Below are 53,974 nucleotides of genomic sequence, written 5' to 3' on the forward strand. Positions count from 1 at the left end.
AATGACACGGGACGCGATGCGGGTGGTCAGGCACTTGCGGATCGACTGGACGCAATGGTCCCAGCCGGTCAGCAGCATGCCCGTCGCCGCATCGGTTCCCGTGCGCATCGGTCAGTCCTTCTTAGTCTTGGAGTTTGAAGTCGCGGCGGGCTTGGCCTCCTGCGGCTTCTTCTCGGGCCGGCGCAGTTCGCCGAGGATCAGCGGATAGCGCGCCTGCTCTTCCGTCAGCTGCAGGGTCTCGCCCGCGCCGGGATTGCGCATGCCAGCGACGAACGCGCCGGCCTTTTCGGTGACTTCAAAGGGCTTTTTATTGCTCATTTAAGGGGCCTTTCAGTGCGGTGTTGAGGTGTCAGCAGCACCGGGTTCCACGCCGCCATGAACGTGCGTGTCACCAATGTTGCGCTTGTTGTGTTTGAGGCTGCTGCTCTTCAGCGTGATGTCGTTTGCGTCGATCTCGACTGCGCCGTTCTTGAAGCGGATCGCGCAATTGCCGTGTGCCAGGACGAACTCCCCGTCTTCGGCGGGGTTCTTTGCGTCGTCAGTGTAGCCGTCGCGGATGGCGATGGATTGCGGGCCAAGCTCGCCATTGGGAGAAAACAGCCGCAGAGGGTCGCCGACCGCGACCGGGAAATGCGAGCCGGTCGAACCGGCCGCTTCCTGAACTTGCACCCATGGCGAAAGGAACGGCTTGCCGGTGCGCCCATCTGGCGGCAACAGCTCCAGGCGCACGCGGTCACCGTCGATCTCTGCCACCTTTCCGGTCATGTGCGCGGCGGCGTGCCGGCGCTGCAGGTCGTCTATCGCCTTGTAGATATGACGGAACTCTCCGGCGAGGATCCGCAGGTCGCGCCTATCCATTCGACCCTCCCGCTTCGGGGATCCAAAGTTCGTCGTTCACATAGAGCTCGGTCAGCAGGTGCTGCTCGTCATCAAAGATGCCGTCGCCCAGATTGCGCAGACGCTGTGTCCACTCTACAGCTATGATCGCTGCGCCGCGCTGCTTCAGCTTGACGGTGACAAGCGGCTGGATCTCGACTTTCTCGGGTGCTCCGAGTTTGGTGAGACCCCAAATCTGCGCCGAGTGCAGGAGCACCACGAGCGCCTCGGCGATGGTCCATGCCTGCGCGTCGCGCTCTCTTCCATCGGTGATAATAAAGGCGGCGCAGGAGAGGTTCGCCTCGACCTCACCACCGGCCTGGTCACTTATACCCGCCTTCAGGACCGCTATCCGCACGGCCGGTGAAGGGATGATGTTGGTCTCCAGATCATCCAGGTTGAAGCGGCCGAACTGCTCTTCGCACTGGCGCAAGGCTGGCATCGCAGTCTTCACCGTTGTGACCACGGCGGCGCGGAACGCATTGATGCGGGCGGCAGCGTCGCTCATTGCAGCAGCCTCCCGACCCAGTCTTCTGCGGCCTCGACGATGTCACGCTGATTGTCGGCCGACAGACCGAGATATTGCCTCCTCGGCATGGTGACGCGGCTGGTCATCACAAACTTGTTGCCAATCTGGAAGGCCAGCGCGTCGGCATTCTTGGGCGTGATGACGCCGCCGTCCTGGTGGATCCGCGCATAGATCAGGCCAGTGCCGACAAACGAAGTGGTCTCTGTTGCCCGATAGTCGATCGAGGCCGAAAGAGCGCCGCTTTGGTAGAGGATCGACGTGCCGGCGTGGTTGGGCTTCCAGGCCGAACCGTCCGGAGCTGTCTTCTCTTCCTCAATGCGGCGGCGGGTTTGCTCCTGGACGAGACGGCCAATGCCCTCCATCAGCTCCAGGCGCGGCGCATCGGCGATGCCTTCGATGACAAGAATGGCTTCGTCGAGACCGTGAGCGGTGACGTCCAGGACGGCATTGCTCATGGCAGGTTTTTCCGGGAGAAGACGCGCGCATTGGCCGTGAAGGCAGCGCCGCCTGACGATGTGGTCGGATCGGTGGAGACGGATGGTTCGTCTGCGCCGAGGCCGGCTTTGCCGTCCGCTATCCGCTCAAGCATCTTGATCGACTGCTTGTAGCGGTCCTCGATCGTCGTGGTGAGAGAGGTGTGGCGGATTGCGAGGTTGTAGACGGCGATGTTGACCGCCGGCATCACAAGCGCTGCGGGATGGCCTGCCAGTGGCGTCTCGTAGCGCGCAGAGAGGTGAACGTCTATCTCCGCGCTTGCCTGGGTAAGAGCGTTGCCGATCGCTTCGGCTGCATCGACATCGAGCGGCAGTAGATCGATGACGAACTGTTCGCCCCAGATCTGTTCGATTTCTGCGCGGGTCGCGTAAGCCATGGATCAACTCGTCTGAAGTGCGGGTTGGAGCGGCTACGGCGCCAGCCGCTCCTGCGGTCGATGAGCCCACCGTAAGACGGCTGCAGGCGATGCGCCGGACGCCTGCGGGGCTCTTGCTCGGGAGTTATTCGATAGCGCCGAGCGCTCTGAAGCTGGCGAGCGTGTCTTCATTGATGTCTGCAGGAAGCTCTGTGCCGGCGCTTTCGCCAGGGCCGTAGGTCTTGCCCTTGTATCGAACGAGCTGCTTGGCGATCGGGCCGGATCGCTTGCCGCTCGCTTTTGCGGGCGGGTTCGGCTGTGGCGCGGGCGTGGTCTGTTCATTCTCGCCGCCGGCGTCATTGGCTGACTGCCCGCCTGCCTGACCTTCGCCCGGCTCCGGCTGTGCGGTGGGTGTGACCTGATTGTCGGACGTCTCAGCGCCGGCTCTGGCCACTTCGGTCTCCTTGCTGCTGGTCGAACGGTTTCTGCGGTTGCTCATCATCTGCCTCCGGGGTTTGCGAAAAGCCTCGTTTGAGGCCATTCGGAAATCCCGGCCGCGCCATCGGCGGCGCGGCCGGCAAGTGAGTTGGAACGTCAGCTCACGGCGTTCTGGATGAGGTAGCCCACATCTTTGGCCACCGTCAGTTCGCGGACACGTTCACCGACGCGCACGCGTTCGCCGCCTTCAAGGCCGATATCCTTGTCGACCTGCGATCCCGCGATCCGACCGCCATACTCGGCGGTGAAGCCCCATGTGATGACATTGTCGTTGGATGCGCGCTTCGACGGGTCCAGGTAAAGGAGCTGGATAGACTTGCCCCAGACACGGCTGAGCGAGACTTCCTTGCCCTTTTTGGCAGCGTTGACGAAGGCCGCTCCGATCAGGACGTTCTCCGGCTCGATCTCGAAAAGGTCGGCGAACTGCGCCTTCGTGATCGCACCGTCTTCCGTGAGCCCGCCTTTCACCGCTTTGATCAGGCGCGGGTGACGCTTGAGCTTGGACCAGGCCGGCTGCCCCATCACAATATGATTGGGCCGATAGACCAGCGTCTTGTCCATGCCCTCGTCGATCACGCCATAGGGGTCGGAGCTGTTGCTTCCGTAGTTGTCGAACTGGTCGGAAGCGGCCAGCGCTATCTTCTTGTCGGCAGCGTAGTTTTCCGGATCCTGCACAACGGCGGCGGCGCGAATCTCGCGACCGAGTTCGATGAGGTCGGTCAGGCCCTCGGTTGCAGCCGCGCGCGGATCGAACTTCGAACGCTTCTCGGCGCGGGCACGGGCGGCTTCGCGGATGTCCGAGAACGGGATAGCGTCGTCCAGGCCATAGTCTCTGACGGATGCATCCTTCTCGGTGGCCGTGAACTCAACCTGATTGACGCGACCCTTGCGGCCGACCTCGGTTTCCGGAACGGTGAACCGCTCGCCGAGCGGGAACTCCGTCCACTTGAAGCTCTCCGAAAGGACCGGAAGCGGCGGCAGTGCGCGGCGGCCGATAAGCGTGTGCGCAGGGTTGCGATAGCCAATGGCGATCGCCGTCAGGGTGGGGTCTGTGGGAAATGGGCGGTTCATGTGTGCGTGTCCTCGTTGAGAAAGCTGGCTCAGGCCGGCGTTGCCAGGATGCTCGGCGTGACGAGGACAGGTATGACCTCATCCACCTCTCCGTCAGCCATGGCGATGGCAGCCACACGGACCACGGTGCCGGCGACGGGCGTGGCCTCGACACCACGGCCTTCGGCATCGCTTGTCAGCGGATCACCGAACGACACGGTCCCGCCGAGCTTCAGCTCTGCCCAACCCACCTGTGTCAGGTCGACCATGCTGCCGGCCTCTGCGCCCATGGCATCACTGATGCCGATGGATGGATCGGTGTTGGCCGAAGCTGTGTTGACCTCGCCGTCAGCGGCGGCGGAGACGATGCGATTGCCAGCGACGATCAGCGCGGCACGGAAGCTCTTGATAAGCAGCGGGGTCATGCGCGCTTCTCCTTCTTGTCCTTCACCGCGAAGACCGCCTCGGAATAGGAGAGCGTCACGCCTGCGGCGCGCTGCTCTGCCTGGTACCGGGTGGCCTCGGCCGCGAGTGCGGTTGCGTCGACTTCCTCGTCCTCGGTCTCGGCGGCTTTCTCTCCGAGCCGGGATGGCTCGCAGATGACCGGAAGCGTGGCAGCCAGCGCCTTGAACCGCTCAAGACCGCCTTCGGCCTGGCACATGGCGCGATAGGTGTCGCGGGACGCTGGCGTGATCTTGCCGGCGCTCGTTGCTTCGTCGAGCGCGATATCGATATCGCGCTCGACATCCTTTTTCTGGAGGGCGGCCAGGGCCGTCTTGGTGTCCTCAAGCGACTGCTGCAGGGCCGCGACTTCGGTCTCGGCCGGCGCGTTCTTCAGGGCGGCGGTTGCGGTCTCGACCTCACCCTGCAAGGAGGCGATCGCGGCGAGCGCATCCTTGTGTGCCGCCTTCTTTGGATCGAGCTTCAGTTCCTTCAGCAGCGCCGTGCGCTCGCTGTCACGGGCTGCGATCGCGGCGAGAACTGCCTTTTCGTCAGTATCCTCGTCGAGGCCGAGCGCCTTGGCGATAGCCTTCATGTCTTCTTTCTCCTGGTTGTTTGCCTCACGGCTGAGTGCGGTCATCTCAAAGGCCGGCCGATTGACGAGGCCTGCTCCGATGAGACGCGTGATCTTTCCATTCTTCAGATAGTTGAAGGCTGGTGAGAGGAAGCGGTACTCGCGCGCTGCCACCATGGCTGCTGCCTTGTCGGTCCACTCGACCCGACCCCAGACAGCGCCGCCACGGTTCTCCAACTGGACGATCCAGCCTGCGGCCGGAGCTTCGAGCCCCTTGGCGGCAAGATGGTCCTGGCCATGTTCATAATCGATTGCGAGCGGTCCACGGTTCGATGCGAAGGCTGTCACCACCGCGTCGGGGTCTGCAATCCAGCGACGGCCGTCCCGCGCCTTCAGCTCCGAGCCAGCCGGAAACAGTTGTACCCACTCTGGAGCCCCTGATTTGGAGGCTGCGAGATCGGTTTTGAAAATTGCTGTTGCGGTCGCCGTGTTCATGGGCGACAAATTGAATGCTTCGCGGTTCCGTGCCGCCCCTGACAATGTCAGGCCGACGCATCAACTCACGATCAAATTTGAGGGGCCTTCAAAGCCCGCTGACGCGCATCAGGGGTTTCTTGCGTGTCGCTGGCCGTTTGAGGCGTCCATGCGCGTCTATGGCGTTAAATTTATTTCTTCTTCGTCTTCATCGGTCGCCTGCGCATTTCTTCCAAACCGAAAATCCAAAGCCGTTCGCGCGCGTCTCGCTATCTCATCGTCAGGGGTTCGCGCATAGAAATCCAAATCGGTGCGCATGACCTTTTCAAGGTCTGCACGTTCTGGCTTCACCAATTCCACTTGGTCGACATTCAATCGTCCAAAATCGAAAAGGCGATTTGAGAAATAATAGAGTTCCAGAAGGTCAACGAACATTTGATCGTAGTAGTTCAACGGGCGGTCGGCGGGCTGCGTCGATACTCTTGCCTCGAAAACCTGCATCTTTTGGATGAGTGCAGTGATGCTCTGGAACGTTTTGCTATCAACGCTCGTTGCTGCATTCATCAATGTGGCGAGGTCCTGAACAGGCGGCTTTGGTCGTCGCTCAGGACACGAACCTATCCATGTGATGTAGCATCTATTAAGATACTGGTGAATTTCATGAAGTGCGTGCGGAAGCTGAATTTTCGCAGCGAGGGCGCGCCGCTCAGCTTCCTGTCGATCCTTGTTCCGCTGGTTTCTAATCTGCAGCCAAAGAAGAAACGCGCCGATCAAAGCGAACGCTCCAGCGATGAGCGTTTGCCAGTCATAGATCGAGTTCACGACTCCAGTCTCATATACCGGCTGACCAAGTGCGCTGCAGAGGAGCCTGCTTCCGGAGTCGGTGACCGTGCACTCAATTTGGTAAGAACCTGCTGCCATCGTATTGGTCACTCTTTAGCAAATCGGGAAAGCGGAGCCGGAAACGGCTCTACGTCGTTAGCGTGCCACAGTAGTGCTAAACCGGTGCCGGACAAGTTGAAAATGGTGCGTAAATGCTCCATATTCGTTGCAGGCGCGAGCCAGTTTCACCAGGACGGCCTAGCCGGACCTGTGAGGGATTGACGACCCTCCGCGCCTTTCTCCTCACTCAATCAATGTTCCCCTTCTTCTCGCGGTCGTCAGGGCCTTGTCGATCTTGCTCGCGCTCTTGCGATGGAACGAGGTGAGCCACCATTCCCGGCCCTCGTCCGTGGACTTGATGACCGCACGCCACCATTGCCCGGATGCGGTGCCGAGCAGCACGAGGCTGTTGCGCGAATGGAAGGCGTGCTTCGGTTCAACGATCACAGAGATAGCATCGCGGAAACTCTGAACGGTGAGCTTCCGCGCTGGATCATCCTGTAGAATGTGGGCGGCGCTGGTAGATGAAAGGCGGATGGTCGACGTTTTGGAGCCGGCCGCTTCAACCAGCTCCCGGCCGAGCTGCGCTACAGGCAGGAATGCCCCTTTCGGGAGCCGTTGCTCGACAATCGCGCGCATCGGGGCGGAACCGACAATATCCTCGATCGCGACCCGACGGCGGTTCTCGGTGAGACCCGCGAGCTTCCCATAAAGGAACTCCGACGCATTGCGGGCGCGGTGCTTCCCCGGATTACTTGCCCAGCCGGGATCGATCCCCATGGGAACCATCTCGGTCGTTCCGCTTCGCTTGTTCTTCCAAGACCGCATGATCACCTGCGGACCTTCCATTCCATCTTCCCAGCCGAGCCTGCGCGCCTCGCGCTCCGAAATCTGGCGAACGCCGCACTGACAGCCCCACCCATTTGGTGGGTAGTGCGTATCCCACCATGGGTCATCGACCGACAGAACGATGCCGACCCAGCCTTCATGCTCCTTGCGCCGGCGCTCCGCCCGGCTGAGCGTGTAGAGAAGGAACGGCAGAAAGCGCTTATTGCGTTGCGTGCGCTCCCATTCGCCGGCCGCATGAGCCGTGCGCGTGTTCGCCCAATAGATGGTGCGCAGCCGGCGCGGGCTTCCCAACTGGACGACTTTCAAAGCGCCGTCCTTCGGATCCTCCTGGACATGCCGGCCCCACCAGCCTTTCTGCTGAAGGATCGGCGTGAGCTGCTGCTGAAAGGTCTCGAAGGGGACGCGATTGACGATCGCGTCATCGACGGCCGACCGGATGTCTTCGAGAATGTCGTTTTCCATGGACTTGGCAACCGTCCAGGAGAAGGCGTGTTCTTCCGGTGCAACGTCACGCCAGTCGAAGGATGGCAGCGAGCGCTTGGCCCGAAAGTATCGGACAACCTCGTCCGGGGCGGTCTTGAACAGATCGTCTGTCGACATCCTCTAGCGCCCCTGGCCGATGTCTCCAAGACCACGCGCTTTCATCGTGAGTTCCGCCAGGCGCTTGGCAAACTCGCCGCCGGCATCGCCGGACATGAGTGTGTCCAGGCCCTCACGCAGCTCATCATAGTTCCCGGCCTCTTCAATGAGGCTTCGAAGGGGCTTCAAGAGTGGGTCGAGATCCATTTGCCAATGGTTGAGCGCATCCTCGATCAGAAGGTCCAGCTCGTCGCGTTCGTCTTCGGCAAGCGCGTGATAGCCGCCACAATGGGCGCAGGGCGTCTGTTGCCGTGCGGTGGCCTCTTCTTGTTTCTCTGGCGGCTCTTTGCCAGGCGCGCCGGCCGCTGCCGGGTGAAGGAGCTTCTCCCCCTTTTCGGGAGCCTCGAAGCCGAGCCGCTCGCGCATGCCGTTCGCACCAACCTCGAGCCCCAGCGGAACAAGCCGGTCGATGACGTCTGCCAGCGTCTTGATGTCCTCATTCTCGGTGATCGGGATCACGACAACCGGATAGCGATCCTGCGGTCCGAAGTTCAGATTGACATAGGGGCGGATCAGATCCCGGTTCATCGTCACGCAGGTCTGGCGGGCATCGGCACGGGCAATGTCGTGGCGCACATTCTCGTGCACCTCCGCCTGCGCGCGGGACGAGCCGTCATCTGTCGACATGGTCTGGCCGAGCACGCCCTTCGAAATCTGCTTGTCCAGGTAATCCGTCATCGCCGAGAACAGATTGTTCCCTGAGGAACCGCTGACCGCGACGAACTCAATGTCCATTTCCTTCGGGATGATCGCCGCCGCATCCGTGGAGATGTCACGCACCGCCTGTAGCAGAACGCGGCGATCATCCATGCTGGCGCCACGGCCGAACTTGCCGACGCGCAGCGGCATTCCGTAAACCTCAAGAAACGCCATCCAGTCTTTGAGGCTATAGTGCTTGAACAGGAAGGCCCAGGCGACCAAGCGGGCCAGTCCGCCACGGATCGGCAGGCCGGATTTCAGCTTCGGCCGATGGATCGAGAACTGGTAGGGGGGAAGGTCCAGCCCGCGATAGTGGTCGGGATGCTTGAGGCGCAGTGTGCGGCCGTCGACCTCGTCAATCAGAAAATGGCGCTGGTCACGCCATTCATACCGGATCGGCGACCACTCCTTGCCGGCCCGGTCCCAGATCGTCTCGACCACCGAATAGCCCTTGCCCAGGCCATCGAGCAGGTCGGCCGTGTAGTCGTCGGGAAATGCCGGCTGCTCGATCAATTCCTTGACGGCCTGGGCGATCTTCTTCGACTGAGCATCGGTACCGCTGGCAACCACGATCGGTTCGACGCCCGTTATCGCGAGCTTGCGGGTGCCGAGAACGGAGCGGTAGTGGAGGTCGCGCTCTTCCATTTCATCGGCGAGCGTGAAGAACCGATCGGGCCAGCCTCGGCCAGCCTGGTTGAGAACACTTGCCATACCAGCTGGGTCAAGGCCGGCAATGATGGTCTCGCTCCAGACGCTTCGAACGCTGCCCATGGTTGGGGCAGCGACTTCTTCTTTCAAATTGCGGGTCGAAACGGGATTGCCCCACTGGTCAATGATCCTGGGCGGACTGGCCATCAGAAGAGACCTCCCTTGAGAGTTGGAACAAAGCCGCTGCTGGAAGCCTGTTCGAACATGTCGACGCGTTCGTCGGCACGGTCGCCAACGGGGACGTAGGCGAACTCTTCCAGTTCGGCGCGAGAGGCGTAGTAGCCGAGCGCTCCGGCAATCGCGGTGTCGCCGTGGCGATCCAACCCGTCCGATCCCTTGAAGCGGTGATTGTCTGGCACCTTGATGATGCCGTTCACATAGGACAGCGATTGATGATCGCGGAGCACGTCCTCGTGGCGGGGTAACAGGATCGTGCCGTCAGAGAACGCTTCGACGTAAGCCGGCATCTCTGTGCGGTACCAGCTTTCCGAGAGCTTCACCTCGACTACGGTCGCACCGTATTTCTGCGCGGCCTTCTCTGCGAGATAAGCGCCGTTGCCGGTCGCATCGAGCGCGCCGCCCACGAGACGCGGCAACCGGTCCACCACGTAGTAGAGGATCTCGCGCTGCTGATCGAAAGGCACGTTGCGCAGCTCCAGGACAAAGCAGGTGCGGCGAACGAGATCGCTCCCGATCTCCAGCGGCAGGATGACGGTCGCATCGCCCGAACGGGCAAAGTCTTCTCCAAAGACATGCGCTCTGCGCGGGTTGAGCGCTTTCAGAAGCGGGGCCAACTCGCGCTCGCAGAAGTCACGCGCATCGGCCGTCCGGACATGCTCCGGCGCATTCTTGAAGTCGTCATCACAGATCCAGCGGACAATGGGAATGCCGGACGTCATACAGGCTTCGATCTGCACGCGGGTCAGTGCCGCGCCCTCCGCCTCGGTCGGTAAGGCGTCCAGCTCCTGGCGCATCTTTGCCTTGCGTGCACCGTAGGATGCACGGATCTTCCTCTCCCATTCCGCCTCGGCCTCGGGAGACCACTCTTCGCCCTTGATCAGGCATACGCGTTTGAACAGGCCATTCTCCACAGCCTTGGCAAACGGAACGTGATGGATGCTGTAAGGCGGCTCTCCCGTCGCGCGGACTTCGCGGATAAGTTCATTGAACGCATTCAGAACGCCGTTGTGGGTGGAGATGATCCGGATGCGACCGCCCCAGATCAGAAGGGCGTTGACCGCGTCCAGGACGAGGCGGACATCCTTGTGGAACGCCGCTTCGTCGATGACGACGACACCCTGAAGGCCGCGAATGTTGTCGGGTCTGCTCGAAAGAGCCTCGACCCTGAAGCCGGATGCGAACTGGATGCGATACGCCGCGATGTAGCCGGTGGAACCATCTTCACGCCGATCCTCGAACATGAACTCCTGGACCGAAACCAGCTCCTTCGCCACGGTCTGCGCGAAGTGCTTCACATAGCCGATGAACTCGCGGCCCTTGTCCTTGGTGTCGCCGATGTAGAAAACATTGTCGCCACCGGCCGATCGTTTCGCGGCTGCAATCAACGTGTCGTCGAGTGCTTCGGCAAAGGTGATGCCGGTGCGCCGCCCCTTCTCGCAGATCTTCAGGTCACTTCGATCTTCGAGCCACTCGGCTTGATGCCGCATCAAGACACCATCGGCGAGCGCGTCGAGATCAGCAGGGATCTCCGCACCGCGCGGCAGCTCTTCCGGTAGATCATCTGGAGACCGCGGGATGACCGGGTCCACCCATTTGGTTTCCATCGGGTCAGCCATCGTTGTTCGCCTTGCCAGCGGGCTTGTCCCGAACACCGAGGAAGTCGCGGCGCAACTGGCCAATGGTGTCTGCCGAAAGGCCGGTCTCGCGCCCAACCTTCTCGATGGCCTTTGTCGCCTTCTCTGCGAACTCCTTCTCGACCTTTTGCCGCCGCGTGGTTGAAACGGATTGAGCGGCGGTCGCGGCGCGCAGTGCGTTCGCCAGTTCCATGGCTCCCTTTGGATTGACGCCTGCCTCACCGGCCTGCTGCAGGGTTTCGAACACGAGCGTCTTGATTGCCTCGGCCGCGATGAGCGTCAGGTCGTCAGACGCTTCTGCGTCCATGCGCTCGGAGATGGTGGCAGCAATCTCGCGGGTCTGTTCCAGGCGGCGTGACATCTGCGCCACGCGGATCGAATAGCGATTGAAGGCCGAGAAGGACGGGATGCTGAAGCCGAGGCCGGTTTCTCCCTGCAGGGCGATGAGCTTATCCTTGAACTCGGCATAGATGTCGAGCTGCGTTCTATCCCGGCCGGCGAGCTGCTCGGCCGCCCACGAGATCGCCTCGGAACATTCCTCCGGCAGGAGGTCGATTGCCGAAAGTCGGCCACGGCCCTTGCGCGCCATGCTCAATGCTCCGGCGAGGGCTTCGCAATCCCCTCGATCACGATGCGCCGTTCGACGTGATCGAGACCGGCACGCGAAATGGAGGCGATGAGAACGGTGCCGGCCTCAACGAGCGTAATCGCGCCGAGGTCTTCCAGCGCCCGCAGTTGCGTGCGGACCCAGTCTCGTGAACGGCGGTGACCGAACGTGTCGAGCACGGAAGTCAGCATGGTCTCGTTCATGCGGCCGTCAGTCTGGCGCGACAGTTCTTTGAGGATGATGAGCCGGGCATCGGCCTTGGCGAAAGCAGCGTAGTTCATCAGGCTCTGCTCTTGTTCTGTTCAAGCAAGTAGGCTTCGACGCGCGCTGTGGTGCGTGCCGACTGCTCGGCTGAGGTGCCGATCTTTATGATCTCCGCCGACATGTCTTTCAGCGTGAGCTCCAGGCGGTGGACGGCATCCTTGTCCGGTAGATGGCGCATTTCCGTCTCGATCTCCTGGACGCGGCTCTCAAGCGCCTTCGCTGCTTCGTCCAGATCGGCAATCTTCTTGGAATTCTGTTTTGCGCCGGACGTCAGGAAGGTCGAAACCGAGGTGCCAAGCGAGATGATGAGTGCTGTCGCCGATAGCCATGGCATGAGGTCTTGCAAATCCATCAGCCGCGCCTCCCGCGCTGGCGCTCTCGTTTGGTCTGACAGGCAAGGCAGCGTTCTGCGGATGGCATGGCCTGCCGTCGCGCGGCGGAGATCGGTTCATCACAGTCGACACAGAAGGTCCGCCCTCTGGCGTTCACGGCGGCGCGCGCCCGGCTGATCCCGGCATCCCGTTCCTGTGCCGTTCGCAGCTCGGCGAGTTCGAAGGCGGAGTTTCCGAGCTTCATTTCGGGCGCCCCTTCCAGCTGCCGACCGCGCTGGCAATGCTCTTGCCAAACTCCTTGATCGTGTGGCCGCCCATGTAGAGGCTGATGAACCACGAGGTGAGCGTCATGAGGATGGCGTAGTCGATCAGCTCGGGCGCAATGCCGCCTCCGTTCTCGATCCATGCATTAAGGTATGGGGCAAACAGCGCGCGCCAGATCCAGAAGAATGCCAGCAGATACATCCAGCCCCATCGCCAGCCACTCTGCAGCGCTCCTTCCTTCGTCTCTGCCTGGAGCAAAGCGAACTGGCCGTCGAGCCCCTTTGCCCACAAGGCAATGATCTCCGGCATCGCCGTTTCAACTTCGCCAACGGCGCTTTCCAACTCGCTCTCTGTTGCCTGCGGAAGTCGCTCGACAGGCAGACCGACGCGGTCGGCCACTTCTTTCACAACGGTTTCGGCGAGTTGCCCGCCGGCTGGCCCGAAACGGTCACCGAGAACCTTGCCGACAAGCTCGGCTCCGACCTTGCCGGCGATACCTGCAATGATGCCTCCAATCACGCTCATGTCAGAAGCTCCTCAGAAACTTCGCGGTGCGCGGCATGCGATTGGCGATCCGGGCGGCGATCATGTCTCGGTAATGCCAGGCGAGGTAGAGCAGATAGATCGTCGCGATCGCACCGCCGGCCATGCCGACCCACTTCAGGAGCGCCGGATCGAGTGTGGAAGGGTCTGGAAGACTGCCGCCGGGCGCCACCGCTTCACCGCCGCCGGCAACCGCAGCGCCGCCAGCTGCGCCGCCCGCACCCTTCTTCACGCCATTCCGCGCATCCAGCTCGCGCTGCAACGTCGAAAGGGTTGCCATGCCGATGATGCCGTCCACGCGCAGGTCATATTTGCGCTGGAAGTCGGAAACAGCTTCGAGCTTGATGCGGCCCGATGTAGGGCCTGGATCAAAGCCGATGCTGCGGAGGCCGGCACCGATCTCATCGATCTCTTCCGGTGTCACGGCAATGGCAACACCTGCGAAAGCAATGTTGGGTTTCGAGGGATTGCGCGCGATCGTGATGTGTGCGGGCCACTTGTTGAGCAGGATGATGTCCGCTTCCTCACGCCGGCGGCGCTTCAGGCCCGGCAGAACGCGCCCGCCGCCCTTCACCCACAGCATGAGTTTCGCGCGCGCCTTTGGGGGATTGTTGTTCAGAAACGCCTTCACCCATGAGGCGCGATGGATGGCTCCGGTGTTAAAATCAAACGACACCGCCCCGTCAAAGACGTGCTGCTCCACATTGCCGAGCGCCTTTTTGACGCGCGGTTCGTAGTTGCGCTTCAACGCCAAGGCGAGAAGGCGGGAGGCTTCCTTGCGCGTGATGACCATGCCCGGTTTGGGCGTGACGACACCGCTGGCAGCAGTCAATCCACCGCCGATGGTCCAGATGCCAGCGGGACAGCGATAGGCTTTGAGAACAGAGCCCTCTGTGCTTTCGAGGTAGTCTATCCCTTTCGGACTCGTGGTCTGCATGACGGCTCCGGCATGTTCGAACGGTGGTTGTTTCGCTCGAATGTGCCAGCCGGTCGCCGCCATTCACGCCCTGACAGCGTCAGTGCGGCGGGCAGTTTTCTAATGGAATGTCGGGGAGGTCAGGGTGGCAAGAACACCACTGGTGATCTTAGAACAGCTTTCCCTGCTGATCGTCAATCTCATCATTGTCTTTCATGCGGGCGCGTGCACGAAAGGCAGAGCGCTCATGCATGCCGGCCGCGCGAGCAGCCTGCGGCGCAGACATGCCGGCTTCCAGGGCCTTCTGAAGGCGGACGCGCTGTTCGCTCTGTTTCGCCAGCGGGATCGGAATGCGCGCGCCTGTGTTGCCGACGCGGAAATGGTTGCAGATTTTCGAGGCTGCTTCCTTGCCAACCAGTTTGGTGAGCCAGTGGCCGTCTTCCGCTTCGCGTGGGATGTAGATCGTGGTGCCGCCCTGTGTGCGGGCGAGCGCCCAGGCAGCCTCTGCGCCGGCCACGTCCGCAATCTCGGCGAGGATGGAAGGAAGGCTCGATCCAATGCTGCTCATCGTTCGGCTTTCATCTTCAACTGGAGGGCTATCTGTTGCGTGGTGAGGGTTCTAAGCCGGGCCGTGAGTTCGACGCGGCGGTGACTGTTCGGACGCATACGGTCGATGCGCTCCCGCAGTGCCTGGCGCTGCTTCTGGATCACGTCGATCTCGTGCCAGTTGAACAGCGGTAGGTTGTCTTCCTGCGGGAGCTGTTGCATTTCAACCTCCTGCCCGATCAAAAGGGATGGCGGTGCATGGTTTCATGACCAGAGGCTCGTGCGGGTGAGTGTGCCGATCACACGTTCACCAAGGCCCCTGCCGAATGCTCTCGCCTCGGCATCGTCGATTGATCCGCAGATGATGCTGCCGCCATAGGTGCGTTCATCTGCACGGAACTCCGTGAGGAACACGACGTCTCGCGCAGCCAGAGCATTCATGCGCTCAAGGAGCATGCCGAAGAGGTCGTCAAACGGAACGCCATCAGCAACCGACCGGTCAGGATCGACGCGCACTTCATCGCTCATTTGCCCTGCGCCTCCCGGATCTGAACGCCGAGGCGGTTCATCACCGAGATCCAGTCGTCGCTCTGCATAAACCTGGCATCGAGCTGAAGCTCGGACGCTATCCAGTTCTGCACGCTCCGATGTTCAGCAAAGGACGGATTGAGCTTCTTCAGGATGAAATACTGCGCGGCAGCGATGCGGTATCCATCGCAGTGCATCCAGTCGGGGAGAAAACCCTCGATCAGCCAGTTGACGTCCGCCTCGCGTGCCATCCAAGCCTTGATGCCCTCAATCGCTTTCCGGGCATCTTCTGGATGGTGCACAAACCGGACGTGATCAATCCCGGCCTGACGCTTCACAAAGGCGATCAACGCGCGGTCGCTCCGGTCACGGACGATGCCAAGGTTCCATGCGGCGATCCAGAGCGCCTGAAGCTTCTTCGCAAACCGGCCTTTGAGGCCCTTATGAGAGTTCTTTGAGGGCGGCTCAAATCCCAGGCGGCGCATCTCAGAGACCACTCGAAGGCGCTCCGAAGTAGTCATCTCTCGGGTGGAACGCCTTCCGGTGACGCGCTCGTACAGGTCGCGAGCCGTGTCATCGTCCATACCAAGCTGCTTTCGGGCAACGTGTATAGCTGCAATGGCGTTCATGAGAAGTTGACCTTGCGAACTCGTCCAACTTCTGGAATGTCAATAATGCAGGTTGGGGAGACCTTATGAAGCTGGAACGTTTTTTCCTCGCGGCCACAAATATTGTATCTGTGATCATCGGAGTTTTTCTTGGCTTGGCGTTGTACGATGTGTCGGCCGGGGCGGCATTCGTATATCAGTGGCAAACGCTGATCGCTGGTGTTTTGGCAATTATTGCAGCCTTGTTCACCATCGGTCAGATGAAAGTGTCCGATGCGCGGCAAGAAGAACGACATAGGCAAAACCTCTTCTTTGAGGAAGACAAGAAAGCTCTGATCGCTCGTAGAGCGGGGCAAAGTGTGGGCAAGGAACTGCGGAGGCATTTAGCGTTCTCGCTTAGTAGAATGGACATATCCGACCCGAATGAACTGGCTAAGGGTTACGGTGAGTGGCATGCGAAATTTGCGTCTTTGAGCTCGCGGACAACTCGGATCGTCAATCGGAGAGCTTTGGAGCAGGCAAGGGCTCTCTTCCCGCCCGAGGCAGAGGATTGCGTGGACAATCTCGAAGACACGTTGCGGCTTTTGGAGAACGTTGTTCGGATCAATCAAAGACGCATGGTTGAAGAACAAGCTCAAACGGTTAGCACTGAGACGGCACGCATGATGATCGAGTTTAAGGACCATATTCATGAACTGCTGCCAGAGTTGATCGAGTATCTGGTCGCGCTCCAAAGACATCACGAAATGCAATCGTCTAAGCTTTCGCCAAGTCAATCGTGATGGCTTTCCACCTGTCGATGACAGTATCGCGACGATAGAACCGAACGTACTCCTTCGATCCCGTCACGCGCATGGCCTCACGAATGGCGCGCATGGCCTCCGTCCAGCGCGGATCTTCAATATCTAGCCGAAGCAACATGAAGATCTCGGCTCGGTTGACCTTGCCTTCCTTGTCAGTGTTGAAGGCGCGAGTGATGATCGCGCGGATCTTCGGGTCGCTGTCAGCCGCCCATTCGATCAGGCATTCATCCAGGAGCTTCTTGGCCACCTGGAGCTGCGGCCCGAAATCGATGAACTCCGAAACCTGCACGCTGACTTTCATCAGTCCGTCAAAGGTCTGATAGGTCCGGTTGCCTTTTGGTCCGCCCTTTGTGGTGCCGTACTCCTGCGCGAGCAGCGCATCGAACTCGCCAAGGTCCGTCATGGTATGACCACGGAACCGCGAGATTTGCGCCGACAGTTCGTCCGCATATGCCATGATCTTGCGCACGGTCTCGTCTTCAAGACGATCGGCAGGTCGGATTGTTTCAATCGGGACCAGGTTGCCCTTGGCGTCAGGCATATAGCGCTTGCCGTTGACCAGCACTTCGCCGGTTTCAGGGCGTTCTTCAAGAATGACAGCTTCCATTTTTCTACTCCGGGTGCGTGTTGTTCTGATCGCTCAGCGCGATCATCAAATCGGTGATGCGGTCGACCTGCGTCTGGATGGCGTGTTCCCGCTCATTCTCCTGCAGGTCATCGCCGCTCTGCTCTCGCTTCAGTGCACGCACGAGCGTTTCCGCTTCGATGGCCACTTCCCAAAAGCGCTCGGTGGCATGAGCAAGCGCGACCACTTCGGCCGTACTCGCGGCGACGGCATTGCGGCGCGGGTTGGAGATGATCTTCCCGGCGAGGTCGATGATGTTGACCTGCGATGCGAGTGAGAGAAGGCGCTCGGTCATTACGCTGCTCCTTCAGGGTCTGACGTGGGAACCGGTCTCGGAATGATCGGGAAGAGCGCGAGATTGGTGCCCGGCCTGTCGATCTCCTGGGTGATGTTCCACCACGCCGCAGCCGAATTGCGGACATGACGGGCAATCTCGATCTCTTGATGCTTCGCGGCCTGGAACAGCAGATCGCAGCACATCTGAAGCGCGCGCGCATGGGCAGGCTCCAGCACGCGGCGTACCTGGCAATACGGCGTGAGTTCGGCCTTGAGTTCCCGAATGCCGTCTGAGACTTCCATCCGACAGAGCTCGCTCATGACTTTCTCCCAAAATCAGGACGGATGACCACGCCGCAGGGGTCGGTGACGAGGCCCCGAAGGGCCTCATCAGCTTCGCTCTCCATAATCTCACGACCGAGCCGCTCGCTTTCTCCGAGGCGATGCACGCGCAGCTCCTGCTCCTGGCTGGCTGTAAGGTCCGAGATAAGCCGGAGTTGTTCGGCAAGCTGCGCGGTCACGGCGGGCGTGAGGCGAACTCCGCTTTTGGAGTGCTGGCGGAAGTAATCGGCGAGCCGCGAAAGCTCTGTTGAAGCTATAGCCGCCATGATCACACCATGTCCTCGACGTCGCGGTTCTTCCAAGCGGCTCGAATGTGATCGATAGACAGTGTCTGCCCGCTGCCGATGGAAAGCATCGAGGCGAGTTTCATGGTCTTGTCGATCTGCCGCATGGCGCCACCCTTCATTCCGATGGCGACCAGGAGGTTCACGGCGTCGGGGTCCGTGACCTTCCATGCTTCGATGAACGCCTGCAGGTCTTCTTGCCGTGGCTTGTCGCGTTTGAGGCGCTTCCCGAGTCGGCTCTTGAGCTGCGCATAGGAAGGACCGTCACTGCGCTTGGCAAAGCGGCCATAGATCTCGCTGTTGCCGACCAGCGCGATACCGCAATGATGGTTGTCGGCGAAGTGGCGCAGCTGGTTGATCGCGTCATCGACAAGGTTCTGCGCTTCGTCGATGATCAACAGGGTTTCACCACCGGCACGCTCAAGACGTTTGCCAATGGCGCGTGTCAGGCGCGCTGGATTGTGGACGTGGACGTCTAGCTCCGAGGCAAGTTCGACCAGCATGCCGTGAACCGTCTTCGTGTGTGGCGACATTGTCGCCATGAAGACATTGGCGCGTGTGTCGCAATAGTGTCGGCAGGTGGCCGTTTTCCCCGATCCGGCATTCAGCGTAATCATGACGAGGTCGCCTGTGGCCTGCGCCCAGGTGAGCGTTTCCATGATCTCGAAAGCAGTTCGCGTCTTGATAAACGGGGGAGAGGACGGAATGCCGGACGTCAGGTCACCAGCTTCCGCCACGGCGTCCAGCCACTTGGCGACTAGAAGGTTCTGGTTCTCCAGACGACCGGCATATTTGCCGGAGTACCATTGCGAGAAGGTGCCTTCGGCCATGCCGATGCGACGGGCGATCTCAGCCTTCGAGAGCTTCATCGACGTAGCAGTTTCAATCACTCGGTTGATTAGCGTGCGCCACTCTTCGATATCGCTGGCCGTTCTATTGGAGAGCGATGCATCAGGCTCTGCGCGTGGTAGCTCCCAATTGGTGACCGTTGCCGTTTTGAGTTGGCTTGTGCCCAAGAATTCATTCATCTAAAAGGTTCCTGTACATTTTGGCCTTTAGGCCGGTTATTGGGCGGGATTTCTCCCGCCCTTTTTTTCGGAACCGTACTCACTACACTGCGGTTCATTCCCTTTCGGGAATTCGAGGATCGAGGCGTTGCGCGTCATTCGCAGCGCCCGAGAAAGACTATCTTCAAACTGATCTTCGCTGATGGCTGGCGCTGCCGCGCGAACGGCGAGATTGCCGGTTGCGATGCGCGTGACCTTCGGGCGTGGAGCGGGCGTTTCCCGCTCCTCGCGCTCGGCCGGGCCATGGGCGAGGATTGCCGCGAGCTGCTCGGCCGACAGGCGCGCATGCGCCCGGCGTTCAGCTGCGACGGCCTTCTGGTAATCGTTGCGCGCCTTGGCGTGCGTTCGAGCGGCCTCAGCATCGTAGAAGCCGGCATCTTCAATGCACTCGGCCTCACAGATGAGTGCGTTGCTTTCGTCATAGACCTTGAGCGGCCGGGTCAGGTGATCCGGGTCAAAGCGGACGGTCAGGTATCGGCCGGCATACGCATTCAGTTCACGGCTCCAGTACCGGTTGCCGTAGAAGTGGATTTCGCCGCTGCCCTTCTGTGCCCGGATACGATCTGCTGCCAAAAGCCAGAGGGCCCGCTGTGCCGACGTCGGCCAGCGCACAATGGTGGCCGGGTTTTCGAGGCTCGCCTGAAAGGTCTCATCGAAGCTTCGGCCCGCGCACGAGCGTGCCGTGCGACCGGGGCGAGCGTTGTGTTCCGCAATCTGTTGATCGACATGCTCGCGGAAGGCTTCGAGTGGAACCGCGCGCGAGGCGTAGTTCTCTGGCTTCGCATCCGGCTTGTTGCCGGTGTATGCGCCCGCGCAGAAGGGGTGCCTGGCGATGTCGTCGGCCAGATCCCGAAAGGCGCGCTCGATCGGCTTTGACTGGCCGGAGAATGGCTGCGCCCACTTCAGCTCGATGCCAAGCGTTGTGATGAGGCCCTGCGGTTCCTCCTCGCGGACCTTGTAGCGATAGCGGGTGCGCGAACCACCGGTGATCCATTTCGATGCAAACGCCCGGCCATTGTCGAGCGTGATCATGTCGGGGATGCCGTAGCGCTCCACCATGTCGCCGATGACGAGGCGCACGGTCTCTTTGTTTTCGCTGTCGGAGATGCGCCACGCGACGAACTTGCCGGAGAAAATGTCCTGCAGCGCGATCAGCATGACACGGGTGATCCGGTCATCTGGCATCTTCACGAACACGTCGAGCTTGTGGCCGTCCATGTTCACGGCCTGCATGGCGTGCAGGTCGGCGCGGGAGCGGCGCTGTGCGGGATACAGGGTTTTGACCTTGTCCTTTCCAGAACGCGCCAGCACCTGAACCGCCTCTGGCACTTCGGCATCAAGCCGACGGCGCAGAGAACGCTCGGATGGTATTGGCGACCAGCCTTCCTTCTTGGCGGCTTTCTGGAGCCGCCGATAGCAACTGGAGAAGGTCGGTCTCTCGGGCCGCAGATAATCGGATTTGATGTAGTCCCAGGCGCACTCGTCGATGCCGGATTTTTGGGAGCCGTTACCGTGCGTGGGGGCCAGGGCTGCGAGCCAGTCGGAGCGATCATAGCCGAGGCACATGCCCTGCCAGTTGTAGAGTGTGGCTCGGCTGACGCCGGCCTGCCGCGCGGCAACGCTGACAGCAACGGCCGGAGCGATGCCCGCGTCTTTCAGCTCGACGACCTGGAGGACAGCCTTCAGGCGGCGTTCACACTCGCTTTTCGCCTCGCTTGAGAGGGCTTCGAAGAGCGACCAGATCCGCGCCCGATCTTCTGCCTGAGCGCTGGTGTCATCATTGGCCGGGGCGGAGTGGATGATCGTCAGCCTGGTCTGCGCCGTTTTAGGGAGAAGCAGGATGCTGTACTCCCAGCCGCCGCCCCGGCGAGCAGCCTTGCGGGCCAGTCCTTCCTTCGAGCGCCAGCCCTCCGCCTTGGCGAGTGCATCCAGCCCCTGCCGGGTCTGAGGCATGTCGGGCAGGCGGGCCGCTGCGAGTTCGGGGATCGTGAACCATTCCTTCATGGACGCCCCCGCCTTGTGATGGCCACTGGCGTGGAACGCAGTGACTTGATGGAAGCTGCGATCTCGCGCTGCTCCTGCTGAAGGCGTGCTATCTCGGCGAGGCGCGCCTCATCCCCTTCAAGCAGCGTCAGGCCATCTTCGGAGACGACCATGTCCCACAGCCATACCGCTCCGGTCGCGCGGACGAACGCCTTGAACCGGATGAGGCTAATGTCATGGCCTTCTTTGCTCTCGGCCGTGTAGGCGTCGAGTGAGGCTTTGGAGATGCTGGCGAGCCCGAGATACTGCGCCATGCGGGCGGCGATCGTCGGCCGGTCGTATGGGCATTCACGGATGGCTTGAGCCATGGCGCGCTTCAGCTTTGAGCGAAAGCGCGCCATGTCGATCTGCTCGGCCCGCGCACGTACTGGAAACAAAGGCGCTTGGAACAGATCAAACTGGTCAGGGTGCCGCTTGCTCATACGGCTTCTCCTTCAGCGACATCCACGTGCTTGAGAAAGCGTGTTTTCGTTGCGGCGCTGGCTCGCTCCCATGTGCCAACCAGCCGCGCGAAGATCTCTTCCTGCGGGTCGGCTTTCTTAGGCGGAGTTGGATTGCTCGAAATGAGCTGCAATGCCTGCTTCAGGTCGCCGGTTTCGCGAAACGCAACCGCAGCGCTGCGCTGCAGCTTTGGCTCAAGTTTCGCGAGCTTGAGAAGTGCAGACTGGTTGTCGGCCACTGGTGTGCCGCGCACGGCGTGGCGCACATCTGGGTGCAGGTTTCTGGAAATCTGGCCGAACAGCTCAACCGAGCGGGGTGAGAACCCCATGCGCTCGGCGACATGGGTTGAGAAGCCAGCTTTAGCTTCGTCTTCTATCAATTCCGCAATGTTTGCGGATTTGCGAAGATCCGGGTTTCCGCGCTGGACCTTTCCGTGCTTTCTTTCCCAAGTGTCGCGGTAGGTCTGAACGAAGACTGCGCGATCGAGGGCTGACAGATCGTTGCGAAAGAGGTTCTCTTCGACCTCAATCAAAACCGCCTCGTCCTTATCTGCTGACACAATGATCGCCTCGATTTCGGCGTCATCGAGCAGCTGGATCGCGCGGAGCCTGTGGGCACCAGCCACCAGTGTGTACTTCCCGCCTTTGGATGCGGGCGTTGCGCGAACGGTAATAGGGTTCAGCAATCCGTGCTCGACGATCGAGGCCTGAATTGCCAGTGCATGGTCTTCTTCGACGGCCCGGAGCCGTTCCGGAACGATGATCTCGGAGATCGTGATAAGCTTGTAGTCGGCCATTATGCAGCGTCCTTCAGCTTCTTGATTTCGCGGTGGTAGATGTGGAGCGCCCGGTCGGACATCTTCCGATAAGCCTGATTGAACACTGGGCACTGCCGGCGCTTTGTGACGGTCCACATGGCGAATGCGATGCGGCCGCGATTGCGGTCGACGAGTTTGGACGTCCGCCGCTGTGGCACGTCGAAAGCGTCACGCATCAGGGTAAGCGCCACCTGGCGGGCAAGCGCGGCATCGAGCTTCTCTCGCGGCGGCGCAACGATGTCCCTCATGGCGAGGTGCGAGAAGTGCTGCTGTGAAGCCCGGAAGCAGCAAGCCAGCATCAGCTGGAGCTGTTCGCGCTCGGAGTGGAGATTGATGCTGCGGGTCATTGCGTCACCACGAACATGAGAATGCCGAGGCTGGCGCAGAGGGTTGCCAGAGCGACCACAAGCGATTGCACAAAGCGGCGCTTCGCATTGTCCACCGCGTCGAACGGTGCGAACGGGTTTGACATGTCGAAATTGGCTGAACGTTTAGACGTTGCCGCAAAGGCCGCGTTCACCGAGGATCGCGGTGTGGCGCTGACAGCAGGCGAGCGGTCGACAGCCGGGGTGACGGGAACTCCAGTGATCACCTTGCCGGATACGTCCGGACGCAAAAGGCTAGAGCGGCCCCGTGTGTTGAAAGCGCCACAAGTCATGCAACCGCCCTCCGGTTCTTGTCGGAGGTCACCTTGCGAGATGACTTGGAGCCAAACTCTGGTTTGAAGATGCGATTGCGGGTTTTGGGATACCTGTCGGGGAAAACCTTTTCGACCGGCTCCTCCAAGAAGTCAGCTATCGCCCTTTCTGCTGGCTCGTTGGGCCGTGTCCAGATATTCTTTACGCCAGAAGTGCTAAGACCATAGCGCTCGGCAAGGCCGGTGAGGGTCATGCCTCTACGGCGCATATGGGCAAGGATAGAATGACGGTCCCACCTGGGATTTGTCATCGGCTTCTCCTCAAGGAGCGGATGCTGCAACATCCGCTTTTTGTTGGTTTGTGTTGTGCAATTGCCGCCTGAAAGATCAGGCGACTAAAGTTAGAGGTATGGCAACTTGCTGCTATAGTCAAGCAACAAGTTGCTATAGTGTGGCATGTCGAATTTGGCAGATCGGATACGCACGGCAGCGCAGGAGGTCGGTGGGCTCAACCAGCTCGCTGAGCGGACTGGAATTCCCAGGCGGACGATCGGATCGTGGCTGCAAGGACGCAAGCCGAAGCCGGAAGCACTGCGCAAAATTTCGGAAGAGACGCGTGTCAGCCTCGCCTGGCTGATTGTCGGAGCCGGCTCGATGCGCGATAGGGGGAACGTGGTCGAAGAAGCCGCGCAGAAGGAGGCCGACGAAAGTTCAGCCGCTTTCGATCGTGCCATGCCATCGGTCGGACTAGGTGAGCCCGAACCTATGTTCTCGAAGATCTTTCGCGGTCAGCAACCAATGTTCAATATTGAGTTGCTTGAGCGGCTCGCTCGCATCGTCACCAGCGTCCACAAAAGCGAAGGGGTGCGCCTGCCTCCGGAGAAAGTCTCTGCAGAGGCGGGTCTCTTGTACAACCTACTTCTGGCACGAGTGGTTGACCCCAGCGACGCCGAAGAGATCGAAGCGGTGCTTCCGCAGTTGGAACACCTGCTGAGAAAACGACTATCTGACGCAAAAGCAGAGCCTGGTACTGGCAAACGCTCGGCCTCATGATTATAAATGCGTGCGCGTGTGCGCCTATGGGCGCGCTGGCGTCGCCATGGAGCCAGTTCTTCTACTGTTAGGTTGAGTGGAGGAACGTGCCGGCTATTTTGCCGGCGGCAACTCATACGGAGGCAGCGGTATCCCGCTGTGCGAGAGTCTTCGACGATCGTCCGTGTCGTAGAATTGCAGAGTATTTGTCATTTCAGAAAGCTGCCCTCATCCCTAATGGTGGAATGCTATTCGTGCAGGTCTTCTGTTGTAAATGGATCGCGTTTAGTTGTTTGAATAGTTCAGGTAGGCCGCAGGAGGAGATTGTTCAAAATCATCGGGCCCAAGTCGAAGCGCGACACGGGCACCGGATCAGTCATTGGGCGTAGCCGAAAATCGGCGGCTCTGAGCCCCTAATGATCGATTCTGCACAGGGCACGGATGTCTGCTCTCTCGCCATGCTGCCAGAACTGTGACAAAATTCAAAGGCAATTCTGGTAGGGGGGCACAAGACTTCTTAACGTCTTCGGTTCTGGTGCCGCGTGTGTCAAAAACGACCGTTCTTGGACAGTGCGGGAGGTGCTAATCACGCTGCACATTGTTGTACGACTGAGGTTCTTGCTGGAAGAGTTGGATGGTCCCAGGTGCGCCCAACGGACGCCTTGGCTCGAAAACCGTAGGCAAGTGGTCGACGCAGATGACAAATGCCCTTGAACGGCATTCATTTCGGAAGAAGAAGTACGAGCTTGGTTATACTTGCGCTTAATGCCAGCGAGCCGGAATACGCGATCGAGACCGCAAGTCTTGGCCGTATTGACATCCTCCCGCTCACAATCGGCCGCTTGGAGGCGCTCGAAGGGATTGAGTGGGCGTCCGGGGCAGAATTCGTCGCATCCTTGCTGGCCGCAGTCGGCCGCAAGGAAGACGGCAGCGAGATCGCCAAAGAAGAGACGGCGGGACTGACCGATGCCGAAAAGGAGGACTTTGCTGAGAAGTTCCTCGAACACAATCAGCACCTCTACCGCAAGCGCGTCACCAAACGACGCCAGAATGAAGAGGGCGAAATCGTCGTCTCATTCGAGGAGGGCGAGATCGAGCACCTCCGGCAAGAAGATGAGACTGCGCCGAACTATCTGCTGCGCGTGTTCAAGCTCGATCTCGAACAGCGAAACGAACTTATGCGCAAGATGATGGAACCGTTCCAGAACACTTTAACGGCGCACAAGAAAGTGTTCACCCCTTCCTTTGTAGAATCGCTGAAAGCGACTCAGTCCGCACAGGCGCGTTTGCAGGACATGATTAAGCGGATGCGCCCAAGCTTGCCAGACTTTGCAAATTTTGGCGTCAAAGGCGCGCTGGAGGGCAGTGATGCGCGCCTCGCGATACACGATCAGCCGCAGCATTTTCCCGATCTCGAGCTCCCCGAAAACCCGATCTATGACACGAACAGGAGCCTAAGCGAGGTCGTCGACCGTCTCGAGGAGATGAACGAGCTCGCCTTCCAGACGGCGGAAACTGTGGGCAGTGTAAGCAACTCCGCGACCGAGTTTCTAGTGGCTTTCGGAGCAGCTTCGGATAGCGCTGATCGCGCCTCGCGCCGTGCGATTTGGATTGCAGCCGCAGCCATCATTGTCGCCGTTGTGTCTACAGCGTTGCAGATTGGTTATGCGGAGTGGCGCGCTTATCAGAACCAAATCGCAACGGACCAGATGATGAACCCTATCCTCAAACACATGGAGGATATGGTCGCCGCGCAGCGCGCGAATACTCAACAGCTCTCCGACCAGATGGGCGAAGCCAATCAAACCGTCGCCGATAGCCTAGATCGCCTTGCCACTGCCATCGGTGAACTTTCAGTGTCTATGCGCCCGCCAAAGGGGCCACCAACGGAATCGGCTACGCCACCAAAGACAGCGCAGTAGAAATGGCTGCCGAGCCTGTTTGCAGACTTTCACCTGATTAGGTCTTGTTCAGAACGGTGAAGTTGAAGGATTTGCATCAGCTACGGGGCAAACGAAAGCCAAAGCCCGGCTTGCGCGGCTCAGCGAGGCGAGTACTTCCAAAAGAAGACGAACGCTCGCGCATTGGTTGACAGCATGATTGCGGTCACAAATGGCCCGTTTTGACCCAACGTTTTTGGAAGCGGACATTAGAGCATCCGCGATGAACGGCAGCTCCGTCCGCATAACTGTCAACCAGACCCAAATCAGATTGTCACTGAAAACCTCCCTCGGCGTTCGGAAGCTGGCGCACTTCCATGGGTGTGGCATTCATGTCTTCCGGTAGTTTTACGAGGGTGTCTTTTGCTTCTTGAAATCAAGTTGTTCATCGGGGGCGAGGAGCGCAATCCGTTGGATTGTATGGATTTTCTTGCATTCTCCGCCAAGAGTTCCGGCATTTGCATCTAAAATTTGCCTGCTGTCCGATTGGCGCTGCCTCAGTGCCAGAATAGGTACTATTTCTAAAAGCGCCTTAAAAGGCGCTTCTATAAGGGTTTGAGGACGGTCGGGGTTTTTCTAGCGGGCGTTTTGAAGGCGAATTGTCGAAGCACCCGGAACTCTCCGCTATTGCCTCCAGATGTTGCAGCTTTCGGCACGGGCTCTGTCAAAATGACATGTCGCTCGCACGCGGAACGGTTCTCGCAAAGCCTTGAGTTTCCGCCATTTCCCAGCCGCTCCCGCTTAATCCCGCAATTCCCCGGATTGTCTAAAGGCTGGTGTCAAACAACAGTGCCAGACGGGTAGTGTCGGGCGCGATTATCCGGCGTGGTGCGCGAGTTTCTGGCCGCGTCGGATCCGGCCGTATTCGTCGGCGCAGCTCAACAGATAGTTTGCTGCCTCCTCGATGTCAGAGACAATCTCCGCTTCCGCAGTCGGCCCGTCGCCGGCCTCGATTGCGGCCACGATCTTCTGATGGTGGTCGCTGCCTCTCAGCGATACCACGTAGTCGGGGATGACATAGGTCAGGATAGGACCGGTGCGCAGCCACAAGTTCTCGATCATCTCATATAACAACGGGATGCCCGCGCTTTCGTAGATCGTGAAGTGAAAGTCGCGGTGGACGTCGAGATAAGTGTCCAATTGACGCTGTCTGATCAGGCTTCGCATCGACTCCAGCTTTGCGCTGAGCGCGGCAATCAGCTCAGGTGATTTGCGGGTCGCTGCTTCGCGTGCAGCGCGGCCTTCCAGCTCCGCACGGACGAAAATGATCTCCTTTAAGAGATCGCTCGCGACATCCGGCACCACCGCAGCATTTCTTGGCCCTGCCTCCAGAACACCCTGGGCGACCAGATGATTGATGGCGTCGCGTACCGGCGTGACGGACGTGCCGAACATTTCCGCCAAAGATCGAAGCGTGAGGGTCTGCCCCGGTTCAAAACGGCCAGCCAGCAGCGCGTCCTTGATCTGTCCCCGAACCCGGTTCCAGAGAGGGGCAGTCTCAATTTTCTCGAACGTTTTCACTGCATACGGTCCATGGGTTTCGTTCCTCGCGGATGCGAGCCTACACGAGTTGATTCCGGTTTGACAAACTTATTACATCATGCTTGTTATAACAAACAACAAAGGGAGGAAAATGCATGTTTACCAAAACCGTCTGGTCTGTTGCCGCTGCCGCAGCGATCGCCACCGCCGGGGCGGCGCCTGCTGCTGCTCAGGACTATCCCTCCAAGGAGGTCCGGTGGATCATTCCCTGGAATGCCGGGGGCTCCAACGACATCATGGCGCGGTTCCTGCAGCCGATCCTTGCAGAGCAGGGCATGTCCGTGGTCATCGAAAACCTTCCCGGAGGAACCGGCGCAGTCGGTATGGGAGAGGTCGCGACCTCGCAGCCGGACGGCTACACGATGGGCAATGGCACCAGCTCCACACTGGCAATCATCGCCCAGAAGAAGGCGCCGCTAAAGAACAGCGATTTCACCAACGTTATCCGTGTCTCGGTGGATCCGCTGATTCTGGTGGTGCCGGGAAACAGCGAGCATGACAGCCTCGATGCGTTTCTCGCCCACATGAAAGAGAATGCCGGCGAGGTCTCGATCGGGACCCCGGGCACCAACAATCTGAACCATATTTTCGCAGCCATGACCGCCCGCGGCGCAGGGGTCGAATATCGCCATGTTCCGTTCCCCGGCGGGTCTCGTGTCGTGGCTGAATTGATGGGCAATCAGGTCGACGCCGGTGTGCTCAAACCGTCCGAAACCATCGAGCAGATCAAGGCCGGTGAGCTCAAGGCGCTGGGCGCGTTCTCCAAGGAGCGGCTCGAAGTTCTGCCTGACGTTCCCACCTTTGCCGAGGCCGGCGTCGATGTGTTCCCTTATGGCCCCGTGGTGCAAATGGCCTATATTCAGGCCCCCGCCGGCCTTGATCCGGCCGTGGAAGAGAAAATGGCGGACATTTTCGAAGCAGCTTTGACGAGCGACAAGTTCAAGGAGTTCGCCGCCAAGAACGGCTTCGTCATCGATCCTATCCGGGGCGATGAGCTGGATGCGGAAGTGGATGGGGTTGCAGGCGCAATCGCTGAAGTCGCAAGCCAGATTTTCTCACAATAATCGTCTTCAGAAACCTCGTGTCGGGCCTCGGATATCCGAGGTCTGACGCCTGGGGAGCGTGACCATGCCAACATTGCACCTTGTCGCCAGCCTTGGGGTCAGCGCCTTTTTGCTGGGACTTTCGGTCATTCTGGCCGGACCAGCCTTCGAGCTCACGGGTCTTGGGCCCCGTGGCGGTCTGCACGCAGGCGCCTTGCCTCAGTTCGTGGTCGTGGTGGTGGCAGTGTTGGCTGTCATTTCAGCGGTCAGCGACCTTCGGCGATGGTGGGTGACCCGCAGCGATGCCAGCCAGCAGGAAGAGCCCTTTGCTTCCCCCGATCAGGTTCTCAAGGTGGGGGGTGGGGTTCTCGCATTGCTCGCCCTCTACGTCTTTGCCTGGCGTCCGCTACCCTTTCCGCTCATCACCATGGTGTTCGTGGCTCTCGTGAGCCTTATCGTGGCGCCGCCAGCCGCTCGCGCGCCGAAGGGCCTCGCGATCATAGGTCTCACCTCCGTTTTATTCTCACTGGGTGTGTGGCTTGTGTTCACATACGTACTCAAAGTGCCGTTGCGGTAGACCCCATGGACATTCTGACGAATCTTGCAGTTGCGTTCAGCAACGAGTTTTCCAGCCCCGCTTCGCTCGCACTGATCCTTGTGGGGGTGATGGTGGGTTTCACCTTCGGCGCGACCCCGGGCCTTACGGCAACGATGGGCGTGGCACTTTTCATTCCGCTTACCTTTCCATTGCCAGCCGACATGGCCATCAGCATGATGATCGCGCTTTATTGCGGGTCCATGGCTGGTGGTGCCATTCCCGCTATCCTCATCAACATTCCCGGTACCCCCTCCGCCGTCGTGACGACGATCGACGGGTATCCCATGACGCGCAACGGACGTGCGGTGGAAGCCTATGGCTGGGCGCTTGTCTCCTCTGTGGTGGGCGGGATCGTCGCCTGGTTGGCTCTCGTATCGCTGGCGCCTGCCCTGGCGCGCCTTGCGTTGAAGCTTGGCTCCGCCGAATACGCGGCGGTCGCATTTCTCGGACTTGCCATCATTTCCTCGGTGGTTTCCGCACCACTCGTGAAGGGCGTCCTCGCCACGGTCATCGGTCTTGGGCTTTCGGTCGTCGGATTCGATCAGATCACCGGTGAGGGGCGCTGGACGTTTGACAGTCTTCAGTTGACGCGCGGCATCGGCATCATGCCCGCGCTGATCGGTTTGCTGGTCATACCTGAATTGATGGCCACGTTGTTCCAGCGCGATGCGCAGGTGGTGGCTCCGCGGTCCCTGAAAGGCATGTTTCCCACGATCAAGGCGTTGGCGGGCCAGGCGATCAACATGCTTCGTTCATCCATAATAGGGGTGGCGACCGGCATCATTCCCGCTTTGGGCGGCAGTGTGGGCGCACTTATCGCATATGATCAGGCAAGGCGGTTCTCCGGCAACCAGGCCGAGTATGGCAAGGGTGCGCCCGGAGGCGTGGTCGCCTCGGAAAGCGCCAACAATGGCGTCACCGGTGGGGCGCTCATTCCGCTTCTCACCCTCGGCATTCCCGGCGACACCGTGACCGCCATGCTGTTGGGTGGACTGATGATCCACGGCCTGCAGCCAGGTCCCAGGCTGTTCGAGACCAGCGGCGACATTGTCTGGAACATTCTGGCAGCTGTGCTTCTGGCCAATCTGGCGATCATTGTCGTGGGCGCAATCGGATTTCGGTTTTTCGTCAAGGTTCTGGATGTACCCAAACATCTCTTGGCGCCGGCACTCTTCGTGCTGGCGGTCGTTGGCACCTACTCCCTGTCCAACAGCTGGTTTGATGTCGTCATCATGCTTGGGCTGGGCGTCTTCGGCTTCTTTGCCACGCTGGCGACCATTCCCGTCTATCCGATGGTGATCGGAGTGATCCTTGGGCCCTTGCTTGAAAGTGAAACGCGGCGGGCCCTGGTTATCAGCGGAGGCGATTGGACGACCTTCCTCACGCGCCCTGTTTCGGCGGTGCTGGTTTGTCTGGCGATCGCCGTTCTTGTCCTGCCATCCATCATGAAACTCAGGCAGATGCGCGCTGACCGTTCAGCCTCTGCCACCGATACAAACTGAGGAGTGAAGAGTGAAGATCAAGAAAGTCACGTGTCATTGGTTGAGCGCACCGGTCGAGCGGCCCTTCACCTCCTCAAGGGGCTGGCTCTACACCACCCGCAATACGTGCCTGGTGGAGATCGAGACGGATGACGGTGTTGTGGGTTGGGGCGAATGCTATGGCCCTTCCGCGGTGGCCCGTTCCTTCATCGAAACCCAACTCGGCAGCCAGATCATCGGTCGAGACCCTTTCGATGTCGAAGTCATCTGGGAGCATCTTTACAACCGCATCAAGGATTATGGCCAAACCGGAATGGCCATCGCCGCGATCAGCGGCATTGACATTGCCCTCTGGGACATCATCGGCAAAGTCTGCGGCAAACCTGTTCACAAACTCATCGGCGGTGCGTTCCGGACCCAGGTCCAAGCCTATGCGACCGGCCTTTATTTCATCGATATGGACAAGGTGATCGAAGAGTCGGTCGAGGAAGCGGAGAAATTCGTTGCCGAGGGCTTTCGCGCGATCAAGATGAAGATAGGCCTCGGCTCGCACAAGAAAGATATTCAGAGAGTGGCTGCGGTGCGCGATGCGATCGGCCCCGACATTCGCCTCATGGTGGATGCGAACCATTGCTATTCTGTGCCCAATGCCATTCGTCTGGGACGGATGCTCGAAGCATTCGATATCGATTGGTTTGAAGAGCCGATCTCTCCTGAAGACGTCGATGGCTATATCGAGGTGTCGCGTGCGCTCGACATGGCAGTTGCGGGCGGTGAGAACGACTTCACCCGCTGGGGCTTTCGTGACAAGATCGTGCGCAAGGCAATGGACATCGTGCAGCCGGATGTGTGCGCCGCCGGGGGGCTAACCGAGTGCAAGAAGATCGCTGCGCTGGCCTCTGCACACGGGGTGGAATGCGTGCCGCATGCCTGGGGCTCGGCGGTCGGTCTATCCGCGACCATCCACTTCCTCGCCTCGCTGCCCGATCAGCCTCCGTGTCTCGTGCCGCAGCCCGTCTTGCTGGAGTTCGAGCAGGAAGAAAACCCGTTCCGCGACTTTCTTGCCGTTGATCCGATCGTGCAGAAAGACGGCTTCGTCCCGGTGCCTCAGGGCCCCGGGCTGGGTATCGAGATCGATCGGGAGATCATCGCGAAATACAGGGTGGCCTGATGCGGTTCGTGACGTTCGAGAGTGACGCCGGACCACGCGCCGGTGTTCTCGCCGCTGCGGGCGATGGAGAGAAGGTGCTCGATCTGGCCCATCCCAGCTTCGCGGATTGTCTGGCGGGCACGCCGGCCGACCTTCTGGCGATGATCGAAGCCGGATTGATGGAGATTTCCCGGCGGATGCCAGATCCGGCGACACTGCCGGAGGACGCAATGGTGCCGGTGGAGCGTGTGCGTTTGCTCGCTCCCTTGCCCAACCCGCCCCGGGTCGTCGGCGCTGCGCACAATTATCACTGTGCGGTCAGAGAGAGGGGGCTGCCTGTTCCCGAAGCGCCGGTGCTGTTTGACAAGTTGCAGCGTACGATCATCGGGCCGGATGCGCCGGTTCTGTTGCCTGCCGATGTGGGCGGTGTCACCTACGAGGCGGAACTGGCGGTGGTGATTGCAAAGCGCGGCCACCGGATTTCTCCCGAAGCCGCCATGAGCCATGTCGCCGGATACACCTTGTTCAACGATGTCAGCGCAAGCGAAATCATCAAGGCGGACGGCAATTTCGAGAGGGGCAAGAACTTCTCCACCTTCGGGCCGATGGGGCCCTGGCTTGTGACGCCGGACGCATTCGATCCAGCAGGTGAGCATCGCATTACCCTGTCCATCGATGACGATAGACAGCAGGACGGGTCAATCTCGGACCTCATCTTCGGAATTGCCGACCTGATTTCCCGGATTTCGCAGGAAGCTCCACTGGTTCCTGGAACTGTCATCGCAACTGGCACGCCGGCCGGTGTGGCGGCGATGAAAACACCGCCTTCGTGGCTCAAGGCAGGAAGTGTCATGACGGTTGAGATCGAAGGGTTGGGACGCCTGACCAATCCGATCATAGGCGAGGATACCATTCATGGCTGATCAATCGGTGCTATTGACCAATCCCATTCATCCGGATGGCGAAGCCATTCTGAAGGACGTGGCGACCCTTGTCGTTGCGCCGGACACCACAGCCGAGACCCTGCGTCGCATGGCGCGCGATGCCGACGGCATAATCGTTCGGGCGAAATTGCCAGAGGATATTCTCGATCACGCACCGCGCGTGAAAGGCATGGTCAGGCATGGTGTCGGACTGGATTTCATTCCGGTTTCGAGCGCCACCAGACACGGCGTGGCCGTGGCCAACCTGCCGGGCACCAACACCAATGCCGTAGCCGAATTTGTCTTTGCATCACTGTTGCGCCTGAAGCGGGATCATGCCCGGTTTGACACAACGTTGAGAGCCAGAGGCTGGGCCGAGGCAAGAGCGGTTGCGGATGAGACCGAAGAGATCAGCTCCGGCACGATGGGGATCGTCGGCGTTGGCGCGGTCGGCTCCCGCATTGCCCATATCGCTGCGAACGGTTTTGGGATGCGTGTGATTGGTTCGTCCCGCCGTACGGGCAACATGCCGCGCTTCGTGGAAGAAGTGGAATTGGACCGGCTTTTCTCCGAAGCTGACGTGGTTGTGCTCAGCTGTGCGCTTACGGAGGAAACGCGGGGCCTTGCCAATGGCCGACGCATCTCGAGCATGAAGCCGACATCGGTGCTCATAAACGTTTCTCGTGGAGCTGTTGTGGAAACAGAGGCGTTGATGGACGCGCTGCGCCAGAACCGCATTGCCGGCGCGGCCCTCGATGTTTTCGAGCGGCAACCCTTGCCGGACAATGATCCCCTTCTGGATTGTCCCAACCTGTTGCTCTCACCGCATGTGGCGGCGATCACAGCCACAAGCATGCGGGCAATGAGCGTGGGGGCCGCCGAAGAGATGCGGCGCATCCTTTTGGGTGAGACACCCGTCAATTTCGTCAATCCCGAAAGCAGGGATGCAGGGAAGAACGCTTCCAGGGGAGAGAAGTAGCGCCATGCGTATCACTGAAATCAAGGCAGTGCCGATCTCCTTTCGTGTTCCGGAGGGGAAGAATGTCAGGCTGGGTATCGGACGTGCCGTCAAGCGCGATGCGGTTCTGGTCAAGGTCTTTACCGATGAAGGGATTGTTGGATGGGGCGAGGCGCATCATGGCCGGTGCCCCGGTGCGATCGCAAAGCTGATCGACACCACAATGTCCGAGCTCGTCGTTGGCATGGATCCGCTCGACGTGTCGGGCATCTGGGCGAAAGTCTACAAGATGCAGTTGTCCAGCCACGGCATGGGAGCGGCTGCGGCAATGGCCCTTTCCGGCATTGATATCGCACTTTGGGATATCCGGGGCAAAGCGGCGGGCTGGCCGATCTACCAGCTGTTGGGTGGCGCTGACCGGCCGGTCAAGGCGTATGGCGGTGGAATTTCACTGGGCTGGCAACCCCCAGAGGCGCTGGCAGAGGAGGCGCAGTCCTATGTGGAGCAGGGCTACCGCGCGCTGAAACTGCGGGTGGGCGATGCCGTGCGCATCGATATCGCCCGGGTCCGGGCCGTGCGGGAGACCGTGGGAAACGATGTCGACATTCTGGTCGACGCCAACACGGGCTATCGCCTTGAAGATGTCAGACAGGTCATGCCTGCCTTTGAGGAGCTTGGTGTGGGTTGGCTGGAAGAGCCATTCCCGCCGCACGATTATCGCGAATACCAACTCGCAAAAGAGCTGGGCCGCGTTCCGTTGGCTGCCGGGGAAAATCATTTTACCCGATATGATTTCACCCGCATGATTGAAGACCGGGCCGTGACCTTCGCGCAGCCCGACCTTTCCAAGGCAGGGGGGCTGACCGAATGCGCAAAGATCGCTACCCTGTGCTCTGCCTGGAAAATGAGCTTCAATCCGCATACTTCGGCAACCGGGATCAACATGATCGCCACAATTCACTTGCTGGCTTCTGTCGATAATCCCGGATATTTTGAAGCGGACCTGGCGCATCACAATCCGTTCCGCGACGAGGTCTGCGGTGCGCCATACACGCTTGACGGGGAGGGTTGCGTGAGGCCCAAAGCCGGAGCCGGTTTGGGCGTCGACATCGACGAGGAGTTTCTCGCCAGGCATCCGCTGATCGAGGGCCCGTGTTATGTCTAGAGGGACGCAAATTTCAGGCTGGGACGTGTCGGCCTGAACGGGCCCATTGAGCTTTTTCTTTAGAAAATCACACAGCACTCACGGAAATGCGGCTTCGCCATCCGAAACCGGGATTGCCGGAGGGCTGCCGAACTGCCGGAAATGTGTACGAAGAAACTCTGCGGTCGTCTCCATGAAAATGCTGGCAGCCTCACCGAGAGGCAGATCTGTCGGGTGAGCCATCGCAAATGAATGGGTGATCTTCTGGCTCAGCGGCCTGACTGCAACCGGCATGTGCGCGTAGTCACGGGCCATAAGTTCATTGACCAGGGTGATTCCGAGGCCGGACGCTGCCATCCCGCAGGCGGAAAGCACCGAATGCGTTTCCAATCTCACCTTGGGACGGATGCGAAATTGCGAGAAGAGCGCATCGATCTCGTGCCTGGGCGCCCGCATCCGCCCCAGAAGTATCATCGGCTCATCGACCAGGTCCCGGATGTCGATCACATCCCTTTGTGTCAGCGGGTGGTCCTGAGGCATGACGCATACCGTGTTCACACTAACCAAGGGCGTTTCCAGAAGGCCGGCTCTCTCGACCGGCATCCGCAGGAAGCCCAGCTCTGCACGCTCATCCAAGAGCATGCGTTCGATCGTGTCATAGGAGCCGCTGTGCAACTCCACCTGGACCGTGGGGGACCTTTTCAGAAATTGCTTGATGATCGCCGGGACGATGGAAAGCGTTAAGCTGGCCGGGAAGGCGACGCGCAGTCTGATCGCCGGCGAATTGCCCTGCCGAAGTTCTTCCGCCAGCGCCAGGAGCTTTTCGTTGCGCTGTAGCAGGAGCTGCATCTGCGCCTGCAGGATCTTGCTGTCACGGGTCGGGATCAACCGGGTTTTCTCCCGGATGAACAGTTTGATGCGCAATGTCTCTTCCAATTGCGTAAGCCGCCGACTCACCGCTGACTGGGAAAGCCCAAGCTTGTCTGCGGCCCCCTGGGTCGTGCCCGTCTCGATGATCGCCTGAAAAGTCTGAAGAAGAGCGAGCCGCATTCATCTTTCCTATGCGTAATTTTCATCGATCAAGCAATTTTCATCATATTATTGCATCATCTTCGCGAGGGGTGCAATTGTTCAAAAAAACAATGGGGCGCATCATCGTCGAGGTGCGTTTTGGGGGACTGGATGACGGCCTTTCTAATACGCAGACTGGTGCAGGCGGTGATCGTGCTAATCGTCACCTCGGTCATCGTTTTCACCGGCGTTTTTGCGATTGGCGATCCCTTGGAGATTTTGCTGCCGGCGGATGCTTCGATGGCGGAGCGCGAACAGGTCGCCGAATCGCTCGGGCTCAATGATCCACTGCCGGTTCAGTATCTGGGTTTCGTCACAGACGCTCTGCAAGGCAATTTCGGTCGCTCATTCGTCTACAACCGCCCGGCGACGGAAGTCATTCTGGAGCGACTTCCCGCAACGCTGGAGCTGACATTCACTGCACTGATCATCTCACTTGTCATCGGCATACCGTTGGGACTTTGGGCCGGTGTGAGGGCAGGATCGGCTACCGACGAAACGATCATGACGGGCTCGATACTGGGATTTTCCCTGCCCAATTTCTGGCAAGGCATGATGCTGATCATGATCTTTTCGGTCACGCTCGGATGGTTGCCTTCCACCGGCCGTGGCGAAACCGGCACGATATTGGGCATCGAGACGAGTTTTGCCACCTGGGACGGGCTCAAGCACCTCCTTCTCCCCGCCATCAATCTGGCGCTTGCGCAGACGGCTCTCGTCATTCGCCTGACGCGCACCGGTGTTCAGGAAACCATGCCGCTCGACTTCATCAAGTTTGCCAGGGCGCGTGGCATATCCTCTCCCCGCATTCTCTTCGTCCATGTGATGAAAAACATCCTGATCCCCATCGTCACCGTGATTGGCATCGAATTCGGCTCGCTTGTCGCCTTTGCTGTCGTGACGGAGACCATCTTCGCATGGCCCGGCATCGGCAAGTTGATCATCGATTCGATCAACGCGCTCGATCGTCCCATCATCGTTTCATACATCCTCATCGTGGTGACCATGTTCATCGTCATCAATTTCTGCGTCGACGCCTTGTACTCCCTGCTCGACCCGCGCATCCGGGTGAGTGCACAATGAGCGAGGCCGCATCCTATCTTCGCGGGCAAAGCCTGTTTGCACGTGCCATAAGGGGCATATTGCAGAGCCCGAAGGCGACGGCCGCGCTCATCGTGTGCCTTTTGCTTGTTGCTGCGGCTGTGTTTGCTCCGTTGCTTGCGCCGCAAAATCCCTACGATCTGGCCCAGATCGATTTTTTCGACAGCAAGCTGCCGCCGCTGAGCGAGGGCTCCACCGGAATCACCTATTGGCTGGGCACTGACACGCAAGGCCGCGACATGCTCTCGGCCATGATGTATGGCCTGCGCACGAGCCTTGGCGTCGGCCTTATTTCGGGTTTTTTCGCTTTGGCTGTAGGAACGTCCCTGGGCCTTGTCGCGGCATATTCCGGCGGGCGTCTGGACAGTTTCATCATGCGCTTCGTCGACCTGATGCTGGGCTTTCCCACCATTCTTGTCGCCTTGATGATCCTGGTGGTTTTCGGTCAGGGGACCTGGAAGGTCATTCTGGCGCTTGTCTTTGTGCAATGGGCATATTTCGCCCGCGCGGTCCGGGCCGCTGCACTCGTGGAATCCAGCCGCGACTATGTCGAAGCGGCACGCTGCCTCGGGTTGTCGGCGCCGCGCATTCTGTTCGCTCAGATCCTGCCGAACTGTCTTCCGCCGCTTATCGTGATCGCGACCATCCAAGTGGCGAGCGCCATCGCCGCGGAGGCAACGCTCAGCTTTCTGGGGATCGGCCTTCCGATCACCGAGCCCTCCCTCGGTCTGCTGATCGCCAATGGCTATCAGGTTCTGCTTGCCGGTGTTTACTGGATGAGCGTCTTTCCAGGGCTTCTCCTTCTGCTCCTCGTGTTCAGCATCAATCTTGTCGGCGACCGCCTTCGTGAAACCCTCAACCCGAGGCTGGTTCAATGACCCTTCCGCTGCTCGAAGTCGAAAATCTTCAGACACATTTCGCCACGCCGGCCGGTCTCGTCAGAGCCGTCGATGGGGTCTCCTTCACCGTCGCTTCGGGAGAGGTTCTCGGTCTTGTGGGCGAGAGTGGTTCTGGAAAGTCGATCACCGGGTTCTCGCTGCTTGGTCTGCTGGATCCGCCTGGTGAGGTTGTCGGCGGTTCTGTCCGCTTCAAGGGTGAAGATCTCCTTTCGCTCGACGCGACGCGAAAGCGTCAGATCCGCGGCAACCGCATCGCCATGATCTTTCAGGATCCGATGATGACCTTGAACCCGGTCTTGAGCATCGGCACCCAGATGATGGAGACCGTCAAGGCTCACGCCAATGTATCCCGGAGCGAGGCGCGGCAGCGTTCGCGCGATGCGCTTGGCAAGGTGGGCATTCCTTCTCCCGAAGAGCGTCTGGATGCTTATCCGCACGAGTTTTCCGGTGGCATGCGCCAGCGTGTGGCCATTGCCATTGCCCTGCTGCATGGGCCGGACCTGATTATTGCTGATGAACCAACGACCGCGCTGGATGTCACAATCCAGAGCCAGATCCTTGCCCAGGTTCAGCAACTCTGTCTCGAGCTGGGCATGGGGCTTATCTGGATCAGTCACGATCTGGGTGTCGTCGCGGGGCTCGCTCACAAAGTGGCGGTCATGTATGCGGGCAGGATCGTGGAGCAGGGTCCGGTCGATCAGGTTCTCGACCACTCGCGTCACCCCTATACGCAAGGGCTTATCGCCTCCACGCCGATGGCCAACAGGCGTGGCGTGCCGCTGCATCAGATTCCCGGCTCTGCCCCGTCTCCACTCAAACGACCTGAGGGATGCTCTTTCCGGCCGCGCTGCGCGCGCGCAACGGAAGCCTGTCTCGTGGCACCGGATATTTCTGCGGATCACGGCCATGAGTGGCGTTGTTTTCACCCGCTTGGAGCCGAAACATGAACCGCCGCGAACCGCCGCTCGCCCAGGCAGTCAACATCAGCAAACGGTTTCAAAAGAATACCGACTTTGCCGAACGGGCCGCCATCGCGCTTGGCGCCATGTCGGCCCCGGCGGTCGTTCATGCACTCGACGGCGTCAATCTGGAGATCCGGCGCGGCGAAGTGGTTGGGCTTGTCGGGGAGAGCGGTTGCGGGAAATCGACCCTCGGCCGCATTATCGCGGGGATGCTCCCCCCCACCGAGGGAACGGTCCTCCGCGACGGTGAAGATATCTCTACCCTCAAGGGGCGCCGGAGGCGCGCCTTGCGCCTGCGCACCCAGATCATTTTTCAAGATCCCATGTCCTCGCTCAATCCCAGAAGGCGCGTGGGCGATATCATCGGAGAAGCGCCGCGTTTTCACGGGCTGGTGGACAAGGCCGGGCAGACAAAACTGGTGGGCGAGCTGCTTGAAACCGTCGGGCTTCAGCCGGAGATGGCGCAGCGCTTTCCACACCAGTTTTCCGGCGGACAAAGACAGCGCATCGGAATCGCCAGAGCGTTGGCAGTCAATCCCGACTTTCTGGTCTGTGATGAGAGCATTGCTGCTCTCGATGTTTCTATTCAGGCGCAGATCATCAATCTTTTCATGGAGCTGCGTCAGCGTCTCGGCCTGACGCTTCTCTTCATCAGTCATGATCTCTCGGTGGTTCAACACATCAGCGACCGCGTGGTCATCATGTATTTGGGGCGTGTCGTGGAATCGGCGCCCGTCGACCGCATCTTCGACCACCCCAATCATCCCTACACCCGTGCCTTGCTGGATGAGATTCCGCGCATCGATCGGCGCAACAGGCGCTTTTCAACCATTCGTGGTGAGATCCCGTCGCCGGTCAACCCGCCGAAGGGATGCCATTTCCACCCGAGATGTTCTCATGCTTTCGATCGTTGCCGTGTGGAGCGACCAGCCTTGCGCAACGTCCATGACGGCCACGAAAGCGCGTGCCATCTCAACGACCTGCCACCACAACAACAACCACCCCGGAGGGAGAATACCGATGAAACGCTATAGTATCGGAGCCATGGCGGCGCTGCTGGTGTCTGTTGCGATGCCTGCGCTTGCCGCAGATCTGACCATCGGACGGGCTGCCGAACCGTCCTCTATCGATCCGCAATTCTCACGCACAGGCAACAACCAGGGCACGGCGCAACTCATGTTCGGTCGCCTGATCGAGCAGGATGCGAACCTGCAAATCAGCCCGGGCCTGGCGACCGAGTGGACAGCGGTCGACGACACCACCTGGGATATCAAGCTGCGAGACGGCGTGAAGTTTCACGACGGATCGACCATGACGGCTGACGATGTGATCTTCTCGCTGGAGCGGACTGACGAGGTCCCAAACAGCCCGGCTCCTTTCTCCGACATGGTTTCATCCATCGACAGCATGGAGAAGGTCGACGACCTGACCGTTCGGATCAAGACGAAGGAGCCGGCACCGGCCCTTATCGAGGACATCGGCCGTGTCTTCATCATCTCGAAAGCGGCCGCCGAGGGCAAAACTTCCGAAGATTTCAATTCCGGCGATGCGACGGTCGGTACAGGGCCCTACAAGTTTGTCTCCTTCAAACCCGGCGAGAGCCTCACGATCGAAGCGTTTGATGGCTATTGGGGTGAGCAACCGGACTTCAAGGAGGTCGAGGTCCGCTTCATCTCCAACGATGCCGCACGTGTTGCGGCATTGCTCTCCGGATCGGTCGATCTCATCGATGCGGTACCGCCGGCCGACGTTGCGCGCCTTGAAAGCCAGGACGGTATCAATGTGGTTTCGGCTGCATCGGGTCGCGTGATTTATCTCGGCCTCTCGCAGCGTTTCGACCAGGCGCCTGGCGTATTCGATCTTGATGGCAAACCTCTTGAAGAAAATCCCTTCCGCGATGCGCGTGTGCGCAAGGCGATTTCCTTGATGATCGACAGGCAACTGGTTGTCGACCGCATCCTGGGTGGTGCGGGTGTGCCCGCAGGTCAGCTCGTGCCGTCCGTGCTGGGCGGACACGCTGAAGATCTCGGCCCAGACCAAGTGGATATCGACAAGGCAAAGGAGCTTCTTACCGAGGCCGGCTATCCGGATGGCTTTGGGCTGAAGCTTTATTCCTCCAACAACCGCTTCCCCGGCGATGGCGACCTTGTTCAGGCTCTCGGGCAGATGCTCACCCGTGGCGGGCTGAAGGTGATGGGAGTGGAGGCCCTGCCATACAATGTCTATTCGAAGGCTGCGAGCGCAGGCGATTACGGCGCGTTTGTCTTCTCTTTGGGGTCTTCCACGCCGACATCGGCTCCCAACCTTTCCAGCCTGATCCAGACCTATTACAAGGAGGCGGGCACCGGAGCGTTCAACCGTGTCCGGTTCTCAAGCGAAGAATTCGATAAGGCGTTGTCTGTCGCCTTGCAGGAATTCGACCCTGAAAAGCGGAACGAACTGCTCGCTGAGGCAACACGCATAGCCTTCGCGCAGACGCCCATCGTCCCACTCTACTGGCAAAAAGTGTTCTGGGGTGCGCGTGAGGGCATCACCATCAATGGCGGCCTGTCGGAGTACACGCTCGCCCAAGACGTAAAGAAGACGGACTGACCTGATGGCCGACCTGACGCCGTATATCGCCCTTTATGATGATGTGGTCGTTCACCGGGATGTCATGATCCCGATGCGCGATGGCGTCAGGTTGGCCACAGACATTTATCGTCCTGCCCGGGATGGGGTGCCTGTGGACGAGCCCCTGCCGGTCGTCTTTGAGCGCACTCCCTATGACAAGTGCGGGACACCACGGACCGAGCTGACCTTGAACAATCCGGAGCCGGCAACGCGGCCTGAGCTGGCGGTTCGCCTTGTGCGCGAGGGCTATATCGTCATCTGGCAGGATTGCCGTGGGCGATATGGTTCCGAAGGTACGTTCACCAAATATCTGAACGAGGGCGAAGACGGGTTCGATTCCATGGTCTGGATCGAGGCGCAACCGTGGAACAATTCGCGTATCGGGACGATGGGGCTGTCCTACGACGCGCACACGCAGTTGGCGATGGCGTGTCTAAACCCTCCAGGACTTGCCTGCATGGCAATCGATTCCGGCGGGTTTTCGAACGCCTTCACCTGCGGTATCCGCCAGGGAGGCGCGTTCGAACTCAAGCAGGCTACCTGGGCTTATAACCGAGCAATGGAAGCGCCGCTGGCACTGAAGGATGCCCGCATCAGGGCTGCGATCGAAGCCGAAGATCTTCGCGGCTGGTTCGCTCAAATGCCCTGGACACGGGGACGTAGCCCCGTGAAGTGGGATCCTGATTATGAGACCTATCTGCTCGACCAGTGGCAGAAGGGGCGCTTCGACGACTTCTGGAAAAAGGTCGGAATCTGGGCGGCCGGCTTCTATGACCAGATGGAGAGTGTCCCGACGATCCTCATGTCCAGTTGGTATGACGCTTATGTTCATACGACGCTGGAAAACTATGCGGGTTTGAAAAAGCCTGATCGACCGCTGATCCTGATCATGGGGTGCTGGACGCATGGCAACCGGTCGAAGCGGATTTTCGGCGATGTCGATTTCGGCCCCGCTGCCCCTTTCGACGGTCATGTCGATACGGATTGGCTGACTTTTCGCCTCCGCTGGTTTGATCGGTGGCTCAAGCAGAATGAAGACCCTGACACAGCGTTGGATACGCCTGTCCATTATTTCCTGATGGGTGGGGGCGGCGGGGCGAAAACCCCCGCCGGGCACATGATGCATGGTGGCGAATGGCGGCGTAGCACCGACTGGCCTCCACCGGAAGCCAAACCGCGCCGCTTCTACATGCATCCGGACATGCTGCTCTCGGATGATATGCCGGCGGGCGAGGGGCAGTGGCTCGAATATGATTACGACCCGCGCGACCCTGTTCCCACCATTGGCGGCTCATTAACCTCCGGCGAACCGATCTTTACGGGAGGTGGTTTCAACCAGGTCGAGCAATCCGAGTTCCTCGGGTGCAAGCACCCGGGCATGCCGCTGAACGCACGGAAGGATATTCTGTCTTTCGAGACGGAGCCTCTCAAAGAGGATCTGGCAATCGCCGGTCCCGTCACGGTTCGGCTTCATGTTTCCACGGATGCGCCCGATACCGATTTCACGGCGAAGCTGGTGGATGTCTATCCGCCCTCGGAGGATTATCCCCGTGGCTACGCCCTGAACATCACCGACGGAATATTCCGGGTGCGTTATCGCAAGTCGTTTGAAGAGCCGGAACTAGTCTCTCCGGACGAGGGTATTTTCGAGATCGAAATAACACCTTTCGCCACCGCAAACCGGTTCTGCAAGGGGCATAGAATAAGGCTCGACATCTCGTCTTCGAACTTCCCGAAGTATGATGTGAACCCGAATACGGGGGCTCCCGAGGGCACTTCACGCACCATGAACACCGCCCGCAACCGGGTCCATGTCGACCGGGTTCACCCATCCCATATCGAGTTGTACTGCCTTCCCGGTTGAGCCTGAGCCGGGGTTAAGCTGCCCGGCGCACGGGCAATTTCACCTCTGGTCTCAAAATTTCATGCAGTCACGATCCGCGTGCATCCCTTTCGGATTGGCGAGGACGTGGCTGCGCCGTTGACCGGCGGTGGATTGTCCGGGAGCGCGATTTTCCTGTGTAGAGGCTGGCCACTGCGGAGACGCGGAGGCTTTCGTCAGGCTGATGCCTGAAAGTCCTGGCGGCAATCCGCTTCTCGCGCGCAATTTGCGACCGCGAGGTGATCCCTGCTCTTTGCTGAGCAGCGTGTAGTTCCTTACGGCAAATCGATCCCCGTCACGGAAAGACTGCGACATCAGGTGCTCGAAAGCAGCCGCTTCGCATTATCGGAGCGAAAAGTGAAGTTTATCTATTGACTCGATCAAATCGATCATTAACGATCATAGTGGGAGGATAAGATGCAACATCGGTTTCCGCAAAAGCGTCAGCAGCAGATGATCGACGTCATCGTCGAGCGCAAGCGCGTGAGCAATGCGGATCTATCCGAGATTCTCGGCATTTCACTCCCTACTGTCCGGCGTGACCTTGTGGTTCTGGAGCAAGCGGGCGTGGTGACGCGAACCCATGGTGGCGTTGTCGCGCGCGGTGTGGGTGAGGATGGAACAGAGCCGCTTTTCCTTGAAAAGCTCCGTCAGAACCAAAGCCTGAAACAACGTATTGGCCAGGCGGCTGCCAGCAAGGTGCTCGACGGTCAGGTTGTGCTTCTGGATTCCGGCACAACGGCGCTTGCGACCGCGCATGCGCTTGCCGGTCGGCGAGTGACTGTGGTGGCGATCGATCTCAAGGTCGCTGAGGCTGCATCGATCGGCGCTACCGAGGTTCATATTGTCGGTGGGCGCGTTCGGAATGGCTATTTCAGCCTCGTTGGAAACTGGTCGAAGGATGCCCTGTCCAGCATCAAGGCAGATATCTGCTTTCTCGCCGCAGATGCGGTGGACCATGAGGGAGTCACCACCGCTACCTTCGAGGAAGCCGAGACAAAGCGGATCGCCATTGAGCGATCGAAGCGCGTTGTCGTCATCACCGACCACAGCAAATTCGGCAAGCGCGCTTTTGCGCAAGTCTGTGGGCTCGAAGCCGTGGACGAACTGATTACCGACAGGGGCGGCACGGACGTCGTCGCATCCTATCGGGCACTGATACCGGCCATCACCCTCGTCTGAGGGGAGGGCCCAAACCAAGAAAGAAAGGCACGGAATGTCCAAGTTCAAGCAGCTCTTCGGCGACAAGAAACCCATCATATCGATGGTGCATCTTCTGCCGATGCCCGGCTCGCCCCTTTATGATGCGGATGCGGGCATTGACGGCATCGTCGCCGCGGCGCGAAAGGATCTCATCGCCCTGCAGGAGGCGGATGTCGATGCAGTGATGTTCGGCAATGAGAACGATCGCCCTTATGAGCTCAAGGTGGACGTCGCTTCCACCGCCGCCATGGCCTACGTGATCGGCCAGTTGCGCAACGAGATCAAGAAGCCGTTCGGCGTGAATGTTCTGTGGGACCCGATGAGCACGGTGGCTCTTGCCACGGCAACCGGCGCCTCCTTCGTGCGCGAAATCTTCACCGGTACTTACGCTTCCGACATGGGGCCGTGGACGCCGAATGCCGGCGAGGCGCTGCGCTACCGCAACCGCCTTGGCCGTGATGATCTGGTGATGCTTTACAATGTCTCGGCGGAGTTCGCCGATTCCATGGACAAGCGTCCGCTCGCCGACCGCGCACGTTCTGCTGTGTTCTCATCCATCCCAGACGCCGTGCTTGTGTCGGGAGCGATCACCGGAGAGGCCGCGGAAATGGCCGACCTCAAATCGGTGAAGGAAAAGGTCACGGACACACCGGTCCTCGCCAACACGGGCGTTCGCCACAACACGGTGGCCGACATTCTCAAGATCGCCGATGGCTGCATCGTGGGCTCGTCGCTCAAGGTCGACGGGAACACCTGGAACCCGGTCGACCCGGAGCGAGCCAAAGAGTTCATGCAGATCGTGAAGGCTGCCCGCGGCGGCTGATCATCGGTATCAGGGGAGGAAGATCATGGACGCAAGACAGGACACGACAGGCTCTCACCTCAAAAGCCTCGGGATTCTGACAGCGCTGATATTCGTTGCGCTCGCAATCGCCAGCCCGACATTCCTGTCTTCATCGAACCTCCAGTCCATGGGCTTCCAGTTCCCTGAGTTCGGACTTTTGTCTCTGGCTGTTTTGCCGACAATGATTTCCGGCGGCATTGATCTTTCGGTTGTTGCCGTCGCAAATCTGGCCTCGATCGTGGCCGCGGTGACCATGAAAGCCGGGCCGGACGTGGCATGGCTCGCCATCCCCGCCGGGCTCGCTGTGGGCCTTGTCTGCGGCGCGTTCAACGGTTTTCTCATCGCCTATCTGCGGCTGCCGCCCATTCTGGCGACGCTCGGCAGCATGCAGCTTTTTGCAGGCATCGGCATCATCATCACGCGCGGGCCGGCCATCACCGGCCTTCCTGACTGGTACACGGCGTTCGGCAACTGGACGATCGGTGGTGTTCTCCCGCTTCCGCTCGTTCTGTTTGCACTCGTTGCTTCGGGCCTCGCCTTCCTTCTGCGGCGCACGCCCGTCGGCATGCGCCTGCGCCTGTTCGGCGCCAATCCGGTCGCCGCCGATTTCGCCGGCGTGCCAGGAAAGAAGCTGATCATCCAGATTTACGCCATTGCCGGCTTCATCGCGGCACTTGCCGGTCTGGTGGTTCTGGCACGTGTAAACTCGGCCAATGCGGACTATGGCAGCTCCTATCTGCTGCTCGTCATCCTCATCAACATTCTTGCCGGCGTCAGCCCGGCCGGCGGCTTCGGCACCGTCACCGGCGTGGCTCTGGCCGTGATCTGCCTGCAGTTCATCTCCAGCGGGCTCAACATTCTCTCCTTCAGCGCCTTCTCCCGCGACCTCTTCTTCGGCGGCCTGCTTATAGCCGTCATGTCCTATCGCGCGGCTTTCGGTTCCTTCGATGTAAAGGCGCTCTTCCAACGAAAGGCTCATCAACCATGAAAGAGCGCCTCCGCTCACTCCTCAAAACCCTGATGCTGACACCGGGCCTGTCCGGACATGAAGACCGTGTGCGCCGCCGCATCGAGAAAGAGCTCGCCGATCTGCCGCTTGTCCTTCGCACGGACCGCCTCGGCAATCTGATCGCCACGCTGGAAGGCGATGAGGGCGCGCCTTCGGTCATGCTCTTCGCCCACACCGACCAGCTGGGCTTCATGGTGCGCAAGATCGAGGACAATGGTCTGGTGCGCATCGAGCGGCTGGGTGGCATTCCGGAAAAGGCCCTGCCCGCGCAGGCCGTCCTGTTCTGCGTCGGCGAAGGCCGCGACGTGCAGGGCGTGATTGCCAACAAGAGCCATCACGCCACGCCGCCGGACGAAAAGTACAAGGTCACGCCCTATCAGGACGTGTTCATCGATGTGGGCGCGGAAGACGCTGCAGGCGTCAAGGCTCTGGGTATCGAGATCGGCACGCCGGTGGTCTACGACCCGCGCGTTATCGAGCTCAATGAAAATCGCCTGATCGGTACCTCGGTCGATGACCGTGCCGGTTGTGCGGTGATCGTGGAAGTTGCTCGCGCGCTCGCCGCAAAAGGCCCGCGCCCCACGGTGCATTTCGTCTTCGCTGTGCTTGAGGAGTTCAATCTTCAAGGCGCAATGGTCGCCGCCCGCGCGATCAACCCCGACATTGCCATCCAGCTCGATCTGGCGCTCAACGCCGACACGCCCGACATGACCCAGCGCGGCGAAGTCGCACTCGGCAACGGCCCGGCGATGAGCCTTTATTCGTTCCACGGCCGCGGCACGCTGAACGGCACCATTCCGCACCCGGCCCTGCCGAAGCTCTTCTCCGACACGGCTTCAGCCGAGGGCATCAATCTCCAGCGCACGGCCCACACCGGCGCACTGACCGATTCCTCCTATGTGCAACTCGTCAATGAGGGTGTCGCCTGTATCGATATGTGCTTCCCCTGTCGCTACACGCACACCTCGCTTGAAATGTGCGACCTGCGTGATTTGGAAGCCCTCACGAAACTGCTGATCGCCGCGATCCGCCGGGTCGACGCCGATTTCAGCCTGAACCGGGATGACTACACCTGATGGATTGCTATCTTGGCATCGACATCGGAACCTTCGAAACCAAGGGCGTTCTAGCCGACGGTGAGGGGCGGATTCTGGCGACTGCCAAGCGGCGGCACGACATGATCGTGCCGCAGCCCGGCTGGGCCGAACATGATGCCGAGAATGACTGGTGGGGCGAGTTTTGCGCCATCAGCCAAGAACTGATCGCGTCCACGGGCACCGCTCCTGAAAGCATCAAGTCGGTTGCGGCAAGCGGCATCGGCCCCTGCATGCTGCCGGTCGATGAAGACGGCAAGCCGCTGATGAACGCCGTGCTCTATGGCGTCGACACCCGGGCGGCGGGAGAGATCGACGAGCTGACCGCCGAGATCGGCGAGGAAACGCTGCTTGCCGAATGCGGCAATGCGCTCAGCTCGCAATCGGTCGGCCCGAAGATTCTATGGTTGAAGAAGAACCGGCCTGAGATCTACGCCCGCACTCACAAGGTGATGAACTCTTCATCCTTTCTGGTACACCGGCTGACGGGACGCTTCGTCATCGACCACTATTCCGCGTCGTCCTCCAGCCCGCTCTACGACATTCGCACCAATCGCTGGACCGACCGCTACGCCGAGCGCATCATTGCGCCAGAGCGTCTGCCGGAGCTTTTGTGGAGCACCGAGATTGCAGGCCATGTGACAGAACGGGCGGCGAGGGAAACCGGACTGGCACCAGGCACGCCGGTTACGGCGGGAACCATCGATGCGGCGTCGGAGGCCGTCAGTGTCGGGGTTCTCGGTACCGGCGAAATGATGATGATGTATGGCTCGACCATGTTCATCATCCTGGTCACCGACCATCGCGTGGAGGATGGGCGGCTCTGGTATGCGCCGTGGCTCTTCGAGGGTCAGCACGCCTGCATGTCCGGCACCTCCACCAGCGGCACGCTCACCCGCTGGTTTCAGGAGCAGTTTGCGCGCGAACTGGATGAGAGCGAGGCGCTGCGGCTTCTGGCCGAAGAGGCAGCGCGCGCGCCGGTGGGCGCAAACGGCATCGTGGTGCTGCCCTATTTCTCCGGCGAGCGCACACCGATCCACGATCCCCATGCGCGCGGCATGGTCTTCGGCCTCGATCTCACCCATACACGCGCCGACGTCTATCGCGGTTTCCTCGAGGGCATCGCCTATGGCGTAGCCTCGGTCATCGAGACCTATGAGGAGGCGGGTGCTGGTGTGAAACGGATCGCCGCAGTCGGTGGTGGCACGAAGAATGCCGTGTGGTCGCAGGCCATCTCGGATGTCAGCGACAAGGTTCAGGAGGTTGCGGCCAACACGGTTGGCGCGGCCTTCGGCAATGCGTTTCTGGCAGCCGTGGCCGTGGGCGCTGCCGGGCGCGAAGACATTCGCCGTTGGAACCCGGTGGAACGGTCCATCACGCCGCAGAAGAGAAATCGCGCCATCTACGACGCACGCTACAGCACGTTCAAGGAATTGTACGTCCGCAACAACGATCTCATGAGGGGAGCGGGCAAACGGGCGTCCGATGAAGCCTGACAGGCGGCCATCCCGGCCGTCGGGGCACTTACAGACTGCAACAGGAGGAGTCACATGGCTTTGAATTTAAGGAAACTCACCGCCGGAGTGGCGCTTGGCGCCGCGCTGATCGTCGGGGCCGGCGCCGTTACCCACGCCCAGGACGCCAAGCACTCGATCGTGACGGTGGTGAAGCTCTCGGGTATCGCCTGGTTCAACCGTATGGAAGAAGGCGTCAAGGAATATGCCGCCGAAACCGGCCATGATGCCTCCCAGGTTGGTCCGGCATCCGCGGATGCTGCACTTCAGGTCCAGATGATCGAAGATCTTATCGCCAAGAAGGTCGACGCCATCACTGTGGTGCCGAATTCGCCGGAGGCACTGGAGCCTGTTCTCGGCAAGGCACTTGACGCCGGCATCAAGGTGGTGGGTCATGAGGCGTCCAGCCTTCAGAATGTCACCTATGACGTGGAAGCCTTCGACAATGCGGCTTATGGCCGTCACCTGATGGAAGCGCTCGCACAGGCCATGGGCGGCGAGGGCGAATACGCGGTGTTCGTTGGCCACCTGACGGCAAAGACCCACAATGAATGGGTGGATGCTGCCATCGAGTACCAGAAAGAAAAATACCCGAACATGACGCTTGTCACCGACAAGCTCGAGAGCAACGAGCAGCAGCAGACCGCCTATCAGAAGACCAAGGAACTTCTGCGCACCTATCCGAACCTGAAGGGTATTCAGGGCTCGGCCGGTGAAGATGTCGTGGGTGCGGCTCTGGCTGTCGAAGAAGCCGGCCTCGACGGCAAGGTCAAGATTGTCGGCACCAGCCTTGTTTCTGTTGCCGGCCCCTATCTGGAGACCGGCGCCATCGACATGATCTCCTTCTGGGATCCGGCCAAGGCGGGTATCGCCATGAACAAGGTCGCCTCCATGGCCATCGAAGGCAAGGAAATCACCGACGGCATGGACCTCGGCGTCGAGGGCTATAACGCGATCAAGCTCGATGGCAAGGTGCTCTACGGCCAGGCCTGGGTCGATGTCACCACGGACAACATGAACGATTACGATTTCTGATCGTAGCGTGTTGACGTGACCGGAAACGAGAGACGCATGGAGCCCGTCTGCGGTCCTGAAATCAGGACCGGCAGTCGTCTGCGCGCCTCTCGATCCAACCGCCGCCGGGCCAGTTTGCCCGGCGGCATTGCCTGAACAACAGAGATTTTCCCATGAACGACGAAGCGAACCCCGGCGCGCCCATCCTGCAGATGCGGGATATTCGCAAGGCCTACGGGCCGGTGCGCGTGCTGGAAGACGTCAATCTGGAACTGCGCGAAGGAGAGGTGCGGTGCCTCGCTGGCGAAAACGGTTCCGGCAAATCGACGCTGATCAAAATCCTCTCGGGCGTGGTGAGTGCGGATGCTGGCCAAGTTTCGTTGAACGGTCGCCAGTTGGGCAACGACCCCATGGGCGCCATCACAGCCGGCCTTTCGGTCATCTACCAGGACTTTTCGCTGTTCCCCAATCTGAGCGTCTGGGAGAATATCGGCTTTCTCACATCGGTCACATCGGGCGACGTCGTGCACAGGCGCAGCGCCCGCCGCCGCCTGGCCATCGAGACATTGAAGCGCATGCAGGTGGAGATCGACCCCGATGCCCCGGTCGAGCTTCTGCCGGTGGCATCGAAACAGCTCGTCGCCATTGCTCGCGCGCTGGCCAATGAGGCGCGCATCATCGTCATGGACGAACCGACCACCGCGCTCACCCGAAGCGAGGTCGCGCATCTTCTCGAGATCGTGGGCGCATTGAAGAAGGAAGGCGTTTCCTTTCTTTTCGTGAGCCACAAGATCGAAGAGGTTTTTGCCGTCTGCGATACGGTGACGGTGCTGCGCGACGGTGCGGTGGTTGTGGAGGGCCCGATCGGTGAGTTCGATGCCGGACGGCTGGTGGAAGCCATGACCGGACGGTCGGTGGACAGCCAGCGCCTGCCGCGCGAAGAGAGCGCCGTGCAGCGCCCCTTCCTTGCGGCCAGCGGGTTGGGTCGCCGCGGCAACTTCACCGACGTGGATCTGGAGCTGCGGCCAGGTGAAATCGTCTCGGTGGTCGGACTTCTGGGATCTGGCCGAACCGAGCTGGCGCAGACCCTGTTCGGCTACATGCAGCCGGACGCCGGGAGGATCGAAATCGACGGCGATGCCGTTACCTTCAAAAGCCAGCACGACGCCATCGAGCGGGGCATCGCCTATGTGCCGGAAGACCGGCTGACGGAAGGGCTCTTTCTCAATCAGCCGATCGGCGACAACATCACTGTTTCCAGTCTGGAAAAGTCGACGAAGCTTGGCATCGTCAGCGCCGCCAGCCTGATGCAGCGTGCCCGTGAGGCCGTAAAAAACCTGCGCATCAAGACGCCTGACGTCACGCCCGCCGTGGCGACACTTTCGGGCGGCAACCAGCAGCGCGTCGTCCTGGCGCGCTGGATGGAGCGCAAACCCCGCCTGCTGATCCTTAACGGCCCTACCGTGGGTGTAGATGTGGGGTCGAAACGCGAGATCCACGAACTGCTCGTTTCGCTCAGCCGCAGCGGAACGGCGGTGATGGTCGTCACCGATGACATTCCAGAAGCGCTTGCACTCTCCGACCGCATTCTGGTGATGGTGCGCGGGCGCATTACCGCAGGTTTCGACGCTGCAGCGGTGGATGAAGATACACTCTATAACGAAGTCATCAGGGAGGACCGGGCATGAACGCGCTGGCCCGCATCTTTGCCTCGCCACAGGGTATCGTGTTCTTCGTCGCGGTTCTTTTTGCCCTCGTTCTGGGCCTCATCAACCCGGCCTTTTTCACACCCGCCACGCTGATCGATCTTGCTCGCAACGGTCTGGTGACCGGCATTTTTGCGCTTGGTGTCATGATGGTTCTCGCCTCCGGCGGTATCGATGTCTCGCACACCGCCATCGGCGCCTTTGCCATGTATGCGACGATGAAGATCGTTCTCGGCATTGATCTCGATCTGCCGATCATCGCCTATTTCGTGATAGCCGCTGTCATTGGCGCTGGGCTAGGTCTGATCAACGGTGTTCTGATCGGCGGTCTTGGATTGAACACGCTCATTGTCACGCTGGGCACGCTCTCCTTCTTCCGTGGCGCGCTGCTCACCTTCCTGGGCACCACCTACATCACTTCGGTGCCGCGCGAAGTGATCAATTTCTCCCGCACGATCCTGATCCGCATCGAGAATGCGGTGGGACAGATGGTTTCGCTGCCTGCCTCCTTCCTGGTACTCGTCGCTGTTACCATCGTCCTTGCCATCATCATGAACTTCACCGTTTTCGGTCGGAAGGTCTATGCCATCGGCGGTTCGGAAGAGGCGGCCCAGCGCATCGGGATCCGCATCAAGCGGGTCAAGGTGCTGATCTATGTGATCGCCGGCGCCATTGCCGGCTTGGCCGGCATGACGCATGTCACGCTCTCGCGCATGGCCAATCCGTTCGATCTGGTTGGGATGGAGCTCAACGTCATCGCAGCTGTGGTCCTGGGCGGTGCGCGCATCACCGGCGGGCATGGCACGGTGCTCGGCACGCTTCTCGGCGTATTCGTGATCACCATGATCAACACCACCCTGCTGATGGCCGGCGTTCCGTCCTACTGGCAGAAATTCGTGATCGGCTGTCTGATCATCGTGGGAACCGGCCTGCCCATCGTCATCGACCGTCTCGCCAGACACCGCCAGCGCATGAAACGCCCATTGGAGGCGGGGTGATCCTTTCGAACACAGCTCCCAGGGAGGACAAGCATGAAGAAAATCCTGAACAATCCAGCTGACTATGTCGATGAGATGCTGGAGGGCATGGTTGCAGCTCATCCTGAAATCTACGCCCAGCCTGTGCGCCGCGTGATTGCACGGGCCGGGGGGGCGAAGAAAGGCAAGGTCGGCATCGTGACGGGCGGTGGCTCCGGCCATCTCCCGGTCTTCACCGGCTATGTGGGCACTGGCCTGCTCGATGCCTGCGCCATTGGAGATGTCTTCGCCAGCCCGTCAGCCGAACAGATGGCCGAGGCCATCCGGCTGGCCGATGGCGGCGCGGGCGTGTTGCGCCTCTATGGGAATTACGGCGGCGATGTCATGAATTTCGACATGGCCGGTGAAATGGCCGAGATGGAACACGACATCCGCACGACCACCGTGCTTCTGACCGACGATGTGGTTTCAGCGCCAAAGGAAGAAGCCGAGAAGCGGCGCGGCGTGGCCGGTATGGTCTACGCATTCAAGATCGCGGGTGCGGCCGCCGAGCGCGGCGACAACCTGGATGAAGTCACCCGTATCGCCCAGAAGGCGGCGGATGCCTGCCGCTCCATCGGCATGGCGCTGACGCCGTGCACCATCCCGCAGGCGGGCAAGCCCACATTCGAGATCGGCGAGACGGAAATGGAAATGGGCATGGGCATCCATGGCGAGCCCGGCATCTGGCGCGACGCGATCAAGCCGGCAGACGAGATCGCGGAGGAGATGCTGGAACGTCTCATGGCCGACCAGCCGCTTGCGAAGGGTGACCGCATCTCCATTCTGGTGAACTCGCTTGGCGCAACGCCAGCCGAAGAGCTTTACATTCTTTATCGACAAGCAAAGAAGGTGCTTGATGCGGAAGGTGTCGAAATCGTGATGCCTTTGGTCGGTCGTTATGCCACTTCCATGGAAATGACGGGCGCAACGATCACGATGATCAAACTGGACGATGAACTGGAAGGCCTGCTGAAGGCGCCGGCAGAATGCGCCTTCTGGCGTGTTTAGGAGCGGGCGATGATCGACAGCAAGGCGATTTCAGAAACCCTCAAACGCATCGCATCCCACACCGCTGCGGCCAGCGAGGAGCTTTGCGCTGCTGATGGTGCCCTCGGGGACGGCGATCTTGGGATCACCGTGTCAAAAGGGTTTGCGGAGGCTGCCGCGGCGGAGCTTCCCGATGATGTGGGCATGGCGCTCCTTGACGTGGCAAAGGCGTTTCAACGCGTCTCGTCATCCTCCTACGGTACGCTGCTCGCCACGGGCTTCATGGCGGCGGCGAAACTTGAAAAAGGAAAACCCGGGATCGAACCCGAGGAGATGCCGGGCCTCGTTGCTGCCGCGCGTGACGCCATGATGGCGCGCGGAAAGGGCAATCTGGGTGACAAAACGGTGCTCGACAGTCT

General features: G+C 60.1%; 63 protein-coding genes (2 of these 63 running past the window's edge). 26 read left to right on the forward strand and 37 right to left on the reverse strand.

Features of this window, described 5'->3' with window-relative positions; genetic code table 11:
* The 24 genes from AC2CHD_RS16885 to AC2CHD_RS17000 form a co-directional block, all read right to left on the reverse strand.
* Positions 1-108 carry the beginning of a GPW/gp25 family protein gene (locus tag AC2CHD_RS16885; protein ID WP_484554589.1) on the reverse strand. It extends 279 nt beyond the left edge of the window, so only the first 108 of its 387 coding nucleotides appear in the window; the start codon lies at positions 106-108; its stop codon lies beyond the left edge, outside the window.
* A 3-nt stretch (positions 109-111) separates the two neighbouring features.
* Positions 112-318, reverse strand: a complete 207-nt coding sequence (locus AC2CHD_RS16890) for a hypothetical protein (RefSeq protein WP_484554590.1) — start codon at positions 316-318, stop codon at positions 112-114.
* Positions 319-330: 12 nt separating this feature from the next.
* Positions 331-858, reverse strand: a complete 528-nt coding sequence (locus AC2CHD_RS16895) for a phage baseplate protein (RefSeq protein ID WP_484554591.1) — start codon at positions 856-858, stop codon at positions 331-333.
* Positions 851-1,384, reverse strand: coding sequence for a hypothetical protein (locus tag AC2CHD_RS16900; RefSeq protein ID WP_484554592.1), 534 nt, complete (start codon positions 1,382-1,384; stop codon positions 851-853). The genes AC2CHD_RS16895 and AC2CHD_RS16900 overlap by 8 nt, the downstream gene beginning before the upstream one ends.
* Positions 1,381-1,860: a phage virion morphogenesis protein gene (locus AC2CHD_RS16905; RefSeq protein ID WP_484554593.1), complete on the reverse strand. Its 480-nt coding sequence runs from the start codon at positions 1,858-1,860 to the stop codon at positions 1,381-1,383. The genes AC2CHD_RS16900 and AC2CHD_RS16905 overlap by 4 nt, the downstream gene beginning before the upstream one ends.
* A complete protein-coding gene (locus tag AC2CHD_RS16910) occupies positions 1,857-2,276 on the reverse strand; it encodes a gp436 family protein (RefSeq protein ID WP_484554594.1) in 420 nt (139 codons plus the stop codon). The genes AC2CHD_RS16905 and AC2CHD_RS16910 overlap by 4 nt, the downstream gene beginning before the upstream one ends.
* Before the next feature lie 124 nt (positions 2,277-2,400).
* Positions 2,401-2,757 carry a hypothetical protein gene (locus tag AC2CHD_RS16915; protein ID WP_484554595.1) on the reverse strand — a complete coding sequence of 119 codons (357 nt, stop codon included), beginning with the start codon at positions 2,755-2,757 and terminating at the stop codon, positions 2,401-2,403.
* A 92-nt stretch (positions 2,758-2,849) separates the two neighbouring features.
* Complete coding sequence (locus AC2CHD_RS16920) at positions 2,850-3,824, reverse strand: capsid protein (RefSeq protein ID WP_229450247.1); 975 nt, start codon at positions 3,822-3,824, stop codon at positions 2,850-2,852.
* Between the two features lie 29 nt (positions 3,825-3,853).
* The gene (locus AC2CHD_RS16925; RefSeq protein WP_484554596.1) at positions 3,854-4,228 is read right to left on the reverse strand and encodes a hypothetical protein; all 375 of its coding nucleotides are present in this window, start codon (positions 4,226-4,228) and stop codon (positions 3,854-3,856) included.
* Entirely contained in the window at positions 4,225-5,313 is a 1,089-nt protein-coding gene (locus tag AC2CHD_RS16930; protein ID WP_484554597.1) for a phage protease, read from the reverse strand. The genes AC2CHD_RS16925 and AC2CHD_RS16930 overlap by 4 nt, the downstream gene beginning before the upstream one ends.
* A gap of 156 nt (positions 5,314-5,469) precedes the next feature.
* The gene (locus tag AC2CHD_RS16935; protein ID WP_484554598.1) at positions 5,470-6,213 is read right to left on the reverse strand and encodes a hypothetical protein; all 744 of its coding nucleotides are present in this window, start codon (positions 6,211-6,213) and stop codon (positions 5,470-5,472) included.
* A gap of 204 nt (positions 6,214-6,417) precedes the next feature.
* Positions 6,418-7,623, reverse strand: coding sequence for a phage head morphogenesis protein (locus AC2CHD_RS16940; RefSeq protein ID WP_484554599.1), 1,206 nt, complete (start codon positions 7,621-7,623; stop codon positions 6,418-6,420).
* 3 nt (positions 7,624-7,626) lie between these two features.
* A complete protein-coding gene (locus AC2CHD_RS16945) occupies positions 7,627-9,216 on the reverse strand; it encodes a DUF935 domain-containing protein (protein WP_484554600.1) in 1,590 nt (529 codons plus the stop codon).
* Positions 9,216-10,865: a hypothetical protein gene (locus AC2CHD_RS16950; RefSeq protein WP_484554601.1), complete on the reverse strand. Its 1,650-nt coding sequence runs from the start codon at positions 10,863-10,865 to the stop codon at positions 9,216-9,218. The genes AC2CHD_RS16945 and AC2CHD_RS16950 overlap by 1 nt, the downstream gene beginning before the upstream one ends.
* Complete coding sequence (locus AC2CHD_RS16955; RefSeq protein ID WP_484554602.1) at positions 10,858-11,472, reverse strand: DUF3486 family protein; 615 nt, start codon at positions 11,470-11,472, stop codon at positions 10,858-10,860. The genes AC2CHD_RS16950 and AC2CHD_RS16955 overlap by 8 nt, the downstream gene beginning before the upstream one ends.
* A gap of 2 nt (positions 11,473-11,474) precedes the next feature.
* Positions 11,475-11,771 carry a VpaChn25_0724 family phage protein gene (locus AC2CHD_RS16960; RefSeq protein ID WP_484554603.1) on the reverse strand — a complete coding sequence of 99 codons (297 nt, stop codon included), beginning with the start codon at positions 11,769-11,771 and terminating at the stop codon, positions 11,475-11,477.
* Positions 11,771-12,106, reverse strand: a complete 336-nt coding sequence (locus AC2CHD_RS16965; RefSeq protein ID WP_229450256.1) for a DUF2730 family protein — start codon at positions 12,104-12,106, stop codon at positions 11,771-11,773. Before AC2CHD_RS16965 ends, AC2CHD_RS16960 begins: the two co-directional genes overlap by 1 nt.
* Positions 12,106-12,330 carry a TraR/DksA C4-type zinc finger protein gene (locus AC2CHD_RS16970; RefSeq protein ID WP_484554604.1) on the reverse strand — a complete coding sequence of 75 codons (225 nt, stop codon included), beginning with the start codon at positions 12,328-12,330 and terminating at the stop codon, positions 12,106-12,108. Before AC2CHD_RS16970 ends, AC2CHD_RS16965 begins: the two co-directional genes overlap by 1 nt.
* Entirely contained in the window at positions 12,327-12,875 is a 549-nt protein-coding gene (locus AC2CHD_RS16975) for a hypothetical protein (RefSeq protein ID WP_484554605.1), read from the reverse strand. Before AC2CHD_RS16975 ends, AC2CHD_RS16970 begins: the two co-directional genes overlap by 4 nt.
* 1 nt (position 12,876) lies before the next feature.
* Entirely contained in the window at positions 12,877-13,830 is a 954-nt protein-coding gene (locus AC2CHD_RS16980) for a glycoside hydrolase family protein (protein ID WP_484554606.1), read from the reverse strand.
* A 148-nt stretch (positions 13,831-13,978) separates the two neighbouring features.
* Complete coding sequence (locus tag AC2CHD_RS16985) at positions 13,979-14,377, reverse strand: helix-turn-helix domain-containing protein (protein ID WP_484554607.1); 399 nt, start codon at positions 14,375-14,377, stop codon at positions 13,979-13,981.
* Positions 14,374-14,577, reverse strand: a complete 204-nt coding sequence (locus AC2CHD_RS16990; RefSeq protein WP_484554608.1) for a hypothetical protein — start codon at positions 14,575-14,577, stop codon at positions 14,374-14,376. Before AC2CHD_RS16990 ends, AC2CHD_RS16985 begins: the two co-directional genes overlap by 4 nt.
* Before the next feature lie 42 nt (positions 14,578-14,619).
* The gene (locus AC2CHD_RS16995; protein ID WP_484554609.1) at positions 14,620-14,883 is read right to left on the reverse strand and encodes a hypothetical protein; all 264 of its coding nucleotides are present in this window, start codon (positions 14,881-14,883) and stop codon (positions 14,620-14,622) included.
* A complete protein-coding gene (locus AC2CHD_RS17000; protein WP_484554610.1) occupies positions 14,880-15,467 on the reverse strand; it encodes a regulatory protein GemA in 588 nt (195 codons plus the stop codon). Before AC2CHD_RS17000 ends, AC2CHD_RS16995 begins: the two co-directional genes overlap by 4 nt.
* 110 nt (positions 15,468-15,577) lie before the next feature.
* Between AC2CHD_RS17000 and AC2CHD_RS17005 the strand changes: the two genes are divergently transcribed.
* Positions 15,578-16,273, forward strand: a complete 696-nt coding sequence (locus tag AC2CHD_RS17005; protein WP_484554611.1) for a hypothetical protein — start codon at positions 15,578-15,580, stop codon at positions 16,271-16,273.
* On the opposite strand, the gene AC2CHD_RS17010 is transcribed toward AC2CHD_RS17005, so the two are convergent.
* From AC2CHD_RS17010 to AC2CHD_RS17060, 11 genes are read right to left on the reverse strand one after another with little or no spacing between them, the layout of a single operon-like run.
* Positions 16,248-16,901: a DUF3164 family protein gene (locus AC2CHD_RS17010; protein ID WP_484554612.1), complete on the reverse strand. Its 654-nt coding sequence runs from the start codon at positions 16,899-16,901 to the stop codon at positions 16,248-16,250. The two genes, AC2CHD_RS17005 and AC2CHD_RS17010, sit on opposite strands and share 26 nt — an antisense overlap.
* A 4-nt stretch (positions 16,902-16,905) precedes the next feature.
* Positions 16,906-17,214: a hypothetical protein gene (locus AC2CHD_RS17015; RefSeq protein WP_484554613.1), complete on the reverse strand. Its 309-nt coding sequence runs from the start codon at positions 17,212-17,214 to the stop codon at positions 16,906-16,908.
* The gene (locus AC2CHD_RS17020) at positions 17,214-17,516 is read right to left on the reverse strand and encodes a hypothetical protein (RefSeq protein WP_484554614.1); all 303 of its coding nucleotides are present in this window, start codon (positions 17,514-17,516) and stop codon (positions 17,214-17,216) included. The genes AC2CHD_RS17015 and AC2CHD_RS17020 overlap by 1 nt, the downstream gene beginning before the upstream one ends.
* Positions 17,513-17,803, reverse strand: a complete 291-nt coding sequence (locus AC2CHD_RS17025; RefSeq protein WP_459438249.1) for a hypothetical protein — start codon at positions 17,801-17,803, stop codon at positions 17,513-17,515. The genes AC2CHD_RS17020 and AC2CHD_RS17025 overlap by 4 nt, the downstream gene beginning before the upstream one ends.
* A 2-nt stretch (positions 17,804-17,805) precedes the next feature.
* The gene (locus AC2CHD_RS17030; RefSeq protein WP_484554615.1) at positions 17,806-18,849 is read right to left on the reverse strand and encodes an AAA family ATPase; all 1,044 of its coding nucleotides are present in this window, start codon (positions 18,847-18,849) and stop codon (positions 17,806-17,808) included.
* Positions 18,850-18,885: 36 nt separating this feature from the next.
* Entirely contained in the window at positions 18,886-20,892 is a 2,007-nt protein-coding gene (locus AC2CHD_RS17035; RefSeq protein WP_484554616.1) for a transposase domain-containing protein, read from the reverse strand.
* A complete protein-coding gene (locus tag AC2CHD_RS17040) occupies positions 20,889-21,353 on the reverse strand; it encodes a hypothetical protein (protein WP_484554617.1) in 465 nt (154 codons plus the stop codon). Before AC2CHD_RS17040 ends, AC2CHD_RS17035 begins: the two co-directional genes overlap by 4 nt.
* On the reverse strand, positions 21,350-22,168 hold the full coding sequence (locus AC2CHD_RS17045; protein ID WP_484554618.1) for a ParB/RepB/Spo0J family partition protein: 819 nt from the start codon (positions 22,166-22,168) through the stop codon (positions 21,350-21,352). The genes AC2CHD_RS17040 and AC2CHD_RS17045 overlap by 4 nt, the downstream gene beginning before the upstream one ends.
* The gene (locus AC2CHD_RS17050; RefSeq protein WP_484554619.1) at positions 22,168-22,536 is read right to left on the reverse strand and encodes a hypothetical protein; all 369 of its coding nucleotides are present in this window, start codon (positions 22,534-22,536) and stop codon (positions 22,168-22,170) included. The genes AC2CHD_RS17045 and AC2CHD_RS17050 overlap by 1 nt, the downstream gene beginning before the upstream one ends.
* Positions 22,533-22,847: a hypothetical protein gene (locus AC2CHD_RS17055; protein WP_484554620.1), complete on the reverse strand. Its 315-nt coding sequence runs from the start codon at positions 22,845-22,847 to the stop codon at positions 22,533-22,535. Before AC2CHD_RS17055 ends, AC2CHD_RS17050 begins: the two co-directional genes overlap by 4 nt.
* A complete protein-coding gene (locus AC2CHD_RS17060) occupies positions 22,844-23,137 on the reverse strand; it encodes a helix-turn-helix domain-containing protein (RefSeq protein ID WP_484554621.1) in 294 nt (97 codons plus the stop codon). Before AC2CHD_RS17060 ends, AC2CHD_RS17055 begins: the two co-directional genes overlap by 4 nt.
* A 145-nt stretch (positions 23,138-23,282) precedes the next feature.
* On the opposite strand from AC2CHD_RS17060, the gene AC2CHD_RS17065 reads away from it, so the two are divergent.
* Both AC2CHD_RS17065 and AC2CHD_RS17070 read left to right on the forward strand, forming a co-directional pair.
* The gene (locus AC2CHD_RS17065) at positions 23,283-23,879 is read left to right on the forward strand and encodes a helix-turn-helix domain-containing protein (protein ID WP_484554622.1); all 597 of its coding nucleotides are present in this window, start codon (positions 23,283-23,285) and stop codon (positions 23,877-23,879) included.
* Between the two features lie 725 nt (positions 23,880-24,604).
* On the forward strand, positions 24,605-25,780 hold the full coding sequence (locus tag AC2CHD_RS17070) for a hypothetical protein (protein ID WP_484554623.1): 1,176 nt from the start codon (positions 24,605-24,607) through the stop codon (positions 25,778-25,780).
* 834 nt (positions 25,781-26,614) lie between these two features.
* Here AC2CHD_RS17070 and AC2CHD_RS17075 read toward each other — a convergent pair.
* Positions 26,615-27,319, reverse strand: coding sequence for a GntR family transcriptional regulator (locus AC2CHD_RS17075; RefSeq protein ID WP_229449685.1), 705 nt, complete (start codon positions 27,317-27,319; stop codon positions 26,615-26,617).
* Positions 27,320-27,435: 116 nt separating this feature from the next.
* On the opposite strand from AC2CHD_RS17075, the gene AC2CHD_RS17080 reads away from it, so the two are divergent.
* From AC2CHD_RS17080 to AC2CHD_RS17110, 7 genes are all read left to right on the forward strand, one after another.
* The gene (locus AC2CHD_RS17080; RefSeq protein WP_484554624.1) at positions 27,436-28,404 is read left to right on the forward strand and encodes a Bug family tripartite tricarboxylate transporter substrate binding protein; all 969 of its coding nucleotides are present in this window, start codon (positions 27,436-27,438) and stop codon (positions 28,402-28,404) included.
* A 64-nt stretch (positions 28,405-28,468) separates the two neighbouring features.
* The gene (locus AC2CHD_RS17085; RefSeq protein ID WP_484554625.1) at positions 28,469-28,960 is read left to right on the forward strand and encodes a tripartite tricarboxylate transporter TctB family protein; all 492 of its coding nucleotides are present in this window, start codon (positions 28,469-28,471) and stop codon (positions 28,958-28,960) included.
* 5 nt (positions 28,961-28,965) lie between these two features.
* Positions 28,966-30,483, forward strand: coding sequence for a tripartite tricarboxylate transporter permease (locus AC2CHD_RS17090; protein WP_484554626.1), 1,518 nt, complete (start codon positions 28,966-28,968; stop codon positions 30,481-30,483).
* Between the two features lie 10 nt (positions 30,484-30,493).
* Positions 30,494-31,633, forward strand: coding sequence for a mandelate racemase/muconate lactonizing enzyme family protein (locus tag AC2CHD_RS17095; RefSeq protein WP_229449689.1), 1,140 nt, complete (start codon positions 30,494-30,496; stop codon positions 31,631-31,633).
* Complete coding sequence (locus AC2CHD_RS17100; protein ID WP_484554627.1) at positions 31,633-32,535, forward strand: fumarylacetoacetate hydrolase family protein; 903 nt, start codon at positions 31,633-31,635, stop codon at positions 32,533-32,535. The genes AC2CHD_RS17095 and AC2CHD_RS17100 overlap by 1 nt, the downstream gene beginning before the upstream one ends.
* The gene (locus AC2CHD_RS17105) at positions 32,528-33,514 is read left to right on the forward strand and encodes an NAD(P)-dependent oxidoreductase (RefSeq protein WP_484554628.1); all 987 of its coding nucleotides are present in this window, start codon (positions 32,528-32,530) and stop codon (positions 33,512-33,514) included. The genes AC2CHD_RS17100 and AC2CHD_RS17105 overlap by 8 nt, the downstream gene beginning before the upstream one ends.
* Before the next feature lie 4 nt (positions 33,515-33,518).
* A complete protein-coding gene (locus AC2CHD_RS17110) occupies positions 33,519-34,658 on the forward strand; it encodes a mandelate racemase/muconate lactonizing enzyme family protein (protein WP_484554629.1) in 1,140 nt (379 codons plus the stop codon).
* A gap of 78 nt (positions 34,659-34,736) precedes the next feature.
* On the opposite strand, the gene AC2CHD_RS17115 is transcribed toward AC2CHD_RS17110, so the two are convergent.
* Complete coding sequence (locus tag AC2CHD_RS17115; protein ID WP_229449693.1) at positions 34,737-35,687, reverse strand: LysR family transcriptional regulator; 951 nt, start codon at positions 35,685-35,687, stop codon at positions 34,737-34,739.
* Between the two features lie 132 nt (positions 35,688-35,819).
* On the opposite strand from AC2CHD_RS17115, the gene AC2CHD_RS17120 reads away from it, so the two are divergent.
* The 16 genes from AC2CHD_RS17120 to AC2CHD_RS17195 all read left to right on the forward strand — a co-directional run.
* Entirely contained in the window at positions 35,820-36,791 is a 972-nt protein-coding gene (locus tag AC2CHD_RS17120; protein ID WP_484554630.1) for an ABC transporter permease, read from the forward strand.
* Entirely contained in the window at positions 36,788-37,687 is a 900-nt protein-coding gene (locus tag AC2CHD_RS17125) for an ABC transporter permease (RefSeq protein WP_229449695.1), read from the forward strand. The genes AC2CHD_RS17120 and AC2CHD_RS17125 overlap by 4 nt, the downstream gene beginning before the upstream one ends.
* Positions 37,684-38,655 carry an ABC transporter ATP-binding protein gene (locus AC2CHD_RS17130; protein ID WP_484554631.1) on the forward strand — a complete coding sequence of 324 codons (972 nt, stop codon included), beginning with the start codon at positions 37,684-37,686 and terminating at the stop codon, positions 38,653-38,655. Before AC2CHD_RS17125 ends, AC2CHD_RS17130 begins: the two co-directional genes overlap by 4 nt.
* The gene (locus tag AC2CHD_RS17135; RefSeq protein WP_484554632.1) at positions 38,652-39,704 is read left to right on the forward strand and encodes an ABC transporter ATP-binding protein; all 1,053 of its coding nucleotides are present in this window, start codon (positions 38,652-38,654) and stop codon (positions 39,702-39,704) included. Before AC2CHD_RS17130 ends, AC2CHD_RS17135 begins: the two co-directional genes overlap by 4 nt.
* Positions 39,691-41,262, forward strand: coding sequence for an ABC transporter substrate-binding protein (locus tag AC2CHD_RS17140; protein WP_484554633.1), 1,572 nt, complete (start codon positions 39,691-39,693; stop codon positions 41,260-41,262). Before AC2CHD_RS17135 ends, AC2CHD_RS17140 begins: the two co-directional genes overlap by 14 nt.
* Before the next feature lie 4 nt (positions 41,263-41,266).
* Entirely contained in the window at positions 41,267-43,147 is a 1,881-nt protein-coding gene (locus AC2CHD_RS17145; protein ID WP_484554634.1) for a CocE/NonD family hydrolase, read from the forward strand.
* A 435-nt stretch (positions 43,148-43,582) separates the two neighbouring features.
* A complete protein-coding gene (locus AC2CHD_RS17150; protein WP_484554635.1) occupies positions 43,583-44,347 on the forward strand; it encodes a DeoR/GlpR family DNA-binding transcription regulator in 765 nt (254 codons plus the stop codon).
* Between the two features lie 34 nt (positions 44,348-44,381).
* Positions 44,382-45,191 (forward strand): BtpA/SgcQ family protein, encoded by an 810-nt coding sequence (locus AC2CHD_RS17155; protein WP_229449701.1) that lies wholly within the window; start codon positions 44,382-44,384, stop codon positions 45,189-45,191.
* A 25-nt stretch (positions 45,192-45,216) separates the two neighbouring features.
* Positions 45,217-46,200, forward strand: a complete 984-nt coding sequence (locus AC2CHD_RS17160) for an ABC transporter permease (RefSeq protein WP_484554636.1) — start codon at positions 45,217-45,219, stop codon at positions 46,198-46,200.
* Complete coding sequence (locus AC2CHD_RS17165; RefSeq protein WP_484554637.1) at positions 46,197-47,297, forward strand: M42 family metallopeptidase; 1,101 nt, start codon at positions 46,197-46,199, stop codon at positions 47,295-47,297. Before AC2CHD_RS17160 ends, AC2CHD_RS17165 begins: the two co-directional genes overlap by 4 nt.
* On the forward strand, positions 47,297-48,811 hold the full coding sequence (locus tag AC2CHD_RS17170; RefSeq protein WP_484554638.1) for an FGGY-family carbohydrate kinase: 1,515 nt from the start codon (positions 47,297-47,299) through the stop codon (positions 48,809-48,811). Before AC2CHD_RS17165 ends, AC2CHD_RS17170 begins: the two co-directional genes overlap by 1 nt.
* A 54-nt stretch (positions 48,812-48,865) precedes the next feature.
* A complete protein-coding gene (locus AC2CHD_RS17175) occupies positions 48,866-49,864 on the forward strand; it encodes a substrate-binding domain-containing protein (RefSeq protein ID WP_484554639.1) in 999 nt (332 codons plus the stop codon).
* 152 nt (positions 49,865-50,016) lie between these two features.
* Positions 50,017-51,531 carry a sugar ABC transporter ATP-binding protein gene (locus AC2CHD_RS17180; RefSeq protein ID WP_484554640.1) on the forward strand — a complete coding sequence of 505 codons (1,515 nt, stop codon included), beginning with the start codon at positions 50,017-50,019 and terminating at the stop codon, positions 51,529-51,531.
* Positions 51,528-52,547 (forward strand): ABC transporter permease, encoded by a 1,020-nt coding sequence (locus AC2CHD_RS17185; RefSeq protein WP_484554641.1) that lies wholly within the window; start codon positions 51,528-51,530, stop codon positions 52,545-52,547. Before AC2CHD_RS17180 ends, AC2CHD_RS17185 begins: the two co-directional genes overlap by 4 nt.
* 33 nt (positions 52,548-52,580) lie before the next feature.
* Positions 52,581-53,576, forward strand: a complete 996-nt coding sequence (locus AC2CHD_RS17190; protein ID WP_484554642.1) for a dihydroxyacetone kinase subunit DhaK — start codon at positions 52,581-52,583, stop codon at positions 53,574-53,576.
* A gap of 9 nt (positions 53,577-53,585) precedes the next feature.
* On the forward strand, positions 53,586-53,974 hold the 5' portion of the coding sequence (locus AC2CHD_RS17195; RefSeq protein ID WP_484554643.1) for a dihydroxyacetone kinase subunit L. 220 nt of this gene lie beyond the right edge of the window; only the first 389 of its 609 coding nucleotides appear in the window; it begins with the start codon at positions 53,586-53,588; its stop codon lies beyond the right edge, outside the window.

The organism is Nitratireductor sp. ATLC21 (assembly GCF_057196525.1).

What these genes read in the sequence shown, in the direction of transcription:
- AC2CHD_RS16910 (WP_484554594.1), bottom strand. Translation starts at nt 2,276, where the DNA reads ATGGCTTACGCGACCCGCGCAGAAATCGAACAGATCTGGGGCGAACAG.
- AC2CHD_RS17125 (WP_229449695.1), top strand. Translation starts at nt 36,788, where the DNA reads ATGAGCGAGGCCGCATCCTATCTTCGCGGGCAAAGCCTGTTTGCACGT.
- AC2CHD_RS17135 (WP_484554632.1), top strand. Translation starts at nt 38,652, where the DNA reads ATGAACCGCCGCGAACCGCCGCTCGCCCAGGCAGTCAACATCAGCAAA.
- AC2CHD_RS17110 (WP_484554629.1), top strand. Translation starts at nt 33,519, where the DNA reads ATGCGTATCACTGAAATCAAGGCAGTGCCGATCTCCTTTCGTGTTCCG.
- AC2CHD_RS16935 (WP_484554598.1), bottom strand. Translation starts at nt 6,213, where the DNA reads ATGGCAGCAGGTTCTTACCAAATTGAGTGCACGGTCACCGACTCCGGA.
- AC2CHD_RS17060 (WP_484554621.1), bottom strand. Translation starts at nt 23,137, where the DNA reads ATGACAAATCCCAGGTGGGACCGTCATTCTATCCTTGCCCATATGCGC.
- AC2CHD_RS16925 (WP_484554596.1), bottom strand. Translation starts at nt 4,228, where the DNA reads ATGACCCCGCTGCTTATCAAGAGCTTCCGTGCCGCGCTGATCGTCGCT.
- AC2CHD_RS17165 (WP_484554637.1), top strand. Translation starts at nt 46,197, where the DNA reads ATGAAAGAGCGCCTCCGCTCACTCCTCAAAACCCTGATGCTGACACCG.
- AC2CHD_RS17045 (WP_484554618.1), bottom strand. Translation starts at nt 22,168, where the DNA reads ATGGCCGACTACAAGCTTATCACGATCTCCGAGATCATCGTTCCGGAA.
- AC2CHD_RS16905 (WP_484554593.1), bottom strand. Translation starts at nt 1,860, where the DNA reads ATGAGCAATGCCGTCCTGGACGTCACCGCTCACGGTCTCGACGAAGCC.
- AC2CHD_RS17035 (WP_484554616.1), bottom strand. Translation starts at nt 20,892, where the DNA reads ATGAAGGAATGGTTCACGATCCCCGAACTCGCAGCGGCCCGCCTGCCC.
- AC2CHD_RS16960 (WP_484554603.1), bottom strand. Translation starts at nt 11,771, where the DNA reads ATGAACTACGCTGCTTTCGCCAAGGCCGATGCCCGGCTCATCATCCTC.
- AC2CHD_RS17105 (WP_484554628.1), top strand. Translation starts at nt 32,528, where the DNA reads ATGGCTGATCAATCGGTGCTATTGACCAATCCCATTCATCCGGATGGC.
- AC2CHD_RS17085 (WP_484554625.1), top strand. Translation starts at nt 28,469, where the DNA reads ATGCCAACATTGCACCTTGTCGCCAGCCTTGGGGTCAGCGCCTTTTTG.
- AC2CHD_RS17150 (WP_484554635.1), top strand. Translation starts at nt 43,583, where the DNA reads ATGCAACATCGGTTTCCGCAAAAGCGTCAGCAGCAGATGATCGACGTC.
- AC2CHD_RS17175 (WP_484554639.1), top strand. Translation starts at nt 48,866, where the DNA reads ATGGCTTTGAATTTAAGGAAACTCACCGCCGGAGTGGCGCTTGGCGCC.
- AC2CHD_RS16940 (WP_484554599.1), bottom strand. Translation starts at nt 7,623, where the DNA reads ATGTCGACAGACGATCTGTTCAAGACCGCCCCGGACGAGGTTGTCCGA.
- AC2CHD_RS17190 (WP_484554642.1), top strand. Translation starts at nt 52,581, where the DNA reads ATGAAGAAAATCCTGAACAATCCAGCTGACTATGTCGATGAGATGCTG.
- AC2CHD_RS16950 (WP_484554601.1), bottom strand. Translation starts at nt 10,865, where the DNA reads ATGGCTGACCCGATGGAAACCAAATGGGTGGACCCGGTCATCCCGCGG.
- AC2CHD_RS16980 (WP_484554606.1), bottom strand. Translation starts at nt 13,830, where the DNA reads ATGCAGACCACGAGTCCGAAAGGGATAGACTACCTCGAAAGCACAGAG.
- AC2CHD_RS16945 (WP_484554600.1), bottom strand. Translation starts at nt 9,216, where the DNA reads ATGGCCAGTCCGCCCAGGATCATTGACCAGTGGGGCAATCCCGTTTCG.
- AC2CHD_RS17005 (WP_484554611.1), top strand. Translation starts at nt 15,578, where the DNA reads ATGAAGCTGGAACGTTTTTTCCTCGCGGCCACAAATATTGTATCTGTG.
- AC2CHD_RS16970 (WP_484554604.1), bottom strand. Translation starts at nt 12,330, where the DNA reads ATGAAGCTCGGAAACTCCGCCTTCGAACTCGCCGAGCTGCGAACGGCA.
- AC2CHD_RS16890 (WP_484554590.1), bottom strand. Translation starts at nt 318, where the DNA reads ATGAGCAATAAAAAGCCCTTTGAAGTCACCGAAAAGGCCGGCGCGTTC.
- AC2CHD_RS17180 (WP_484554640.1), top strand. Translation starts at nt 50,017, where the DNA reads ATGAACGACGAAGCGAACCCCGGCGCGCCCATCCTGCAGATGCGGGAT.
- AC2CHD_RS16990 (WP_484554608.1), bottom strand. Translation starts at nt 14,577, where the DNA reads ATGCAACAGCTCCCGCAGGAAGACAACCTACCGCTGTTCAACTGGCAC.
- AC2CHD_RS17170 (WP_484554638.1), top strand. Translation starts at nt 47,297, where the DNA reads ATGGATTGCTATCTTGGCATCGACATCGGAACCTTCGAAACCAAGGGC.
- AC2CHD_RS16965 (WP_229450256.1), bottom strand. Translation starts at nt 12,106, where the DNA reads ATGGATTTGCAAGACCTCATGCCATGGCTATCGGCGACAGCACTCATC.
- AC2CHD_RS17050 (WP_484554619.1), bottom strand. Translation starts at nt 22,536, where the DNA reads ATGACCCGCAGCATCAATCTCCACTCCGAGCGCGAACAGCTCCAGCTG.
- AC2CHD_RS17120 (WP_484554630.1), top strand. Translation starts at nt 35,820, where the DNA reads ATGACGGCCTTTCTAATACGCAGACTGGTGCAGGCGGTGATCGTGCTA.
- AC2CHD_RS17140 (WP_484554633.1), top strand. Translation starts at nt 39,691, where the DNA reads ATGAAACGCTATAGTATCGGAGCCATGGCGGCGCTGCTGGTGTCTGTT.
- AC2CHD_RS17015 (WP_484554613.1), bottom strand. Translation starts at nt 17,214, where the DNA reads ATGACCGAGCGCCTTCTCTCACTCGCATCGCAGGTCAACATCATCGAC.
- AC2CHD_RS17115 (WP_229449693.1), bottom strand. Translation starts at nt 35,687, where the DNA reads ATGCGGCTCGCTCTTCTTCAGACTTTTCAGGCGATCATCGAGACGGGC.
- AC2CHD_RS17145 (WP_484554634.1), top strand. Translation starts at nt 41,267, where the DNA reads ATGGCCGACCTGACGCCGTATATCGCCCTTTATGATGATGTGGTCGTT.
- AC2CHD_RS17100 (WP_484554627.1), top strand. Translation starts at nt 31,633, where the DNA reads ATGCGGTTCGTGACGTTCGAGAGTGACGCCGGACCACGCGCCGGTGTT.
- AC2CHD_RS17055 (WP_484554620.1), bottom strand. Translation starts at nt 22,847, where the DNA reads ATGACTTGTGGCGCTTTCAACACACGGGGCCGCTCTAGCCTTTTGCGT.
- AC2CHD_RS16930 (WP_484554597.1), bottom strand. Translation starts at nt 5,313, where the DNA reads ATGAACACGGCGACCGCAACAGCAATTTTCAAAACCGATCTCGCAGCC.
- AC2CHD_RS17155 (WP_229449701.1), top strand. Translation starts at nt 44,382, where the DNA reads ATGTCCAAGTTCAAGCAGCTCTTCGGCGACAAGAAACCCATCATATCG.
- AC2CHD_RS17020 (WP_484554614.1), bottom strand. Translation starts at nt 17,516, where the DNA reads ATGAGCGAGCTCTGTCGGATGGAAGTCTCAGACGGCATTCGGGAACTC.
- AC2CHD_RS17080 (WP_484554624.1), top strand. Translation starts at nt 27,436, where the DNA reads ATGTTTACCAAAACCGTCTGGTCTGTTGCCGCTGCCGCAGCGATCGCC.
- AC2CHD_RS17000 (WP_484554610.1), bottom strand. Translation starts at nt 15,467, where the DNA reads ATGGACGATGACACGGCTCGCGACCTGTACGAGCGCGTCACCGGAAGG.
- AC2CHD_RS17130 (WP_484554631.1), top strand. Translation starts at nt 37,684, where the DNA reads ATGACCCTTCCGCTGCTCGAAGTCGAAAATCTTCAGACACATTTCGCC.
- AC2CHD_RS17185 (WP_484554641.1), top strand. Translation starts at nt 51,528, where the DNA reads ATGAACGCGCTGGCCCGCATCTTTGCCTCGCCACAGGGTATCGTGTTC.
- AC2CHD_RS16985 (WP_484554607.1), bottom strand. Translation starts at nt 14,377, where the DNA reads ATGAGCAGCATTGGATCGAGCCTTCCTTCCATCCTCGCCGAGATTGCG.
- AC2CHD_RS17010 (WP_484554612.1), bottom strand. Translation starts at nt 16,901, where the DNA reads ATGGAAGCTGTCATTCTTGAAGAACGCCCTGAAACCGGCGAAGTGCTG.
- AC2CHD_RS17040 (WP_484554617.1), bottom strand. Translation starts at nt 21,353, where the DNA reads ATGAGCAAGCGGCACCCTGACCAGTTTGATCTGTTCCAAGCGCCTTTG.
- AC2CHD_RS16920 (WP_229450247.1), bottom strand. Translation starts at nt 3,824, where the DNA reads ATGAACCGCCCATTTCCCACAGACCCCACCCTGACGGCGATCGCCATT.
- AC2CHD_RS16900 (WP_484554592.1), bottom strand. Translation starts at nt 1,384, where the DNA reads ATGAGCGACGCTGCCGCCCGCATCAATGCGTTCCGCGCCGCCGTGGTC.
- AC2CHD_RS17030 (WP_484554615.1), bottom strand. Translation starts at nt 18,849, where the DNA reads ATGAATGAATTCTTGGGCACAAGCCAACTCAAAACGGCAACGGTCACC.
- AC2CHD_RS16955 (WP_484554602.1), bottom strand. Translation starts at nt 11,472, where the DNA reads ATGGCGCGCAAGGGCCGTGGCCGACTTTCGGCAATCGACCTCCTGCCG.
- AC2CHD_RS16915 (WP_484554595.1), bottom strand. Translation starts at nt 2,757, where the DNA reads ATGATGAGCAACCGCAGAAACCGTTCGACCAGCAGCAAGGAGACCGAA.
- AC2CHD_RS17065 (WP_484554622.1), top strand. Translation starts at nt 23,283, where the DNA reads ATGTCGAATTTGGCAGATCGGATACGCACGGCAGCGCAGGAGGTCGGT.
- AC2CHD_RS17090 (WP_484554626.1), top strand. Translation starts at nt 28,966, where the DNA reads ATGGACATTCTGACGAATCTTGCAGTTGCGTTCAGCAACGAGTTTTCC.
- AC2CHD_RS16895 (WP_484554591.1), bottom strand. Translation starts at nt 858, where the DNA reads ATGGATAGGCGCGACCTGCGGATCCTCGCCGGAGAGTTCCGTCATATC.
- AC2CHD_RS17025 (WP_459438249.1), bottom strand. Translation starts at nt 17,803, where the DNA reads ATGGCGGCTATAGCTTCAACAGAGCTTTCGCGGCTCGCCGATTACTTC.
- AC2CHD_RS16995 (WP_484554609.1), bottom strand. Translation starts at nt 14,883, where the DNA reads ATGAGCGATGAAGTGCGCGTCGATCCTGACCGGTCGGTTGCTGATGGC.
- AC2CHD_RS17160 (WP_484554636.1), top strand. Translation starts at nt 45,217, where the DNA reads ATGGACGCAAGACAGGACACGACAGGCTCTCACCTCAAAAGCCTCGGG.
- AC2CHD_RS16975 (WP_484554605.1), bottom strand. Translation starts at nt 12,875, where the DNA reads ATGAGCGTGATTGGAGGCATCATTGCAGGTATCGCCGGCAAGGTCGGA.